We start from the raw sequence: 55985 nt of genomic DNA on the forward strand, positions 1-55985 counted from the left end.
AACAGGCCCGTGGTCCATTCCACCTGACCGTCGGCGATGCGGTACCGGGAAGTGAGCACGTGCGAGACACCGACGAGCACGGTCAGCGCGGTGACGCCTAGCCCGAACCACTCCCAGCCGTTGCCCCGGCCGAGGATCACCGTCCCGATCAGCACCGGCAGCGATTTGACGACGTCGAGCACCGGCCGGATCAGCAGCATCCGGCGATCGAGCCGGCGCCACTGGCCGACGGCGGCGTCCGATGGTGCCTCGGTGCTCATGTCGCGTCACCGGGAGTGGCCTGCGTGGTCTTCGTGAGTTCCGCGGCCAGCTTCAGCGCCTCGGCGTGGTCGAGACCGGCGATCTTGACCGGGCCCGCGGCCGACGCCGTCGTCACGGTGATCTTCGCCAGCCGGAACAACTGCTCGACCGGGTCGCGTTCGATGTCGACGGTCTGGATCCGCGAGATCGGCGCGATCCGCCAGTCCTGGCTGAGCCAGCCTTCCTGGGTGTACACGGCCTCGCCGGTGACCTCCCAGCGGTGGATCCGGTAGCGCCACTGCGGCATGACCAGCAGATGCAGCGGTGCGATCACGCAGGAGATCGTCAAGGTCACCGTGAGCCACGTCGGCGCGTCGTCGCTCGTGAGGACGAACACCGCTTGCGCGGCGATGAGGATCACCCAGCCGACCGAGGCCCACACCGTCCAGTAACCGATGGCGCGCCTGCTCACCCGATTGGCGGGCGGGCGCAGGCCGAGCATCTCTTCTGTCACCCCTCCACCCTGCACCACCCCGGAGTGGACCGCCCGCGCCAACTGTCACGGACCGATAGGATCCGAGCCACCGTCGGCGGAATGGATACCCCCTATCGGGGCGTTGGCATCCTGTGGACGGTCGTACCCACGAAACCTGGAGGATCTGGTGGCGCTGGACCCGGAAGACCTGTACGAGGTGGACTCGGACGTCCCTGACCTCGGCGGGGCCGTGCTCCTGCACTACTTCGACGGCTTCATGGACGCGGGTTCGGCGGGCAGGCTCGTCGTCGAGCAGCTCCTGAACTCCTCCGAACACCGGGTGATCGCGCGGTTCGACGTGGACCGCCTCATCGATTACCGGTCGCGGCGTCCGGCGATGACCTACTCGATCGACCACTGGGACGCCTACGACGCCCCCGAACTGGTCGTCCGCCTGCTGCACGACGCCGACGGCGTGCCGTTCCTGCTGCTCACCGGGCCGGAACCGGACCACGACTGGGAGCGGTTCTGCGCGGCGGTGCGCGGGCTGGTCGAACGCTGGGACGTCCGGCTCACCACCGGTTTCCACGGCATCCCGATGGGCGCGCCGCATACGCGCCCGCTCGGCGTGACCGCGCACGCGACGCGGAACGAACTCGTCGGTGACCACCGCCCGCTGCCCAACCGGATGCAGGTGCCGGGCAGTATCGCCGGGCTGCTGGAGTTCCGGTTCGGCGAGTGGGGGCACGACGCGTCGGGGTTCGCGGCGCACGTGCCGCATTACCTGGAGGACTCGACGTACCCGAGCGCCGCGCTGAACCTGCTCGGCGCCGTCGCCGCGGCGACCGGGCTGAACCTGCCGGACGGGGAACTGCGGAAGGCGTCGCACGAGGCGGAAGCGGAAATCGCCCGCCAGGTCGCCGGATCGGAGAAGGTCGCCGAAGTCGTGCGCGCGCTGGAGCAGCAGTACGACACGTTCATGGAGGCGTCCGGCAAGGAAAGCCTGCTCGCGGAGTCGGTCGAGCACATGCCGACCGCCGAGGAACTGGGCAACCAGTTCGAGCGGTTCCTGGCCGAGCAGAACGGCGGGGACGCCCCAGAGCGCTGAGTCCCACGTTGGCCCGCAAGTACATGAAGGCCCCCTTCACCGCGTCTAGCGCAATGAAGGGGGCCTTCATGTACCGCGGTGAGACTCAGTGGTCGATCGCGACCATGACCCGTGAATGCTTCGGCCGCTCGATCTCGTCGACCAGCGCGACCGCGAGATCCGCGTAGGAGAACGGCCCCGCGTCCGCCGCGCGCGGCAGCACCCGGTGGTCCCCGCTGCGGTATTCGCCGGTGCGTTCGGCGCGCTCGTCGAGCATCACCGGCGGCGGCGCGACGACCACCCAGTCGAGCCCGTCGCCGGACGCACGGAAGACCTCCAGTTCCGCCGTGTGCCCGAGCGAGAACTCGCGGTGTTCGGGCGGCCAGCCCGGCTGGTCGTGGAAGGCGACGCCCGGTGCGATCTCCAGTGCCGACCCGACGCCGACGACGACCAGTCTCGCGACACCGGCCCGGCCGAGGCCGTCGATCAGCGCGTGCGCGGCGGCCGGGTAGTACTCGCGTGACGGGAGATCCGCGCGGTAGAGGGAACTGATCGCGGCATCGTGCCCGGCGGCGGCCTCCGCGACGTCGTCCGCGACGGTGGCGTCGGCGGCGATCAAGGTGACATCGTCCCCGGCGAGATCCGGGTGCCTGCCGGGATCCCGCACGGCGGCGGTGACCTGGTGCCCGCGGCTCACTGCTTCGGCGACGGCACGGCGCCCGCCGCGTCCGCCCGCCCCGAAGATGACGATCCTGCTCATCGTGCTCCCCTTTTTTCCGTGCCGGCACCCGAGTGTCGGCGGTGATCGCGATGCTAGGAGCGGACCCCTCGGTTACCGCAACGAAACCGGCTCCGCGCCTTCTGGCACCGTTCACCCGAAAGGTGCTGGTGTATCGTCCCGGGATGCGTCACCTGGTACCCCATTCAGCCCTGAAAACCCTGAGCCGGTCGGCTCGTGGCACGCTCGGCCGGGGCCTGCACCGGCTCGCCCGCCGTTTCCATGATCCTTGTACGGAGGAACTGGACCGGGTCGCCGCGGAACTGCGCGCGGAGATCGTCCGGCAAGGGGATCGCTGTTTCGATCGGATCATCGAGTTCGAAATCCGGAGCCGCCGCGACATCATCTACGCCGGTGACCAGGATGCGGCCAGGGACAGCAATCGTTTCGCCCGTGAGCATCTGACCGGGACCAAACATTTCGCGCGTCCACAAGAGACTCTCGCGTACGCGCTCTCCCTTGCCCCGTCCGGTGGAATGGCCCTCGAATTCGGCGTCGCGAGCGGGAACACGCTGCGGGTGATCGCCAAGGCCCGGGGCGGTGTCGAGACCTACGGATTCGACTGGTTCCAAGGCCTGCCGGAGAACTGGCTCAACGGGATGCCCGCCGGTTCGTTCGCGCGCGACGACCTGCCCGATGTCCCCGGCGCCGAACTCGTCGTCGGTCTTTTCGCGGACACGCTTCCCGGTTTTCTCGACCGGCACGAAGGCGTCGTCGATTTCCTTCACGTGGACGGCGATCTGTACAGCTCCGCGAAAACCGTGCTCGATCTGGTGGGGCCGCGTCTGCGGTCCGGCAGCATCGTGCATTTCGACGAGTTCTTCAATTATCCCGGCTGGCAGCGGCACGAGCACCAGGCGTGGCTGGAGTACGTCGAACGCACCGGCGTCGAATTCGAATACGTGGCCTACACCTACGCCGACAATCAGGTCACCGTCCGGATCACCTAAAGCAGTTCGCGGACCTCGATCGTGCCGATCGCGGCCCACGGGTGGGTCTTCGCCGCCTCGACGGCTTGTTCGCGGCTGTCGCATTCGAGGATGTTGATGCCGCCGATCTGTTCCTTCGTCTCGGCGAACGGACCGTCCGTGAGCAGTGCCTCGCCGCCGCGGACGCGGACGGTCGTCGCCGACGACGGCGGGTGCAGGCCCATTCCGTCGACGCGCAGGCCGCGCCGCGTCATCTCTTCGCCCCAGACGCGGCAGGGTTCGGTGATGTCGGTGTTCACCGCCGGATCACCGTCGGTCCCGCAGAGCATGAGCAGGTAGCGCACCGCTCCTCCTAGTCGGTCAGTCCGTCTTCGTACGCGCGCAGGGTATCGATGAACATGCGCCGTTCTGCCGGGGTCAACGGCGTGAGTGCCTTCTGCCAGGCGCGGGCGCCCTGCGCGAGCCAGCCGTCGATCGCGGGCCGCATCCCTTCGGCGATGGCGACGATGCGCCGCCGGCGATCCGTCTCGTCCTCGCGCCGGTCGAGCACGTCCTTCTTGGTCAGTTCCCCGACCATCAGGCTCACCGTGGTCGGGGCGACCTCCAGCCGTTCGGCCAGTTCGTTCACCGTCATGGGCCCGTCGAAGAGCAGGTACGACAACAGCGACAGGTGACGTGGGGCCAACGACAACGACTGGAGTTCGCCGGGGATTTTGATCCGCTTCGCCCTGCCGACCATCCGCGGCATGAGCAGCAGCAAAGCCCGCACGGCGTCGTCGACTTCCATGTCCTCGGTTGACACCGGCCACCCTCCTGGATACCTTTGCAGACAAAGAGGCTTTGCTTGCAAAGCAAAATAGCTTTCCCGATGATGCTACCTGGGGAGTACCGGTGCTGATGACCACCGCGGACGCCGAAACGGGGCGCCCCCGCACCACTCGTGTCGACTGCCGCCCGGCCGGAAGCCGGTACCTGGCGTTCGCGCCCGACCGTGATTCACCTTGGTATCGCGACCTTCTGGTCAGTCCACAGGCGACTCTCGAGATCGACGGCGTACCGCATGCCGCGCGTGCCGTGCCGTTCGAAGGCGGGGAGCGGGGCTTCACGCTGCATCTCTTGGAGGTCGACGCCGCCCGCGGCCGGGCGATCGCCGATCAGCTGCTCGTCCACCACGGGGAGCTCCGTAAGACACTGGCGGCCGCGCGGGCCGAACTCGACGGCGCGCCGGTCGCGAACCGGCCGCGTCTGCGGGGCGAACTGCTCGGTCATTGCGTGACGTTCTGCAATGACCTGCGCATGCATCATCTCCGGGAGGACGGCGCGTTCACCGCGATCGAGAAGGCCCACCCCGGGCTCGCGCCGGCGCTGAAGCGGCTGCGCCGGGAGCATGAGACCGTGTCCCGCGCGCTGCACGATCTCGATCGGCTGCTGCAGGGCGAAGGGACGATCGAACGCGCGGCGCTGCGCGAGGAATTCGAGCGGGTGGTGAACGGACTCGAAGAGCATTTCGCTTACGAGGAGGCGAATCTGCTTCCCGCGCTCCGCGGTGACAGCGCGAGCTAGCCGGCGCTGGTCACAGCTCGGGAGCGAGCGGGTGATCGAACTGCTTGCGCACGGAGACATGCCGCCTGGTTGCTCCGAGCGGGTGAAAGCGACGGTCCGGCCGGCGGAAAGTACCGGTAACGAATACCCGTCGTCCGGCGACTGATCGTTGTCCGCACCGATCGGCGCGACGCCCCCGACCGGAATTGTGAGAACCGATGAAGCTCCGAAGAGCCACACTTCTGTCGCTTGTGGTCGCGACCGCCACGATCACGCTCGTGTCCCCTTCCCCCGCCTCCGCCGAGGCTCCCACCAGTTCGGTGGTGGTCGGGCCGACCACCGTCCAGCGTGGACAGACGTTCACCGTCGAGCACTCGCTGTACAACGCGCTCACGGACGCGGCCATCGAGGGTGGGGCGGCGACGCTCTACACCGCCGAGACGCCGCTCACGGGCATCGCCGACGTCGTCTCGTGCCCGGGAGCGCTCAGCTGCAGCTCGCACGTCGTGAGCATCCGCGGCGGGGTCGGGGACGTGGCTCCCGGCGACAGCCGCAAGGTGACGTTCACCCTGCGGGTCAAGGACGACGCTCCGCTCGGCCCGGTGACCCTGCGGCACCAGTTCCTCGGTGAGAACTACAGTTTCGAGACGTTCGACGGTCCCGTCCTGACCATCACCGGCGGCACGACCGCCGCCGACCTCGGGGTCACGCTGACCGCGTCCCCGCGCGGGCTCCTGACGTCGTCGATCGACTACACGCTCAAGGTGACGAACGCGGGCCCGGCCGCGGCGTCCGGGATCCGGGTGGCGTCGACCCTCGGTAACGGGTTGCGCTTCACCGGCTCCTCGGCCTGCTCGAATCCGAGCGGCACGAAGGTCGTCAACTGTGCCTTCCCGTCGCTCGCGTCCGGAGCCAGTGCCACGGCCAAGTTCTCGGTGGCGACCGGGCTGCTGACCGTCGGACCGGTCAAGACGACCGCGAAGATCACGCAGAGTTCCGTCGCCGATCCGAACCCGGCCAACGACACCGCTTCGTCGACCTGCACGGCGATCACCGGGCTCCTCGTCAGCTGCTGACCCACGCGATTCGTCACCTGCTTGCGCTGAACGACGCCGCGAGTAGGTGACGAATCGCGTCAGCGCAGACGTTCGGCACGGGCGTTGAGATAGCGCTGGTGCGGCAGGCTCGTGGCGCGCCGCGCGGCGTCCACATAGGACTCGACCGCCGCGGCGGTGTCGCCGGTCATCTCCAGCAGATGCGCGCGGGCGGCGTGGAACCGGTGGTCACCAGTGATCCGGTCGCCCAGCTTTTCCAACGCCACCAAGCCTTCCCGCGGTCCTTCGGCCATTCCGACGGCGACGGCGTGGTTCAGCGCCACCACCGGATTGTCGGAGAGCCGCAGCAGAAGTGCGTACAGCGCCTCGATCTGCGGCCAGTCGGTCTCCTCGGCGCTCGGCGCCTCGTCGTGGAGCGCGGCGATGGCCGCCTGGATCTGGTACTGCCCGGTCGGCCCATGGGGCAGTGCTTCGGACAGCAGCGCGACACCCTCGGCGACGTACTCGGTGTTCCACCGGCTCCGGTCCTGTTCGGACATCGGGATCGGCGCGCCGTCCTGCCCCGTCCTCGCCGGACGGCGCGCGTCGGTGAGCAGCATCAGCGCGAGCAGCCCGCTGACCTCGCTGTCGTCCGGCCGCAGCCGGTGGACGATCCTGGTCAACCGGATGGCTTCGGCGGACAGGTCGCTCCGCACCAGATCGGGGCCGGACGTGCTCGCGTACCCCTCGGTGAAGATCAGGTACAGCACGTGCAGCACCGCGTCGAGCCGTCCCGCTTCCGGCGGCATGCCGAACGGGACACCGCCGGCCTTGATCCCGGCCTTCGCGCGGCTGATCCGCCGGGTCATGGTCGCTTCGGGAACCAGGAACGCGCGGGCGATCTCCGCCGTGGTGAGGCCGCCGACCGCCCGCAGGGTCAGCGCGATCTGCGACGACGGCGACAGGGACGGGTGGCAGCACAGGAAGAGCAGGACGAGTGTGTCGTCGAAGTCGGCGGCACGCCGGTCCGCGGCGGGGGCGAGATGTTCTTCCGGCAGGGTCCGCTGGACGACGTTGTCCTCGCGACGGCGCCGCGCCTGCTCGGCGCGGAGCAGGTCGGTCAGCCGCCGCGAGGCGACGGTGATGAGCCACGCGCGCGGATTTTCGGGCCGCCCTTCGGCAGGCCATTGCGTCGCGGCCGCGAGCAGCGCCTCCTGCGTCGCGTCCTCCGCCAGGTCGAAGTGACCGTAGCGGCGGACGACGGCGCCGAGGACCTGCGGCGACAGCTCGCGCAGGAGGTCCTCGACGCCGCTGTCCGGCACCTAAAGCTCCAGCTCTTCGAAGCTGTCGGCGCACGGCCGGATGTCGACGTACCAGTCGCGGCCGAGGTCGCTGTCTTCCGGATGCGGGGTGTTCGCCAGCTGGGCCGCGATCTCGGTCGCGCGGTCGTAGCTCGCGCAGTCGACGGTCGTGTACCCGACCAGGACCTCCTGCGTCTCGGCGTACGGTCCGTCCGTCACCACAAGGGAGCCGTCGCGCAGGGAGATGCGGCGGGCGTGCGCCGGCTGGGAGAGGCCCTGCGCGTCGACGAACTCGCCCGACTCGACCAGATCGTTGTTCCACTTGCCCATGAACTCGTGCAGGGCCTTGACCTCGTCGCTGCTCCAGGCACCGGCGATGTCGGCGAGGTCCTTCTGCGACCCGAACATCATGATCATGTACTTCACGGTTCTCTCCTCTCGGCGGGCACCGCTCCGGTGCCTTCCGCCGGGGACGTCGGAGCCGCCGGACCGGACCGGACATGGTCCGCCGGGAATTCTCCCTCAACCGCGGTCCGCCGCGGTGTTCATCGCGTCGGCCGGTTCCAGGGTCCGCCCGCCGGTGATCTTGGCGTAGAGGTGCTCGCCGCCCAGGACCGGCGGATACTTCGGCGGGTTGACGGCGGAATGGCAGGTCGGAAGGCATTCGAACCGCGCGTCGTGATCGCCGTCGAAGAAGAACGCCACGCTTCGCCGACATGACGGTCCTGGCCCGGACGGCGGCACGACCCGGTGCAGGGTGGAGCGCCAGCGGTCGTTGGTCCACTGCGCGGTGAGGTCGCCGAGGTTCACCACCAGCGCGTCCTCAGCGGGGACGACGTCGTGCCAGGCGCCGTCGGGACCGTGGATCTGCAGGCCGGGGACCGGGTCGGCGTAGAGGACGGTGACGATGCCGTAGTCGGTGTGGGCGCCGAGCCGCATCTGGCCCGGCAGGGGTTCGAGGGCTCCTGCACGGCGCTCGAAGTGATTCACCCGCAAGGTGCGTGTCGGATGCCGGGTGTACGCGCCGAGGTAGCCGTCGGACAGCCCGAGCGCCTTCTCGAAGATCTCCAGCAGCACTCGGGCGACCCGGTGGGCTTCGTCGGCGTACGCGGTGAGCGCTGGACGCAGGTTCTCCGGCAGGTCGGGCCAGATGTTGGGGGCGAAGAAGCCGTAGGGGTCCTCACCGTCGATGTGCTCCGCGCCGATGACGAACGATTCCGACAGGTCGGGCGGCGTCGTCTCGCCGAGGCTGTACGCCAGCCCTTCGGTGCCTTCTGCCGCGTACCCGCGGTCCGAAGCGCGGTCGACCGGTGCGGATCGGAGCTTCTCCTCGACAGGGAGCGCGAAGAAGGCAGCGGTCGCTTCGCACATGTCGTCGATCGTCCCCCGCGGGATGCCGTGCCCGACCACCTGCAGGAACCCGACGCGGCTCAAGGCCTCGTCGACGGCGTGCGCGAGCTGTGTGCGGTCGCCGTCGTGCCAGGTGCTCAGGTCGACCGTCGGTACGAGAGTCATACAGCGACGGTAGCCAGGTCCGCGTCGGTGCTCACCGGGCCGCGGGCATCCGATCGGGCGATTCGCGCCGCCCGATCGGCCCCCGCAGGTTCACCGAGCACACCAGGCCGAGGATCAGCGCGCCGACGGGAAGCAAAAAGGCGGCCTTGACCGCGTCCGTGAGCCCGGCGCCGGTGATCTGCGCGGCCAGTTCCCGTGCCTGGGCCGCGATCTCGGACGGCAGATCCGCGGGGATCTCCGGAGTGCCGCCGAACTCGGAGGCGGCGGCCTCCGCCCCGGCCTCCCCGGTGAAACCGTCGATGAACCGCTGCCGGAATTCGGCGGGCAACGCCGCCGCCGCTTCGTTCGCCAGCGCCGTCATCGAGGCCCCGGCCCGCGCCTGCACCAGGACCGCGACGGCCGCGCCGCCGAGCACCCCGCCGACCTGGCGCGCGGTGTTGAAGATGCCCGACGCGCTGCCGACCAGCGAACGCTCGACGGAGTTGAGGGTCACGTTGTTCATCGGGGAGAAGGTGAACCCGACCCCGAGGCCGCAGAGCAGCAGTCCGGGGAGCAGGGCCTGCGGCGAGCTCGCCGGGATGATCACCAGCGAGACGAGGCACAGGCCACCGCTCAAGCAGAGCATCCCGAACGCCAGCAGGTACTTGGGATTCACCCGGTCCGAAAGCCTGCCCGCGAACGGCGCGACGCCGCCGGACACCAGGGCGAGCGGCGCGATGAGCAGCCCGGCGTCGGCCGGGGACAGCCCGAGCACCGACTGGACGTAGATGACGAACAGGAGGAGCATGCTGGTCATCGTGAAACCGACCGTCACCGCGGACGCGGCACCCAGTGAGAAGTCGCGGTGGCGGAAGATCCGTAACGGCAGCAGTGGTTCGCGGCGGTTGGCCCGTTGCCACAGGACGAAACCACCCAGCAGCAGCACCCCCGCCCCGATGATCTCGAAGGCCGTGCCCCAGCCGTAGGTCTGTCCATTTTGGATACCGAAGACGACGCAGACGAGACCCGCGCCGAAGAGCAGGATGCCGGGAACGTCGAAGCGGTGCGAATTCCCCGGCCGCCAGTCCGGGACGAGGACGACGGTGAGCGCCAGCGCGATCAGCCCGACCGGGACGTTCGCGAAGAAGATCCATTCCCAGCCGAGCCGGTCGACGAGCACCCCGCCCAGCACCGGGCCGGCGATCATGGCGAGGCCCGCGACACTGCCCCAGGCGCCCATCGCCGGGCCGCGTTCGTCCGGCGGGAACAGATGCGTGATGAAGGCCGTGGTCTGCGGGGTCATCAACGCGGCACCGAAACCCTGCACCGCGCGGGCGGCGATCAGCGTCTCCACGTCACCGGCGAGCCCGCACCAGAGTGACGCCGCGGTGAACACCACCAGCCCGGCGACGAAGACGCGCTTCGGTCCGAATCGGTCGCCCAGCCTGCTGGCCGGCAGGATCGGGACGGCGTAGGCGAGCAGGTACACGCTGGTCACCCAGATCACCGCGGTCAGCTCGGTGCCGAGTTCGCGCACCATCGACGGCACCGCGATGTTCACGATGCTGATGTCGAGCATGACCATGAAGAAACCCAGGCACAGTGCGAAAAGCGCGGGCCAGGGCCGGGTCCGCTTCGGCATCCGTCCTCCTCATCCGGCGCCGTGAGGTGGACGACGAGCGGGGCCGCCCGCCGTCCGCCCCCGGGGTCATCCTGCTTGCGTGACCATTTCGGCGACGTTCGCCACGGGCGCCCAGACGCTGTCCGGACGACCGATGCCCTGGTAGGAGAGCCCGGTCCGCGCCACGGTGTGCGGATCGAGCAGGTTACGGGTGTCGATGACGGACCGGCCGTGGAGCCGGTCGGCGATCCGTCCCCAGTCGAGGGCGCGGAACTCCGGCCACTCGGTCAGCAGCACGACCGCCGCCGCCCCGTTCGCCGCGTGATAAGCGGTCCCGGCGATCCGGACGTCGTCCGTCACGCCCGGCACCGGTGCGTGGACGCTGGGGTCGTACCCGGTCAATTCCGCGCCCTCGGCCGCCAGCAGCGCCGCGATCGCCAGCGACGGGGAATCCCGCAGATCGTCCGTCCCGGCCTTGAACGTCAAGCCGAGCAGGCCGATCCGGACGCCGGCGAGGTCGCCGCCGACGGCCTTGCGCACCTTGTCGACCACGAGCTCCTGCTGCTTCACGTTGGTCTCGATCGCCGCTCGCAGCAGGGCGAAATCGCTGCCTGCCGATTCCGCGGTGCGCAGCAGCGCGAAAGTGTCCTTCGGCAGGCAGGAACCGCCCCAGCCCGGGCCCGGTCGCAGGAACGACTTGCCGATCCGCTCGTCGTAACCCATTCCGGTCGTCACGTCGTCGATACTCGCGTCGAGGTACTCGCACAGTTCGGCGACGGTGTTCACAAAGGACAGACGCGTCGCGAGGTAGCAGTTGGAGGCGTACTTGATCATCTCCGCGCTCGCGGAATCGGTCACCAGCACGGAGGTGTCGAGCTTCTCGTACAGCTCGGCGACCCGGCGGGCGGGGGCCGGGTCACGGTCGGCCGAACCGACCACGATCCGGTCGGGGTTCAGGAAGTCGTAGACCGCGAACCCTTCACGCAGGAACTCGGGATTGGACACGACCGCCACGTCGGGGCGATCGATCAGGTCCGCGACGCGGGCCGCCGTGCCGACGGGGACCGTCGACTTGTTCACCACGACGCAGCCGGGCGGCAGCAGATCCCGCACCTCGGCCACGACGGATTCCAAAGTGGTCAGATCCGCCGCGCCGCTCGCGCCCATCGGGGTCGGCACGCAGAGGATCACGATATCCGCCCCAGCCGCCGCCGCGCTCGCGCCGAGGACGAACCGCAGATGCCCGGACGCCAGCCCGTCCACCACGAGTTCGCAGATCCCCGGTTCCCTGATGGTCGCCTCGCCGCGCCGCAGCGCGTCGACCTTCTCCTGGTCGACGTCCGCGCAGACGACGCGGTGTCCCAAGGACGAGAGGCACGCGGCCGTGGTCAGCCCGACGTAGCCCGCGCCGATGACGGCGACTTCTGCCCCCATTGTTGCACCCATTCCCTTACCCTCCAGTTTTCGATGGTGCCGGGCAGTACGGAGCCGCACGGCCCGGCGCCATCGCGAGATACGGATTTTCAGCAGGACGAGCCGTGAGTCACTTGGCGTGGGGGATGGCCCTGATCCCCTCGTACGGGGTCTCCTTGCCGAGGTAGTCCACCGTTTCGAACAGGCCGATGGCGTCCATCGGATAGCGGGCGCCCGCCTCCGCCGCGAAGACGCACGGAAGGATCTGCTTCCGCTCCGAGGCGGCGGCCTGGCCGCCCTTGCGGATGTGCTTGTGGGTGTGGATCAGGATCGGCATGTAGCCGCCGCCGAGGAACGAACCCGCCTGCAGCACCGCCCCGCCGACGCAGTCGATCACGCAGCCCTTGCCGAGGATCGCGTCGCGGCCCTGGTAGTAGTACGAAGGCGTGGCGAGCGTGCCGTGCTCCACATGGAACACCCCCGCCGACAGGCCGATGATCGACCGGCCGCAGGTGCGCAGCACCGAGCGGTAGAAGTCGACCAGGATCGGCCGCACGGTGGTGTCCGGAAGCGAGAATTCGCCGCACATCAAGGTGATGCGCACCAGTTCCGCGAGCGTGAGGCCGGAACCGTGCTCCCCGGGGAACTCCTGGTCCCACGGCACGAGGTAGTCCGACGGCGCGACCATGGTCGTCCCGACGTCTTCGAGGATCAGCCGCTCCGGCTCGCCGACCGGTTCCGATGGCAGGACACCGTTCGCGAGGACCCGAACGGCGAGCATGTGCCTGCTCTCCAGCGTTTTCGCCCGGCTGGCCGCGATCAGGAGGTTGAGCCTGCCGGTCACCGTCTCGGGGATGTCGAAGAGGTGATCGATGCCGTCGGTGGGGACGGCGATCTTCGCCTGCAGACCCCGGGCGGGCAGCGGTTCGTAGGAGTCGACGACCTCCTGGAGAGCACCGGCGTACTCGCCCGTTCCGGCCTGGACGAGCCTTTCCGCGGCCAGAGCCCGGTAGTCGTAAGGGATCGAGGTCGACGTCGACAGCACGACGTCGGCGAGCAGGGCGCGATACCGGTCGTCGTCCAGCGACGACGCGGCCAGTTCCAGTGACAGGTAAGGGGATTCGTCACCGGGGCCGTGGATCCAGCTCGCGGTGAACGGTGCCTCGAACCGGCACGCCTTCGAGAACAGCGCCCGGGCGGCGTCGTCGTTCTTGATCTGGCCGGTGACCTCGGCCAGCGCCACGTCGCGGTCCGAGACCTCGGGCAGCATGTCCTTGGCCGGCCTCAACAGTGTCGAAAGATCCTCGATGCTTCGCGTCATGCTTCGCTCCCAATCCGTGCGAACTTCTCGTTTTCCGTTGTGTGCGGGAAGATTCCGGTGAACATCGCCGAACCCAAGGCGGCGAGGAACCGGTGCTCGGCGGGGCGGACCACCGTGGTGCCCTCGTCGAGGTGCTGCAAAAGGTCCAGCTGGGTCAGAAGTGCCTCCTTGAAATGGTTGACGGCGATGCGGAAATGGCGCGCCGGAGCGGCGGTGTCCCGGATGTGGACGGCGTGGACGTTCTTGTGGTCGGGATCCGCGCCGAAGAACGGTTCGAAGACCAGGGTGACGTGCTTCCCGGAGAAGAGTTCGACGTCCGCGAAGCGGTACCGGAACTCGGACCCGTACGGGATCGCCGATGGGGCGATGAAGTCCTCCGAAACCTTTTCCGGGAAAGCGAATCCGGCCAGTTCGGGGAAGGCGATGGCACCGGTCGACGACGTGTAGAGCTCGACCTCCGGGATGCCGGGCGCCATGGTCCGCACCCGCATCTCCGCCGTCACCGAAGACGGAACCGTACGCAGGTACGCCCGGTACGCCGCGGAAGGCAGGATCGCGCGCAGGATGCTCAGCATGTGGAAGCCCTCGTAGCCGGCCTCGCCGTACTGGGTGTCGACGAACCTGCCGTTCGCGACGTCGAATTCCCGGTTCTTGGTGAATTCGACGGTGATCTTCCTGATCGGGTCGAAGCCGGCGAGGTCCCGCACCGACGCCGCGAAGCGCTGCACGGCTTCGCTGTGCGAATACACGTCGTTGACGATGATCCGGGCACGAGGGTGGCGCCGGACCGTGTGGCCGAGACCGGCGAGATCCTCCGGGTAGCAGGCGGGTTTCTCGAGCAGGACCCGGGCATCGGGCTGCCGCCGCAGGATCTCTTCGACGACCGCGAGATGGGTCACCGTCGGGGTGGCGACCACCCAGGCGTCGACCGCCGAGGGGTCCGGCACCTGCGCCACCCGCTCCCAGTCGGCGCCGTCGCCGATGTCCACCGTGCGGATCCGGTGCCCCGCCTGGCCGTAACACGCGGCGTACAGCGAACCGATCTTGCCGAGCCCGACGATCACGATCGTCTTCTCAGCCAGCGCTGGTGCCGACACGGGCTTCCCCTCCCCGTGACCGGATGGCGTGACGGGCGGCGGACGTTCCCGCCGCCCGCCCCAGCACGGCGCCCGCCATCAGACCGGTGCCGCCCGGGTAGCCCTGGTCGTAAAGGCCGCCGACGATCACGCCCGCCGCGTACAGGCCGCTGATCGGCTCGCCGCCGCCGCGTACCTCGGCGTCCGGGGTCACGGACAGCCCGCCGTAGGTGAAGGTCAGTCCGCAGACCACCGGGACGAACAGGAACGGGGGCGTGTCTAGACGTTTCTCCGCCTGGCCCGCGTGCAGCCGCTGGACTTCGGCGGTCAGGTTCGCCGCGTCGATACCGAGCCGCCGGGCGCCTTCCTCGAGCGAGGAGACGGACACGGACGCAGGGTCGCCGACGTAACCCTTCGGGAGCGAGCCCGCCGAGAAGACCTTGTCGTCGAAGATCTGGAAGGCGATCTTTCCGGGCTGTTCCTGGATCTTCTGGCCGAGCGTGACGTAGGTGAGGTTGCTGTAGCCGCCGGATTCGTCGAAGAACCGGCGCCCTTCGCGGTTGACCACGACGCCCAGCGGAAAGGCGTAGCGGGCGAGGCCGTGGGATTTGTGCATCTGCCCCGGCAGCATGTGGTCGGGCAGGTTGATGCCCTGCGGCGTGGTGTGGCACTTCTCCCAGTTGCCCGCGGTGTCGGCGCCGATGTCGATGGCCGCCGTCAGCGGGGCGCCTTCGTTGAAGGGAACGCCGCGCAGCTTCACGTCCCGCCACTCCTCGCCGAGGTGGCGTTCACGGAGCCGGGTGTTCGCCTCGAAGCCCGCCGATGCCAGCACCAGCGCGTCGGCGACCATCGGGAACGCGGGGCCGGAGCCGTCGAGCAGATAGCGGTCGCCGGCGGTCTTTTCGAAGCCGGTGACCGCGCTGCCGTAGAAGACCGTTCCACCGAGCTGCTCGAACCGGGCGAAGTTCCGGTCCTGCAGGCTCTGGCCGCCCCCGTCGAGGACGATCGGCACGTCACCGGGCAGCGGGGTCGGTCTCGGCGCCCAGCGCTGGCCGAAGTCGCGCATCCAGGTGATCGTGTCCGTCGAACGGCGGATGATCGATTCGATGAGGGCGACGTCCACCTGATCGCCGGACACCGCCAGCCAATCGCGGAGGTACTGCTCGTCGGTGTACCCGGACCGGCCCGCCAAGATCTCGTCGACGCGCTCATTGTCCGCCTCCCGTAACAGGGAAGCGATGAATGGGCTTCCCTGCCAGGAGAACCGCATCGTCCTGGTCAAGGAACTGTTCCCGCCGCGTAATTGTTTCGGTGCGGCTTCGAGGACGCTGACCGCCTTCGCGCCTGCCTGTAGCGCGGCTATCCCCGCGCAGAGACCCGCATTACCGGCGCCGACGACGACGACCTGCCTCTCGGCGACGGTATTTCGACCGTTATCCATCAACAACGCTCCACAAATCCGATGTTCGCCAATTCAGGGACGACCGAGTTCGAACGAGACCGCGACGTACCGCCGAAGGGCGTGACGAAGGGTTATGCCCGCGAACGGGTGTCGAACCGTCGGTTCGCTGCGGGAATCGCAGCGTTCACTCCTCGCGTGTGCTCAGATGTGCGGCGCACGAGGGTATTTCTTCGGAATCAGCGCATCGCCAGCCCCATACGGGCGATGCCGGCGTCATCCGGCGTTCAACAGCACAGAGATTTCAGTGGACGCCTTCCGAGCTGAACCAGGAGTTTCCGCCGGGTTCACCGGCGCCCTTGACGATGGTCGTGCGGATGCCTCTGGTTCGCTCATTTTTCTTCGGCCCGGCTTTCCCGGGCCTCCCCAGGTTCGGTCGGTGTTCAGGCCGACTGGAGCCAGCCTGACTTCCTGACCAGCGCAGGGGCAACCTTCGGCCAGTTCGGCCTTGTTCGAAATCGTTCGAGTGGTCCGAACAGCGGTTTCCGGCGCCGCTGAATGGCGGTATCGCGGCTGAGATCGCCTCAGTCAATCTAGAGCGATGATCGTTGATGAGGGGGGCGACGACGGGGAGTCGCCGGCGACGGTTCACCCGCCGGACTCGACGGCTTCACCGGCTGAGTTCACAGCAGCACTGCGTGTATTGAGAACGTGGTCCGGATTGACTTATCGGCAGTTGGCCGGAAGGGCGAAAGAACTCGGGGGAACCCTTCCGGCGAGTACGGTCGCGACCACTCTCGGCCGCACCACACTGCCCCGCGAATCGTTCGTCGAGACGTTCACGCGCGCGTGCGGACTGAACGACGAAGAGGTACGGCGGTGGCTCGACGCCCGGACACGGATCGCGATGGGGGCACCGCCGCGGCCCCCCGACGAGACGAAGGGGGAAGCCGTCCCACCGCCGGAGCCCGAGCCGGAACCGCGACCCCGTCGGCGCTGGCACGCGCCGATGATCGTCGCCGCGATCGTGAGCCTCGTCCTCGTCGGGACGTTGGGATATCTGACGAGGTCGTTCGGCGCGTCCTCGAAGGCCAAGGAAACCGCGGCCGTGGTGCCGGGGCTGGACGTGCGGGAAGTGGGCAGCTGGGCGCAGATCCGGCCGGCCCGGTCGCCCGAGTTCTGTCTCGCCGAGGGGCGGGATCGGACGCGGCTCTATTCCGGTGCCATCGTCGCCCAGCAGATCTGTGGTGGTGACGCGGCGCCGCGCCTGTTCATCGACCCCGTCGGGGAAGAGAACGCCGTGCAGTTCCAGTGGCACCATCCGGAGACCGGGGTCGGCTGCCTCACGGTCGTGAACGAAGGGCTGGGGCACGACCTGATCGAGTCCCGCGACGACTGTGACGACGATGGTACGGACCAGTTGTTCACCATCGCCTCGGCGGATCCGGCGGAGCCGGGACGGTTCCTCATCCGGCCTGTCGGCACCAGCCAGTGTCTCGGCCTGCGCGACCTGGACACCGTCGCGGGTACGGAGGTGGTCCGGGAACGGTGTTCCGGAGCGCCTGACCAGACTTTCCTCATCGATCTGATCCCGCCGCCGTGAGTGGCCTGGGGGTTCCGGAGGTGGTGTCGCGAAAGCCACTTTCGGGACACCCGGCCCAAGCTCGTCACCTACTCGTCAGGTCCCGGCAGTACAGGAGGCGATACCGAGTGGGTCGGGCCTCGTGACCGTTCGGACGACACGCGTGATCAGGCGGACGACACACCACCCGTGCGGCCGCGGCGGGCATTCGAGACCAACCGAATCGGCGACTACGGACCTCGTCCTGTGATCACTCCACGAGAAAGGTGGCATAGCCGGGAACCGAAGACGACCTTTCGACGACTTGTGGGGCTGAATCATGCGGCCCGGCGAGCGGAGAGAGATGCACTGGTACGAGGACGACGACCTGTGGGTCGGCTTCGCGGACGTGATGTTCCCGCCCAGCCGGGCCGATGAGGCCGAACGCCTGACGGCCACGTCACCGCTGCTCGAAGTCGCCGACGGCGCGAAGGTGCTCGACCTGGCCTGCGGTCCGGCGATCCACGTCGTGCCGCTGGCGAAGAAGGGCGCCGACGTGACCGGCGTCGACCTCAGCCCGGCGATGCTCGAACGTGCGCGCGAAGCGTGTGAGAACGCGGGAGTCGCCGCGAAGCTGATCCAGGCCGACATGCTCGAATACACCGAACCGGCCGCGTACGACCTGATCATCAACATGTACACGTCGTTCGGCTACTTCACCGAGCCCGGTGACAACCTCACAGTGCTCCGAAACGCCTACGCCAGTCTCGCGCCCGGAGGCAGGCTGCTGATCGACGTACTCGGCAAGGAGGTGCTGGCCGGCTGGGTCGGTCGCCCGAAGGCGGTCGACGTCGACGGCGGGACGGTGTTCATGCGCGACACCATTCTCGACGACTGGACGCGGCTCAGGACCGAGTGGACCCTGGTCCGCGACGGCGAGGTGAAGCAGGCGTCGATCCTGTCCTTCTTGTACAGCGCCGCGGAACTGAAGGCGCTGTTCGAGACGGCGGGCTTCACCGGCGTCGAGTGTTTCGGTGACTTCGACGGCTCGCCGTACGACAACCACGCGCGCCGCCTGATCGTGCGTGGTGAACGTGCCGGCTGAACCGCTCCGCCTCTTCGCGGAACCGGAGGACGACACCGCGCGCCCGCTCCGGCTCACCGGCCCGGTGCTCCTGCTTTCGGCCGCACTCCTGATCTCGCTGATCGCGGGCATCGCGCTCGGCCCGTCGAACGTCGCGCTCACGGATGTCCTGCGCTATCTGGGAAAGGCGATCACCGGCGGCACCATCACCGGCGACGAGGTCACCGGGTACTCGATCGTCTGGCAGGTCCGCACCCCGCGGGTGCTGCTGGCGGCGGTGGTCGGAGCGGGGCTCGCGGTGGTCGGCGTCGCGGTACAGGCCCTGGTCCGCAACGCCCTCGCCGATCCGTTCGTGCTCGGGATCTCGTCGGGCGCCTCGGTCGGCGCCGCCGCCGTCGTGGTGTTCGGCCTCTTCGCCGGGCTCGGCGTGCTGGCGTTGTCGACGGCCGCCTTCATCGGCGCGCTCGGCGCGACGGCGATCGTCTATCTCGCCGCCCGCAGCAAATTCGGCCTGACGCCGTTGCGTCTCGTGCTCACCGGGGTCGCGCTCACGTATGCCTTCCAGGCCTTGATGAGCGTGCTCGTCTACCTGTCGCCGAACGGCCAGGCCGCGCAGACCGTGCTGTTCTGGCTGCTCGGCAGCCTCGGCGCGGCGACGTGGGCGTCCTTGCCGCTGGCCGCGCTCGGGGTGGCCGTCGCGGTCGTGGTCCTGCTCCGTCACGGCACCGCGCTCGACGTCCTGTCCATGGGCGACGAGACCGCGATGAGCCTCGGTACCGACGCGGCCGCGTTGCGCCGCTGGCTCTTCCTGCTCACCGCGGTCGTCACCGGTTTGCTGGTGGCGGTCAGCGGCTCGATCGGGTTCGTCGGGCTGGTCCTGCCGCATGTGGTGCGGATGATGGCCGGTTCGGGGCACCGCCGGGTGCTGGCGCTCGCGCCGTTGGTGGGCGCGGTCTTCCTGGTGTGGGTCGATCTGCTCGCCCGCACACTCGTCGCACCCGAGGAACTGCCGCTCGGCGTGATCACCGCGCTGATCGGCGTACCGGTGTTCCTCGTCGTGATGCGGCGACGCGGCTACGCGTTCGGAGGCCGCTGATGCTGTCACTGCGTGAACTTTCCGTCGAGGTGGCCGGGACGACGCTGATCCGTGAGCTGTGCTTGGACGTCGGCGCGGGCGAGGTCGTCGGCCTTCTCGGCCCCAACGGCAGCGGCAAGTCGACAGCGTTGCGCTGTGTCTACCGGGCGCTGGCGCCATCCGGCGGCGCGGTCCTGCTCGACGGCACCGACCTCCTCGAGCAGGGCCTGCGCGATACCGCCCGCCGGATCGCCGCGCTCACCCAGGACAGCCGGGCCGATCTGGACTTCACCGTCGAGGAGGTCGTCGCGCTCGGGCGGTCGCCGCATCAGCGCGGCAATCTCCGGCTGTCGGCCCGTGAACGCGCGCTGTGCCGGGAAGCTTTGTGGCGGATGGACATCACCCATCTCGCTCAGCGCAGTGTGCTGACGCTCTCGGGCGGCGAACGGCAACGGGTCCTGGTGGCGAGGGCGCTCGTGCAGGAACCGGAGGTGCTGGTCCTCGACGAGCCGACCAACCATCTCGACGTCCGCCACCAGGTCGAACTGCTGAAATTCCTGCGTGACTGCGGCCTCACCGTGCTCGTCGCGCTGCACGACCTCAACCTCGCCGCTGCCGTCTGTCACCGGATCGCCTTGCTGCGCGGCGGATCGCTCGCCGCCTGCGGAACCCCGGCCGAAGTGCTGACCCCCGGAACGGTCCGCGCCGTCTTCGGCGTCGAGGTCACCCAGGTGACCCACCCCGTGACCGGGGCCCTCCAACTGCTCTACGACCTTCCCGCCGATGAAACCGAGGGGATCACACGATGAAGCCGTCCAGGGTGACCGCGCTCTTCGCCGCGGCACTGCTCCTGAGCGCCTGCGGTGCCCAGGTCGAGGCCGGGCCGACCGCGCCGGCACAGGCCACGGTGGCCAATTGCGGCGCGCAGGTCGCCTTCCCGGCACCGCAACGTCCCGTCGCCTACGACGTTTCGGGTGCCGAGAAGATGTTCGCGCTCGGGCTCGCCGGCCGGATGCGCGGTTACGTGATGAATTCGCTCGGCGACCCGTCGATCGCCGGTTCGCCGTGGAAGGACGACTACGCCAAGGTCGAGCGGCTCGGCACCTCGCGGATCACCCGCGAAATCCTGGTCAACGCCAAGGCGGACTGGGTGATCGCGGGCTGGAACTCCGGGTTCAGCGAGGAACGCGGGATCACCCCGAAACTGCTGGAGCAGGTCGGCATCCGGAGTTATCTGCACACCGAGACCTGCTGGGAGTATCCGACGGCGAAGTCGGAGGTGACGCCACTGGAGGCGCTCTACACCGACCTGCGCAATCTCGGCGACATCTTCGGCGTCCGCCAGCGGGCCGACGAGCTGGTCACGGAACTCAAGGGGCGCTTCGACAAGGTCCGCGCCGGAGCGCCGAAGACACCGCCCGCCAAGGTGTTCGTCTACGACTCCGGCACCGACCAGCCGTTCACGTCAGGAAAACACGCCGCTCCCAACGACATCATCGACGCCGCGGGCGGGACGAACGTCTTCCGCGATCTTCCGGACGGCTGGGGGAGTGTGGGCTGGGAAGCCGTGGTCAAGACCGAACCCGAGGTGATCGTCGTGGTGGACTACGCCGATCAGCCGGCGCAGGAGAAGATCGCGTTCATCAAATCGGCGCCGCAACTGAAGAACACACCCGCCGTGCGGGACAACCGGTTCCACGTCATCTCTTACGGAGATCTCGTGAGCGGCCCGCGCAACGCGGCGGGCGCCGAATCGCTGGCCGCGTATCTGCGCTCGATCGGCCGGTGACCGCGATGTCCGCGCTGGTCCACGACCACGTCACCGACGCGATCAAGACGCCGGCGTTGATCCGGCTCGAACCGAACGTCGTGCTGATCCGCTTCGAGACCCTGAAGGTCTACGCGGCGCTCGGCGCGGTGCGGTCACTGCTCGCCGACGGAACCGTCCGAAAAGGACAAACGCTGATCGACAGCTCCAGCGGGATCTACGCGCTCGCGCTGGCCATGGCCTGTCATCGTTACGGCCTGCGCTGCCATATCGTCGCGTCCACCACCGTCGACCTCACCATGCGCTCGCAGCTGGAGATCCTGGGCGCGACGGTGGACCAGATGCCGCCGTCGGACGATCTCCGCCTCGACCAGCGGCGCCGCGTCGCGCGCGTGCACGAACTGCTGGACCGTCATCCGGACATGCACTGGATGCGCCAGTACCATGATCCCGTGCACTACCTGGGTTACGCCGAGGTCGCCGATCTCGTGGCCCGCGCGCTGCCGTCCGGGCCGCTCACCGTCGTCGGCAGTGTGGGCACGGGCGCGTCGACCGGCGGGATCGCACGGTCGCTGCGTGAACGCGATCCGGACGTCCGCCTCACCGGGGTCCAGCCGTTCGGCAGTGTCACCTTCGGCAGCGAACGGTTCACCGATCCGGACGCGATCATCGCGGGGATCGGTTCCGCCATCCCGTTCGGCAACGTGGATCACGAACTCTACGACCGGATCCACTGGCTGGACTTCGTGCACGCGATGGCCGCCACCATCGGCCTGATGCGTGAGCACGCCGTGTTCGCCGGGCTTTCCACCGGTGCGGCGTATCTCGTCGCGGGCTGGGAGGCGGCGCGGAATCCGGATCGGACCCACGTCGTGATCGGCGCGGATACCGGACACCGATACACGGCAAGGGTTTTCGCCCGGCATCGGGAAGCCGTCGACCCGGCGGGACTCGCGCCGCGCGAGATCGCTTCACTGGACGAACTCGCCCTGCCGTGGGCGGCGATGGACTGGAGCCGCCGCCGATTCGGGATCCCCGCCCAGCCGCTGTACCGGAAGGAGCGGGTGTCATGACCGTCGTTCTGTTGGAAGCGCTCACCTTCGGCCTGGGCAGGCTCGCCGACGCGGCTGCGGAGGCCGGGCGGAAGCTGGTGCTGTTCACCGGGAATCGCGACATCTACCGCTACGAACTCGGCACGCTCGGGCCGGACCGCGTCGAGGTCGTCGACATCGACACCACCGACATCGCGGCCTGTGAAACCGCGTTGCGCGCCATCCCGGACCTCGCCGGGATCATCAACTCGACCGACACGTGGGCGTTGCCCGGCGCGGAACTCACCGCCCGGCTCGGCCTGCCCGGGCCGGACGCGGCCGCCGTGCGGGTGCTGCGGGACAAGGGCGCGGTGCGCGACCGGTTGTACGAACACGGGCTCACGCGCGGCAGGCCGGTGCCGGTCATGGTCGCCGAAGAACTCGGCTTTCCTTTGGTGGTCAAGGACTCTTCGGGAACGTCGTCGCGGGGCGTCTGGCTCGTCCGCGATCACGCCGAACTCGAACGAGCCAGGCTGGAGGCGAAGACCACGCCGCTCAAGGGTCATCTGATCGCCGAACCGTATTTCGCAGGCCCGCTCTACAGCGCGGAAACCGTCACCTGGCAAGGAAGGACCCGGCTGCTCGGGATCCTCTCCCGCCAGCTGTCGCCCGAGCCGGTGCGGCGTGAGGAAGCCGCCGCGTTCCCGGTGGCCTTCCCGGAGGCCGAGTACGCCGGGCTGGCCGACTGGATCGGCCGGGTGCTCAAGGCCGCCGGACACGAGCAGGGCTTCGCGCACACCGAATTCGTGCTCACCGCCGACGGCCCGGAGGTCGTCGAGATCAACATCCGGATCGGCGGGGCGATGCTCGGCGAGGCGTTGTGCCGGTCGTTGGGCACCAACGTCTATTCCGCGATGATCGCCATGGCGCTGGGCGAGGAACCCGCCTTGCTCACCCAGGAAGTCGGCGGGGGGCCGGGGATCGGGTTCGTCCTGGCGTACCCGGCCGCGGAAGGCGTGCTGAAGGGCTGGTCCGGGCTCGACAGGCTGCCCGGCCTGCCCGGTTCGCCGGAGTGGTATCCGACGGCGAGCCCCGGCGACGAGATCCGGCACCTCGCGGATCAGCGGTCGTGCACCGGGATCGTCCTCGCCGAAGGGCCGACCGCGGAGCTGGCGCTGCATCGCGCGCTGGCCGCGGCGGGCGGGATCACGCCGGAGATCGGTTCTTGAGAGTCCTCTCAGATGGATAACTCTACTTTCTGTTTTGGGAAGTGAGGCTATCCATCTGGAGGGAACTGTGGACGGAACGGTGGGCAGGCGCGCGGTGCTCGGGGGCGCGATGGCGGCCGGTGTCACGATGCTGGCGGCGAACACGGCCACGGCGGGGGAAGACCGGCGGCGGTTCGCGGGCAAGGTCGTGATCGTCACGGGTGCGACGTCGGGGATCGGCCGAGCGACGGCCATCGCCTTCGCCGCGGCCGGTGCGAAGGTCGGTTTCTGTGGCAGGCGGGAAGAACTCGGGCGTGCGGTCGAGCGGGAGATCCGCCGTGCGGGCGGGGAAGCGACCTATCTCCGGGCGGACGTCCGGGTTCCCGAGCAGGTGCAGTCCTTTGTGGACGCGGTCGCCCGGCGGTACGGCAGGCTCGACATCGCGTTCAACAACGCCGGGATCCACCTCGGCAAGCCGCTGCACGAGATCTCCCTCGATGAGTGGGAGGACGTGCAGCGCACCAACGCGCGCGGCGTGTTCCTCTCGATCAAGTACGAGGTGCCGCATCTGCTGAAGTCGGGCGGCGGGGTGATCGTCTGCACCGCGTCGGCGCAGGCCGGCCAGACCAGGCCGGGGCACGCCGCTTACACCTCGAGCAAACGCGCCGTGCAGGGGCTCGTGCGCGCGGCCGCGCTGGACTACGGCGCGAAGGGGATCCGGGTGTTCTCGATCGACCCGGGAACGACCGACACCCGGCTGGTGCGACCGCCGGGGATCCCGGACGAGCTGTGGGCGCGATTCAAGGAGGCGTGGGGGCCGTTGAACGTCCATGGCCTGCCGAGGATGGGGGAAGCCGCGGAGATCGCATCGGCCGTCCTCGCGCTGGCGTCCCCGGATTTCGCCTATCTGACCGGGACTTCGGTTCTCGTCGACGGTGGCTTGAACGCCGGGCGCCCGATGGTCATGCCGCCCGGGTTCACGCCGCCGGCCTGAGCGCCGGTCCCCGTTTCCCGGCCCCGGGCGTCGTGACACGCCACTTCGCCTCACCGCGCACGAGTCAAGCGGGTACGCACTTCTTGGCCGCCGCGGCGGCGGCCATCAGCTCCGGCGTCTCGATTTTGAGCGTGGGCAGGAGATCGGGAGTCCCCGTGATCGGCTTCTGCGTGGCGTCCATCGCCTTGATGGCCGCGTCCATGGCGGCTGCGTTCCCGGACTTCTCCAGCCGCTGCTTGCCCGCGGTCGCCGCGTCCCTCGCGGCGGTGTACTGGTCCACAAGGGACTTCCGCACCGTGTCGCCGCCGGGAATCGGCGACGGCGGCAGCGCGGCCAGGTCCTCGACGGCCTTGCCCGCGAATCCCGCGCGGATCCCCAGTTCCTCCTTCAGCGCGCCGCGGGTCACCTCGGTTCCCGATCGCTGCTTGGTCGCGTGATCGCTGGAAGCCTTCATGAAGCCGTACACCGCGCCGCACAGCCCGTCGAGCCAGGCGACGGTCTTGGCGTCCGGTCCGGCGGGTGGTTTCGGCATCGAGGACGACGGGGTGACGGTGACCGTCGCGGGGGCCGCTGGTGGCTCCCCGGAACAGGCCGTCGTCACGAACAGTGTCAGAGCGATGAGCAGAAGTTTCGTCTTCATGGGATCCCCTCCGGGGTGGACACGCGCCGGAGGGGCCGAGGGTTGCCCTCAGCCGCAACCGCCCATGACACGGGCCAACTCCTCGGGCAGCAACGCCGGCTCCGGCAGTGGATTCGCCGCGGGGGCCCGCATCCCGTCGAACAGCAGTGCGAGATGGCGGCGCCAGGCCTCCGGCCGGACGGCCGCGGTCGCCTCCACGGTGCGCGCGATCCCCCAGGTCACAAAGGCCATGTCCTCGAGGGTGAAGTCCGCGCGCAGGGCGCCGCTCTCCTTGGCCCGGTCGACGATCCGGGTCATGAGCTCGTAGCCGCGTTCGAGGTCTTCGATCTGTGGTGGACGCGTCGCGGCGAGTTCGTTGTAGCCGCGATCGGCGGCCTGCAGTTCGCAGACCCGTTCGACGAAGGAAGTCAATCCGATCCAGGCGTCGTCGAGCGAAAGCGCGTGTTCGGCCAGTTTCGCGACGGTCTCGGTCCGGTCGGCGAACACGGCGTTCACCAGATCCGCGCGCTGGGGGAAGTGGTTGTACAGCGTGCCGATGCTGACGCCCGCGGTCTTGGCGATCTCTTCGAGCGCGACGTCGAGGCCGCGCTCCGCGTAGAGCCCCCTGGCGGCCTCGACCAGCAGGTCGCGGTTGCGCTGGGCGTCCTTCCGCAGGGGTTTGGTCATGACGTCATCGTAGTCAAGTTGAAGACAGCCTCAAGTTATGGGTATAAGTTGAGGGCAACCTCAACTTACCCCTTCGGGAGGACAGATGACCAAGACGCTCGCGATCTTCGGCGCCGGACCGGTGCTGGGACTTTCGCTCGCGCGCCGCTTCGGCCGCGAGGGTTTCCGTATCGCCCTCGTCGCGCGCTCCACCGGGAACCTCGACGCGCTCGTCGCCGAACTCGCCCGCGACGGCATCGAAGCGAACGGCTTCGTCGCCGACGTCTACGAGCCGGCACAGATCGAGTCCGCCGTCACCGCCATCGGCCGGATCGACGCGGTGGCGTTCAACCCCGGCGGCGGGACCATGGGCGAGGGCATCGTGCCGGTGCTCGACGTGGATCCGGAGAACCTGCGGCTCATCCTGGACCGCTTCCTGGTGTCCGCGGTGGCGCTGGTGCGGGCCGTCCTGCCGGACATGAACGAGCGCGGTGACGGCGCGATCCTGTTCACCGCCGGGCAATCCGGCCGGTACCCGGCGCCCTTCCTCGGCAACGTCGGCATGGCGCAGGCCGCGCTGCGGAACTACTTCCACAACCTGAACGCCGTGCTCGCGGAGAAGGGGATCTATGCCGGGGCCGTCAACGTCGGCGCGCTGATCGAGGGCAGCGTGCCGCATCAGGCGCTCACCGCGAGCCCCATGGACTTCGAGCCCGAGGTGATCCACCCGGACGTCTTCGCCGACGCCTTCTGGAAGCTCTATGCGACCCGCGAAGCACCGGAGGCGCTGGTCGGGTCCTTCGGGAGGTGACCGTAACCAGGCGGGAGGAAGACGATCGTCGACATCTGGACGGTTACGTGGCGGGGACGCGCCGTTCGGCACCGCGGGGCAGCGGCTCGCCGCGTGGAGCATGGAGGATCCGGGCGCCGCCGACGAGGCGGCGGCCCGGGTGATGCGCTGTCCGCTAAGTCTGTTCGCGGTCTTCGACCACGGCGGTCAAGCTACTTCTCGACGGCGTAGGCCTCGATCTCGACCTTCATCTTCGGGTCGAGCAACGCCGAGACCTCGACCATCGTGGCCGCGGGCAGCACGTCGGCGAAGGCTTCGCGGTGCGCCCGCGCCACCAGATCGGCGTCCTTGATGTCGGTCACGTAGGTGACCGTGCGCACCACCGCGGACAGGCTGGACCCGGCCTCGCGCAACGCGGTCTCGATGAGCGAGAGCACGGCCGAAGCCTGCTCGTAGGCGTCGCCCGAACGGGCGGGTTCGCGCGCCGTGGTCCCGGAAACGTGGATGTGCTCGCCGACGCGCACCGCCCGGCTGTAGCCGAACACCGGCTCGTAGTCGCCGCCGGAGGAGATGTTCACCCGTTCAGTCATGACCCGAACGAAAGCACAGGCGGCCCTGTCCCGGAACACCGGTACAGGGCCGCCTGTCCTCACTGCTCTTCCTTGTCCTCCGGCGGTTTCTCGTTCGCGGCGGGCGGGATGGCCTTCGTCAGCTCGACGATGGTCTTCCCGGCCATGCCCGACGCGCCGTAGGTCGGGTCGCTGAGGATCTTGAGCCCCGTTTCGAGCTTGTCGAGCGCGCCCGCCGCCTTGGGGAACCTCGTTTTCAGGTCGCCGATCGGGAAGCTGTTCCAGTAGTCGTACCGTTCCAAGATCTTCTTGGCGTCGGGATGCCCCTCCAGCTCCTTCGCCAGCTTCTCGCGCACCACCCTCGGGGGTATGTCGCTGAGTTTCTCCGGCTTGGGCTTCGGAGCGTCGGGCGTCGCGTCCGGAGTGCTGTCGCCCGGCTTCGGGGGCGGGCCTTCGATCGGCTTCTTGCCGCCGGGCATCGGTGTACCGCCGGCGGGTTTCGGCTTGGGCAGCTTGACCTTGCCGCCACCGAGCGTCAGCTTGACGACGTCGTCGGCCGCGCCGCGGGTCTTCGCCAGGATCTTGAGCATCTCGGCGAGCTTCTTGGCGACGTCGGCGATCTGCTTGGCGATCTTGGCGATCGCCACGGCCACCGTGGTCATGATGGAGGTGATCGCCGCGATGATCGAACCGCCGAAGGTGACCGGCGCCAGTGCCACCGCCACGATCGCCGCCTTGAGGATGCCGGCCAGCGTCATGGCGATGATGTCGCGGACGATGCCTCGGACCGCGCCGATGACGGCACCGGCGATCCCCATCTGCTTGCCCGCGAATTCGATGTATCCGGCGAGCGCCTCGATCTGGGCGGCGACGCCCTCCATGTCGGCCCGGAAGGTGTCGGCGGACTCGCCCGTCCACTTCTCCATGAACTTCTTGGTGGCGTCCCCGTGGTCCTTCGACCACTCCCGCACTTCGGCGGCCTCTTTGTAGATCGCCGTCTTGGCCGCCTCGATGCCCTTCGGGTCGCCCAGCAGGAAGTCCAACGGCCAGCGGAAGATGACGATGTGCTCGATCAGCCAGCCGATCCCGGCGGTGAGCAGCGATCCGATCGGATCGGCGACCATGCCGAGGATCTCGATCGCCATCCCCGCCGAGGCCAGTCCGATGCTGAGGCTGTCCCCTTCGTCGACGGCTTTCTTCAGCGAGAACGCGGAATCGAAGAAGCCCGCGCCCGTGGTGTCGCCGCTGCCCGCGAGGAAGTCGTTCTTCTCGTCCTTGAAGTCGCCGGCCTTCGTGCCGGTGTTGTTCCCGAAATCGTTGCGGTGGTACTCGTCGCTCACTTGACCTTCACCTCGTCGATCCCCTTGCCGGCTTCGGTGATCAGCCTCTCGGTCTCCTGCTCGTTGGCGTTGTACTGCTTCGCCGCCTCGCGCACCCTGTCCGAGAACTCCTGCACGTTCTCCGAGTACTTGTTGAGGTGGTCCCGCGCCTTCCCGCAGTGCATGCTCGCGCCGGCGCCGTAGATCTGGCCGCCGAAAATGCCGAAGATGCCGGGGTCCGCCACGCAACTGCCCACCATGTCGGCGCTCTTCCGCAGCGCGTCCTCGAGTCTGCCGAGGTGACCGGCGAACTCGTTCATGGTTTCCGTGTCGACACCGAATCCGGTCACCAGGGGCTCATTTCATCGTCGTCGGGGGAGGCCGGTCGCCGGGGTCGCGGCGCCGGGGGGTTCGGCGGCCGCACGGGACGGCCCGGCTGCGGCGGCATCGGAGGACCGGCGTGCGGGGGTGGCGGAGGCCGGTATCCCGCCTGCGGACGCGGAGGCTCGTTGTGCGCCTCCGGCGCCCACTTGTCCTGTTCCGGGTCCCCCGGCGCGGTCTCCTCGTCCTCCACCTTCGGCAGGAAGGTGCGGACCAGCTGGGCGGCCTCGTCTTCGCCGTTGATCTCGGTGTAGGACTCGGTGACCTTCTCGACGGTCCTGCGCTGGGCCGTGCGCACCGTCTGCATGACCAGAGAGGAGAGCCGTGCCGGTCCCAGCGAGGTGGCCCGGTTGCCGAACTCGATGGCGCTCAGCGATCCGTTGGCCTCGACCGTCACCGTCACCGAGCCGTCGGGAGAGGTCACCGTGGAGGCCGAGGCGGTGAACGCGGCCGTCAGGGCTTGGGCTTTTTCCTCGAGTTTCTTGGCCTCTCGCTCCAAAAGGAGTGCGAAGTCCTCACCTGCGTCGAAATTGGGTTGCATGCGTCGCCTTGGCCTGGTCGGGATGGAACACGATCGGAGAGAGTGCGAGAGGTCGACGAGGCGTACACCCCCGGCTTCCCAGCACGGAGGGTAGACCGGCCGTTCCGGCCCCGCAGTGGACCGGTGGGTCACCGGCTGATTCGCCCGTATCGTTACCAGCGGGCAGGTACCGGGACAACCCCGGTGATCGAGGACTGCCCGAAAGGTCTCCGGGAGTGGTGGATCGGGGAAGGGCGATGATCGTGCGGGCCGCCGATCGAGACGACGTCATGGCCATCTGCCGCTTCGGCGAGGGGCAGGTCCGAGCTCATTACGCGTCGTTGATCGGCGAAGAAACCGCTGCCCGGCAGGTGCGGATGCGGTGGAACGAAACGGACATCGCGGGCGCCGTGGCCCGGGGCTGGGTCGTGGTCGCCGACGAAGGCGGGTGTCTCGCCGGGGTCGGGCAGTGCGACGGCGACGGCGACGAGTACGTGATCCGCAAGCTGTGCGTGCATCCCCGGCATCGCGGTGGCGGGCTGGGGGCACGGCTGCTCGATGTCCTCATCGGACAGTTGCCCGCGGACGCCGAACGCGTGCACGCCGAGCACTTCGTGGCGGACGAACGCGCGGGAGCCTTCTGCGAGCGCGAGGGTTTCACGGTGGAGCGGATCGAACTCGGCGTGGTGTGGCGCGTGCGTGATCTTCGCTAGCGGAGGTTCCGGGCGAGGGGCCCGTCGAGCCAGCGATCGACCTGACGCTGACCACGCAGGCGGACGACGACGAGGTCCGGATACCGGTTCTCGGCGATGACCTTGCGCACGCGGGCCCGGATGATCGGGTGGTAGCGCCAGGCGAGTTTGACGATGTGGTCGCGATCGGTGAAGAACGTGTGCAGCGGGCCTTCGACGTTGCCTCCGGCGATCTTCGAACCGCGCCCCACCCGGCGTTTCAGTGTCCGGACGACCGTGCGCGCCACGGTCATGGCCCGCGGATGATCGAGCCAGACCAGGACGTCCAGCCGCTCGGTCATCCGCTCCCGGACCTCCTCGCCCTGCCATTCGATGGCCCACTCGTCGCCGCTGATGAAGTCCAGGACGTCGGCCTGCCAGGTCTCCCGCACCGTCCAGCCCGGGGCGTGGAAGAAGGACTCGAACTCCACGTACGGCAGTCCCATGCGCTCGCACAGGGTTCGCGCGAGCGTCGACTTGCCGGATCCGGCGGGGCCCGCGACCGCGGCCCGGCGGATCCGGCGCGACGGAAGAGCGTCGTCCGGTCCGATGATCTTCATGCGAGGAGCTTATTCGCTACCGGGTTTCGGCGGCCTTCTTCAGGTCCTTCAACCAGATTTCGAGGCCCTGCCCGAGCATCGCGGTGGAGCCGGGCACGTCCTTGTCGACCTGCGGACCGGTGTGGCTCTCCTCGGTGCGGACGATGACGCCGCCGGGCACCTTGACGAAATTCCACACGTGGACGCCGTCGATGTGCATACCGCCGGGACCGTCGAGGGGGCCGGTCCAGCGAAGGCACTTGCCGGGCTGGAGCTGCCGAACGGTGGAAACGATGGTCACGTCGCCGGGCGGATAGGGCAGGCCCGGCGGGACGGGAATGGTCCACTGGAAGCGGGAATGCTTGCGCAGCGGACCGGGGTCCAGGCGTTTCATGGTGACGGGGATGGCGGGGTTCTGCCAGGACGGCCAGGCCTCCACGTCGGTCTGCAGGTTCCAGATGGTGCGCAGCGGCGCCTTGACGAAGATCTCCGTCCGGTAGTGCACCTTGGCGGACCGATCGATGCCTTTGCCTTGGCAGGTGAGCGAAGCCGGCTTGTGGTGGGCCGGAGTCGCCTGGGCGGGCGTCGTGGCGCCGAGGACGCCGGCGAGCGCCAGCGGGACCGTGAGCAGGGCGGCGCGTGTGCTGATCCGGCGGCGTGCGGTGCGGAACATGTCTCTTTCTCCTTCGCTCCGTTAGCGTCTCTCTCTATAGTTAGAACCTATAGCGAACGCGCCGTGAGCGTCAAGAGGGAGTTCCTGTCGAGGCGAAGGCCGCCACTGTCTACAAAGGACCGAGGGGGACGTTGTGAAAGCCACTTTCGCAACCTTCAACGTTGCGGAAGTGGCTTTCACAACCCCTCCGGTACCTGGGGCACGCGGGCGGGACTCAGGCCGAGCGGCCGAGGAAGGCCAGGAACCGCGCCTGCGCGTCGGCGTCCGCGGGCGGTTTCACCCGCGGCCCGAAGGTGCCCGGCGTGCGGCTGATGATCAGCCGGGCGAGGGAGAACGACGGGGCGACGAGGTCCGGATCCATGCGCACGTCCATCCCGAGCGCGGAACCGATGTCCCAGGTGTGCACCAGGGTGTCGAACGTCAGCAGCGCCAGGTAGTCCGTGACCGTCGCGTCCGGGCGGTTGGCGACGTACCACGCGGGAGCGGGGCGGCCGAGCAGGTCGCCGGTGACGACGGCATCGGCCGCTTCCCGGGCCGCGCGCCATACGGCCGGTGGGTCTTCGCCGGCCAGCTCGCCGGGTTTCTCCGATCCCGCGGGCCCGTTCTCCACCGTGAATTCCCGGCCCGACGCGTGGTGGCGAAGTACCTCCAGTCCCCAGATGACGTGCCCGGTCACGTCGCGCACCGTCCAGTGTGCGCACGCCGACGGCGCGTCCCATCGATCGGGCGGCACGGCGGCGAGCACGGCGTCGAAGGCGTCTTGTGTCCGCCGGTGGCGATCCAAGGTTTCCATGGGTTCCTCCTAACGCAGCGCCGCGTTGACGGCGGCCGTCAGTTCCGCCGCCCCGGGCACCAGGGCCTTGTCGAGCGCGAGGGCGTACGGGATGACGGTGCCGTCCGGACGGCAGACCCGCCTCGGCGGCGCCACCAGATCGAATTCCTCGGCCGCCGTCGCCACGATCTCCGCGCCCAGCCCGCACATGCGGTTCGAGTCGTCGATCACGATCAGCCGCCCGGTCTTGTCGACCGATTTGCGCAGGCACTCCCAATCGAAGGGGTAGACCGTGCGCGGGTCGACGATCTCGATGTCGACCCGGTCCGCGAGCTTCTCGGCGACCTCGATCGCCGTGCCGACATGCTGGCCCACCGCCACGACCGTCAGGTCGCCGCCTTCCCGGACGACGTTGGCCTGCCCCAGCGGCACGATGTCCTCTTCGCCCGCGTACGAGACGTCCGTCGCGCCCAGCAGCGGAGAAGGAGCGAACACGGCCACCGGATCCGGGTCCTGGATCGCGGCCCGCAGCAGCCCGTACGCGTCGGCGGCCAGACCCGGGACGACGGTCTTGATCCCCGCGTGCGCGAGCAGGCTGTACGGGTTGTCCGAATGCTGGCCCGCCCAGCCGAACCGCGAACCCGATCCGGACACGAGATACGTGACCGGGATCCGGACCTGCCCGCCGGTCATCAGGGAGAACTTGTGGGCCTGGTTCACGATCTGCTCGAAGACCAGGTAGATCAGCGAGGAGATCTGGAATTCGATCACCGGTTTCTTGCCCGCCATCGCCGCGCCGGTCCCGAAACTGGTGAAAGCCTGTTCGGACAACGGGGTGTCCAGCACGCGCTCCGGGCCGAACCGGGGCAGCAGTCCCGAAGTGACTCCGCTCGCCCCGACCCCGACGTCCTCCCCGAGCAGGAAGACGTCCTCGTCGGCGGCCATCTCGTCGTGCAGGGCGCGGTTCATCGCGTGCATGTAGCCGAAGTTCTCCGGCGAAGGCAACCCGCTCACAGGATCACCCCCGGCCGGACGGCGGTGGCTCCCGCGTACAGATACATGAGTGCGTCCTTCGGATCGGGCGATGGGGCGTTCTTCGCGAACTCGACCGCCTCGTCGATGGTTTCCTTGACAGCCGCGTCGATCCCGGCGACGACGTCTTCGCCGAGCTGATCGCCCAGCAGCGGGATCGGATCCTTCGTGCGCCAAAGCGCGACCTCGTCGGGGTCGCGGAACTCGACACCGAGGAGTTCGAGCACGGAATGGTGCCCGAAGAACCGGTACGTCCGGCATTCCAGGAACGCCGGGCCACGCCCCGCGCGAACCCCTTCGAGCAGTTCCGCCGCGGCACTCTCCACCGCTTCGACGTCCATGCCGTCGACACTGCGCGAAACCAGCCCGAAGCCTTCGGCGCGCCGGGTCGCGCCTCCCGCCAGCCCCGCTTCGAGTTTGAGGCTCGTCGCGTACTGGTTGTTCTCGCAGACGAACAACACCGGCAGCGACCAGATCGCGGCCAGGTTGAAGGCTTCCAGCAGGACACCCTGGCTCATCGCGCCGTCGCCGAAGAAGCTGACGACGACCTCGGAATCGCCACGGGCTTTGGCCGCCCACGCGGCACCGGAGGCGATCGCGCCGCCCGCGCCGACGATTCCGTTGGCGCCCAGGATGCCCAGCTTCATGTCCGCCGCGTGCATCGATCCGCCGCGGCCCTTGTTGAACCCTTCGAGGGTGCCGAGGAGTTCGGCGAGCAGGCGGCGCGGTTCCGCGCCCTTCGCCAGTACGTGACCGTGTCCCCGGTGGGTGCTGGTGATGCCGTCGCGCTCGGTCAGGTTCGCGCAGATGCCCACGGCGACGGCCTCCTGCCCGATGTACGGGTGGATCCCGCCGTCGATCTCCCCGGCGATGGCCATCGCCAGGCAGCGTTCTTCGAATTCCCGGATCAGTTTCATGGACCGGTACAGGGCCATCCGGTTCTCACGGGTCATTGGCGTGACAGCCCTTCTGTGGAGGTTCGGACGAGCATTCGGTCGACGTAACGGAGCAGCGCGCCGTCGTCGGGGCTCGGCACCACGACGGGCTCGAATTCGCTGATGGGGCGGCCGCTCGACGACGTGGAACCGAAGAGCGGCTTCAGGATGGCGTGTTCCTCGGGGGAACGGGCTTCGAGAGCCGAGAGCCAGTCGGCCACGGGCAGGGTGCCGATCTCGGTACCGGCGCGGCGCAGGAGTTCGACCAGGTACGTCAGCCGCATCGGCCGTTCGCCCGCCAGCACGAACCGGCCACCGTCCGGCCGCCGGTCCAGGCCGAGCCGGGCGAGCGCGCCCGCCGTCTCGTCCACCGCGATCCATGGTTCCTCGATCTCGGTGCCGGGCGCGGCGCCGAGATCGAGGATGTTCCGCAGCACCCGCAGCATGATGTCCCGCGTGTTCCCTTGCCCGGTCCTCGAATCCCCGACGATCCGGGGCAGACGGCAGATCTCGGCCGGTATCCCGTGCTCGGCCGCGGTGATGATCAGCTGCTCCGCGTGCGCCTTGGTCTCCGCGTATCCGCTGCGGGAACCGTTCTCCTCGCCCGCGGAAATGGTCGACACGAACTGCAACCGCTTGAGCCGGGTGGTGGCGGCCAGCCGGATCAGCTCGCGGGTCCCGCCCACGTTGGCGCCTTCGAGTTGTTCGTAGCTGGAGAGCGCGTCGACCCAGGCGCCGTTGTGGCAGATCAGGTCGATTTCTCCCGCGAGCCGCGCGAACACCGCGTCGGCGAGCCCGAGCCCGGGTGCCGAGAGATCGCCGGGAACGACGCTGACCCGCTTCTCGTCGACGTCGTCCCATAAGCCGTAGCGGTCCAGATTTTCGCGCAGCCGCAGCCATCCCGCCCGCTCGTCGGCGGCACGGACGAGGCAGTGCACCCGCAGGTTCTCGCGCGCCAGCAATTCGCGGACCAGGTACGCCCCGACGAATCCGGTGGCGCCGGTGAGCAGGATCTCCGAGACGGCATCGGATCCCCGCGGCGGCAACGGTTCCGGGAGGACACCACGCAACGAGGCCCGCGGATCGAACGAGCGCACGGAGGTCCGCCGGTCGCCGTTGATCTCTTCGGCCAGCTTCGCGATCGTGGGCCGCTCGAACAGCGTCCGCAGAGGCAGGTCGATCCGCAGGGTTTCGCCGATCCGGACGGCGAGCTGCGCGGCCTTCAGGGAGTGCCCGCCGACGTCGAAGAAGCTTTCGTCCCTGCCGACGGTCTCACGGCCGAGGACCTGTGCCCAGATCGCCGCCAGTTTCTCCTCGGTCGGGTTGCGCGGCGGGGCGACCTCGTCCTTCCGGGTGTCGTCCTCGGGTTCCGGGAGCGCCCGGACGTCCAGCTTTCCGTTGATGGTCAACGGGAATTCGGGGAGCGACACGAAAGCCGCGGGCACCAGGTACTCCGGCAGTTCGCGACGCAACCCGGCGCGCAGAGCGGTGTCGTCGACAGCGCCTTTGAGATAGGCGACGAGTCGCTTCTGACCCGAGCCGTCTTCACGGGCGACGACGGCGGCCTGGGTGATCTCCGGCCGGGCCAGCAGCGCGGCTTCGATCTCCCGGGGTTCGACGCGGAAGCCGCGGATCTTGACCTGGTCGTCGACACGACCGAGATACTCCAGATCACCGTCGGCGTTGTACCGCACGATGTCCCCGGTCCGGTAGAGCCGCTCACCGGTCGCCTCGTGGTGGGGAACGAACTGTTCCCCGGTGAGTTCCGGCTGTCCCCGGTAGCCCCGTGCGACACCCGGCCCGGCCACGTGGAGTTCACCCGGTACCCCGGTCGGCGTGAGCCCGCCGCGTTCGTCGAGGACGTACACCCGCGTGTTCCCGATCGGACGGCCGATGGGGATTCCCTTGACGCCTTCGGGAACAGGGGCGGGGATCGGGTGACACGTGGCGAACGTCGTGCACTCGGTGGGGCCGTACCCGTTGAAGAACTTCGTGCCGGGCAGCGCGGCGACGGCGCGGCGGACATGGGTGACGGACAGGGCTTCGCCGCCGACGAGCAGAGTGCGGAGGCCGGCCAGCGCCGCGGTGTCCTCGTCGACGATGTGGTTGAACAACGACGAGGTCAGCCACGCCGTGCTGATCCGGTGCCGGGTGATCACGTCCGCGAGCGGCCGGGCGGTGAGCACCCGCTCGGTGGAGATGACGCAGGTCGCTCCGGTGAGCAGAGCACCCCAGATCTCGAAGGTGGCCGCGTCGAAGGAGATCGCCGACGCGTGCAGCACCACCTCGTCCGGGCCGAGGACGCCGTCCGGCAGTCCGGTGACCAGCCGGATGATCGACCGGTGCTCGATCTCGACGCCTTTGGGGCGGCCGGTCGAGCCGGAGGTGTAGATGACATAGGCCAGGTCGTGCGGCCCCACCTCGGTTTCGAGCGCGGTCGATCGTTCCTGTTCCAGGGTGGGGTCGGCGATCAGATCGGTCGTGATCACCAACCGTGCCTGGCCGTCGGCGAGCAGGAGCCGTTGGCGCTCCTCGGGATATCCGGGGTCGATGGGCAGATACGCGGCGCCGGTCTTGAGGATCGCGAGCAGCGCGGTGATCAGGCCGAGGGAGCGCGGCAGGCAGACCCCGACGACCGTCCCCGGCCCGGCACCCAGCGCCCGCAACCGGTGCGCGAGCCGGTTGGACCGGACGTCGAGCTCCGCATAGGTCACGGAGTCGTCGCCGCCGACCAGCGCTGTCGCTTGTGGACGGTCGCGCACCTGCGCGGCGAACACGGCGGGCACGGTCGCCGGGGCAGGCAGCTCCGTGGCCGTGTCGTTCCAGTCCTCCGTCAGCCGCCGGAGCTCGGAATCGCCCATCATCGGCCAGGCGGAAAGCGGCCGCTCCGGCTCGGCGGACGCGAGCAGCCGCCGGAAGTGCCGGACGAAGCGTTCGATCGTGACCGGGTCGAACACTTCGGCGTTGTAGTCGATCCGCGCTTCCAGCAGCCCGTCCCGATCCGACACGAGGCATTCGAGATCGAACGGTTCCGAGCGGGTGCCGACCGGTGCGACGGCCGCCAGCGGCTCGTCCACCACCCGGAGTACGGCCTGTGCGAGCGGGGTGCGGCTGAAGTCCCGCCGCGGCGCCACTTCCTCGACGAGACGCTCGAACGGGACGTCCTGGTTCGCGTACGCGCCGAGCGTGGTCTCCCGCACGCGGCCGAGCAGCTCCGCGAAGGTGGGATCGCCGGAAAGATCGGTGCGCAGCACCAGCATCTTCGCCTCGCGCACCGGAACACCGACCGTGACGTCGGTGGTGCGCGCGTAGCGGGACAGCACGACGTCGAAGGCCGCCAGCAGCGTCATGAAAAGGGTGGCGTCGTGACGGCTCCCCGCTTCACGGACTCGGGGGTCCACGTCGAAGGAGAGCGAGCCGGCGCGATAGGACGCCACCGGCGGGCGAGCGCGATCCGTCGGCAGCTCCAGCGCCGCGGGCAGGCCGTCGAGGTGTTTGTGCCAGTAGTCGAGCTGCCCGCGCAGTGCCTCGAAAAGCGGCTCGTCGGGGTGTTCCAGCATGTGTTCGACCAGCCGGACGAGCCTGCCGACGAGCCGGGTGGCCGTCGAGCGGTCGAAAAGGCCGGTGCGGAACACCAGGGAGCCGTGCAATCTGCCGTCCTGCACATGGGTGACCAGTTCCAGGTCGAACCGGGTCGCCACCCCGGCCCAGGGCACGCTGGTGATCTCGCCTTCGCCGTCGGCGGGGATCTCGCCGTTGTGCACGACCACGACGTCGAAGATCGCGTTGCGCCCGGCGTCCCGTTCCGGCCGGACCTCCGCGACCACCTGGTCGAACGGCGCCTGCTGATGGGCGTAGGCGTCGACCATCTTGGTGCGCGTCACCTTCAGCAGCTCGCGGAACGACATCGACGGCGTGATGCGGGCGCGCAGCACCACGGTGTTCACGAAGAAACCGAGGACGTCGGCGTACCGGCGGTCGTCACGACCGGCCAGTACCGTGCCGATCGTGATGTCCTCCTGTCCCGAATGGAGGGACAGCAGTGCTTGGAACACCGCGGCCACGGCGCTGGACAGCGCGCATCGGTTTCGCAGGGCGAAGGAACTGAAGGCCTTCGTGAGTTCGGCGGAGAGTTCGAAATCGACGTGGTCACCCGCGAAGCCGGGGTTGCCCGATCGCGGCCGGTCCGTCGGCAGCCGCAGCGGCTCGAAGCCGTCGAGCTCACGCCGCCAGTAGTCGATGTGCTCCGCCACCGAACCGGCGGCCGCGCGCTGCGCCGCGACGTACTCCTCGTAAGTCACCTCCAGCGGCGCGAGAGTCTCCGAGCGGTACAGCTTGACGACGTCCTCGGTCACGATCTGGATGGACCGCCCGTCGGTGATGATGTGATGGTTCACCACGCACAGCACCGCCGACCCGTCGGCGCATTCGACGACCATCGCGCGGATGGGCGGCGCCGCCGCGAGGTCGAACGGCTCGCTGACCAGATCGGCCGTGTGCTTCCGCCAGTCGTCGTCGGCCGCGGTGCGCCGGGCGACCGGGATGCGGAAACCCGGCGTCGGCACGGCGGCGGGAGTCCCGGACTCGTCCACGACGAACCGCCAGCGCAGCACCGGATGCCGTTCGACGAGCGCGCCGAGCGCCCGGTCGAGCACGTCGAAGTCGACACCGCCGTGGAACCGGAAGACGATCGGGATGTTGTACGCGGCGCTGGTCCGGTCGAGTTGCTGCACCAGCCACAGCCGCTCCTGCCCGAGCGACAACCTCATCGATTTCTCCTTCATCGGGCGTTCGCGATCAGGGCCTGTTCGTCGACTTTCCCGTTGCGGGTCAGCGGGATCTCGTCGACCACCACCCAGAGGGCGGGTAACGCGTAGCTCGGCAGCTGCCGCGACAGATACGCGCGCAAGGTGCGGGGTTCGGTGTCCTCGCCGGGGTTCACGACGATGGCCGCCACGAGCTGAGGGCTGTGGTCCTCCTGCCGGGAAACGACGATCACGGCATCGCGGATACCGGGGTGACCGGCGAGGATGGTGCCGATCTCCTCGGTTTCGATGCGATGCCCGTCGAGTTTGACCTGCTTGTCCGCGCGGCCGAGGAAGACCACGTTCCCGTCCGGGGCGAGCCGGACCAGATCTCCCGTGCGGTACAGGCGTTCGCCCACGTCGGGGGAGAAGTGGCCGAAGCGCCGCTTCGTTTCGGTCTCGTCGTCCAGGTACCCGTCGGCGAGCCCCGATCCGGCCGCGTACAGCTCGCCGACGCCGCCGGGCGGGACGAGCCGGGCGTTCCGGTCGAGCACGAAGACCTTCGTGCCGGCGATCGGCCTCCCGATGGGCAGGGGGCCGTCGATCTCCGCGCTGTCACGCACGGTGTGCGTGGTCGTGAACGTGGTGTTCTCCGTGGGCCCGTAGCCGTTCGTGAGCACCAGCCCGGGGTAGGCCTCGAGCACCCGCGCCGCCGCGTCGTGCGGCACGACCTCGCCTCCGCTCAGCAGCCGGCGGAGTCCGGCGAGCGCCTGCGGCCGGGAGTTCGCGACCAGCCGGAAGAGGCTGGCGGTCAGCCAGGCGACGGAGACCTTTCGCTCGGTGAAGAACTTCTCGAGCGCCCTGACCGTCGGAAGCCGTCCGGGAAAGGCCTCCAGCGTCGCGCCGTTGAGCAAGGTCACCCAGATCTCGTACGTCGAAGCGTCGAAGGCCAGCGGCGCCATCCGCAGGACCCGGTCACCCGGGCGCGGCTGGAGCTCCGTCGTCCGCGCGAGCCGCGTGACCGCGCGATGCGGGACGACGACGCCCTTCGGTTCACCGGTGGATCCCGAGGTGAACGCGACGTACGCCGTCCTTTGTGGATCGTCGTGGGCGGGAACGGGCTCGGGATCCGCGTCGGCTTCCTCGCCGGGGACCCAGGAATCGACCCGGGTGAGCCCACGGAGGACGGGATGGCCGGCCGTGGCGGCGTCGACCACCGCGGCCGCGGGCGCCAGCTTGCCGATGATCCGCGCCAACCTGGCTTCGGGCGCGTCGTCGTCGAAGCCCGCGTACGCGGCTCCGGCACGGACGATCGCGAGCAGCGCCACGATCTCGCCCGCCGACCTCTTGGTCGCGACGAGCACCGTGTCACCGGGCCGGACCCCGTTGCGCCGCAGGACGCCGGCGTACCGATCCGCTGCTCGAGCGAGCCGCCCGTAGGTCAGCTCGGCCTTCGCGTCACGGACCGCGACCTGCTCCGGGTGAAGCCGCACCTGCTCCAGGAAAAGGGTTTCGATACCTGCCGGAGGAAGGTCGGCGCCGGCCAGTGCGCCGACGATCCGGCGGCGTTCCGGCGCGATGCAGCGCACGTCCTCGAGCGAACCGTCGAGGAAGGCCAGTTCACCCACCGCGGTGGCGACGTCGGCGAGGAAACCGTGCTCGGCGTCGGGGACCTCGGTGACGAAGCGGGCCTCCCCGGACCGCAGATCCGGGTGCAGGGAGGCGAGCACGAGATCGACCGGCCCGTCCTCGGCGACGCCGACCGGGTGGACCGAGCCCAGGAAGTCCTCGACACGGGCCTTGTCGTCGACCTGGATCCGGATCACCCGCCCGGCGATCGAGATCGCGGCCTCGGTCGCCGCCGTCCACCGGCACAGGGTCACGGCGAACGCGGCGAGCACCACCCTCGCGCGCTGGTACTCGGAGGGTTCGGCCGCGAGCCCGGTCGTCAGATCGTAGGGAACGGTGAGCGCGTCAGGCATCGCGGTTGCGCTCCAGCCGGACATGGAGGTGGTCGGGCCGCCGGAAGATGTGGCCGCGTTCCCGCAACCGCCAGAATCCCGGCCGGACGCCGTCGAGCGAGCCACTGAGCCGGACACCGCCGAACCGGTGCGACAACCGCTCGAACAGCGTGTCGAACTCCGCCAGCGCCAGCTGGATGCCCAGGCAGGTGTGCGGGCCGGAGGAGAAGGCCAGCAGTCGCTGGTCGGTCCGCTCGGGACGCCAGGAGTCCGGGTCCTCGAAGGCGTTCTCGTCACGGCTGGCGCTGCCCAGCGACAGCAGGAGCGCGGACCGGCGCGGGACGTCCACCCCGTGCAGGTTCAGGTCCCTGGTCGCGTACCGGAGGATGGTGTGGCTCGGCGGTTCCCACCGCAGCGTCTCGCGCACCACCTGGGTGCGGTACTCCTGGTCCGCCAGCGTCGACAGGTCGACATCGTGCGCCAGCACGGCGTACATGATCTTGCCGATGGTCGCGACGCTCGTCTCGGTGCCCGCGAGCAGGAACAGCGTGGCCGTGCCCAGCATGGATTCGTCGAGCGGCTCACCCGGCGGGAAGACGAGATCGAGGAACGGCATCCGGCCGCCCTCGCGGCGCTCGGCGAGTTTGCCCTTCAGGTAGTCGATCAGCTCCGCCTTGGCCGCGAGCGCCGAATCCAGCGAGGTCGCCGGGAACTCGATCGCACCGGCCAGCGGCAGCACCCGGGGACGCAGCCAGGCCGCGTCCTCCGGCGGCAACCCGAACAACCGGGTGACCATGGCGTAGGGCACCCCGACCGCGACCCGCTCCATGAACTCGATGTCGACCTCGTTCCCCGTGCCCATTTCGGCCTCGATCGAGTCGAGGACCTGGTCCACCGCGGGGATGAGGATCTCGGTGCGCAGCCGCTTCACCGACGCGCCGGCGAACAGCGGCATGAACAGCTTCCGCAGATCGCGATGGCGGGGCCCGTCGGTGTCCAGCAACGTCCGGCCGAACAGGCGACGGCTGCTGCGCATCGGGAATCCGCTGCCGACCTCGCGGTCGGCCAGCAGGGCCTGGACGTCTTCGAACCTGGTGACCAGGAAGGCGTTGAACGCCGCCGACCAGTGCACCGGATCCGAACGCCGGAGCTCTTTGTAGATGGGCCAGGGGTCGGCGAGGAATTCGTCGGAACTGAAGTCCAGTTTCACCGGTGCCGAGCTCATTTGTCACCTCCGTTGCCGACCAGCTCGGTCCGGGATTTCAGCTGGCGCCCGGCCTCTTCCGAAGTGAGCCGGAGCGATTCGGTGATGCCGTCGTAGCCGCCGACGAGGGCGGGCACGACCTCGTGCGCGAGCGCGGTCAGCTGGTCGAGGGTCGCGCGGTGCGAAATCCACCTGGGCACGAAGAAGTTCAGCGAAACCGGGTCGCCGATCCGGTCCACCAGCTCCTTGATCCTGGCGGCGCAGGTCGCGGCGTCGCCGACGATGAACCCGCCCGTGTCGACGAGGTTCTGCAGCGTCTTGCGGTGCGCGACCGGCGAATCCGGGATGGGCATGCCCAGCGTGCCCCGGTACAGACCGCGGCGCAGCGCGGAAAAGCCTTCCAGCAGTTCCTCGACGCCCGCGGCGGGGGAGTCCGCGACGTGGACGAAGACGTTGCAGCGGATCCGGGTTCCCCCCGCGGATTTGTTCCGGTAGGCGTCGATGCGCTCGATCAGCGCGCCGACCGGGTCGGGGTCCATTCCGGGCCTGATGGCGCCCCACGGCGGTGCCACGTGGACGGTCGGGGTCGTCGACGTGTCGGTCAGGAGCTCGATTCCGGCCGGGCTCAGCGAGGACGCGACGACGGTCTCGATGGTGCCGGGCCCCCTCAGCGGCTGGAGCTGGAGCACTGCTTTCTTCACGGTGAACCACGGTGTCGTGGTGTTGACCGTCTCGCCGTTGAGAAGCGCCTGCACCGTCCCCAGCGCCGCGCGGAAATGGTCGCGGACCGAGGCCGGGTCCACCCCGATCATTTCCATGTCGTGGACGTAGGTTCCCGTGCCGACGCCCAGGATCGCCCGGCCCGCGGTGAGGTGATCGAGCAACGTGATCCGTTCCGCGACATGCAAAGGGTGGTGGTAGGGCAGCGGGATCACTCCCGTGGCGAACCGGATCCGGCGCGTCTCACGGGCCAGCGCCGCCATCAGCATTTCGGGCGAACTGAGCGTGCTCCAGCCGCTGGAATGGTGCTCGCCGAGCCAGATCTCGTCGAAACCCAGGTCGTCGACGAGGCCGCACAGCTCGATGTCGCGCTTCAGCGACGCGTGCGGGCTGACCGAAGGGTCGTGAAAGGGAGGCAGGAAGCAGCCGAATGCCTTTGTGTTCATCTCGTTCCTTTGTCCGGAGGTGGGCGATCGTGCTGCGTCAGGCCGACGGCACCTGTTCGAGCAGGTAGTCGCAGAACTTGTCCACAGTGGTCAGATCCTCGTTCTCTTCGAGGTCGATGAACACGTCGAGCTTCGTCTCGATCTTCTCGATGAGCGCCAGGTACTCGATGGAGCTCATACCCGTCTCGGGGAACTCCGTGTCCGCTTCGATGGTCTGGTTCTCCAGAACACCGCCCGCGACCTCGGTCAGCAGGGAGAAAATCTGCTGACGCAATTCCGCCCGCGCGTCTTCCGCGTTCATGTGTCCCCTTTGCTGAATCCGCGCACAAGCGCACGGATGGATGAGTGCTGAATGGCGATTTCACCGCATGCGAAAGCGGTGATCAATTCGATGATCACGACGGCGGAAATCACCCCAGTGTGCTCGCCGCCGTGCCTCCCAGTGCGCCCGGATATCCGTCCGGGCGGGCGATTCGACACCATTGTCGCCCGAATCTTCCGCGATCCGCAACAGTCCGGGACACAGGTCTTCGTCGATTACTTCGCGGTTACGTGAGGAAAGATCATTGTGGAACGACGCGAAGGGGGCTTTCCGCGCATCGCGTGCGCGGAAAGCCCCCTTCGTCGTCAGGTCAGCGCTTGCGCTTCTGCAGCAGTTCCGCGAACTGCCGCCAGTCCTCCGCCCGGGCCTTGGCGAGTTCGGAGATCAATTCCAGCCGGTGTTCGGGGATGTTCCTGGCGACCTGATCCCATTCGTCCCGGTCGTTCAGGTGACCGTCCAGCAACCGCACCAGGGTGCGGCCGGACTCGGTGTACCGGATGGTGGGGTCCGAGCGGAGCCGTTCCACGGCCGCCTGGGTGTCCGTTCCCACCTGATCGCCGCCCTCGGCCGGGCGGGTGCGCGGCCTGGCGGCGGGGCTTGCCGGGCTCTTCTCGCCCTGGAGGTGCCGGTGGCGTACGTCGTGCGCGGTCGCGAGGGAAACACCCGCGCCACGGGCGATTTCGCGGATCGAAGCGGAGGGATTGCTCGCGAGCAGCTCGTGGGCGCGACGGCGGCCCTGCGCCGGATCGAGCGCGCGGACGCGGCCGTCGCGGCCGACGTGGGCGTTCGACTGGGGAACTTCCCCACTCGAACGCCGGCGCAACTTGCCGACCGTCTTGTGCGAAAGGCCGGTGACCGCCGCGATCGCCCGGTCGGACCAGTGGGGCCGGGTGCCGAGGATCCGGCAGGCGGCGGCCTTGCGGTCGGCGAGGGAAAGCGGCAGGCCGTGCGCGATGTTCGTCTTCACCGCGAGGATGAAGGCCGCCTGCTCGTCCCCGTCGAAGAACTGGACGTTGATCGCGGTGGCGTTCTTCAGCTTCGCCGCCTGAAGCCGATGCGTTCCGTCGATCACCCGCATCGTGGAGCGGTGGACGAGAATCGGCGGAAGCGGGGCATCCGTCTCCGCGAGTACCCGTGCGTACGCGGGATCCACGCCCGCCGCCCGCGGGGAGTCTCGCACCGACAACGCGTCGAGCGGGACCTCGGCGACCTCGCCGAGCGGCGGGTCGGAGCCGACCGCGACCCACTCGTCTTCCCTTCTGGCCGCGGGGATCTGCGTGCCATCGGCAGCTTTCACCTTATGCCAGTTTAACATCTTCCAGCCCCCAGAACACTTGGTGAATATCAAACCTTTTCAATATTCGAGCCGGTTCGAGTGGTTGTCAAGGTCCGCGAGTCGCGATCGTGACGTCGCCTGGGTGTTCGACCGGCGTGCCCGGGCCATGGTGACTTTTGTGTGGTGCCGTCGAGTTTCTCGGCTACCCTCCGTCGCCGCGCCACCGGATGGAACCGAGTCGCTTGACGGGAGCCCGAGATGCACGCAACCTGGTCTGGGGCCCGTCGGACGGAAGGGAAGCTCATAAACCGGTCGGTGAAATACTTCCAGGGAATTCCTGGCGGCGGCTCGTGGAATGTACCGCGATTCTTTCACGAAACCCGATTTCGAAGAATGGAATGATCTTTGCTTCGTCGGCAGAGGTCGCATTTCGCGTGTTGACGCACCGAACGCGCGCGACGTCCGGGTGCTCGCCGCCTTGTCCGGCGGTGAGCGCGGATCACTCGCTCGGAGCTCGGTTGCGGTCGTCGCGGTGGAGCCCACTCTGGCGAGCGTTTCGCTGCTCTTCGCGAGTTGTTCCGCTCGGTACTGAGTCCGGAAGTCGTGAACACGAAGCGTGGCCGGTTCGGGCTCGCCGCTGTCACTGGTCCACAAAGGACAGTCGTCACGCTGTGCGAAGGAGCGATCGAGCGTCTTCGGGCATGTGCGGCCCGATCAACCGGGTGGGGTGTTTCCTGTGGTGCCGTAACCCGCCGACATGGGTTCCAGTTACCTGCCACACGCGTCGAAAGGGTGGATCGACGAACTACGAAGACCACGTCCGCCGAGACGCCGGCGACCGGCGAATCCGGCGTGAAAACCATCGGTGACCGTGAGGGAGACACTGAGAGGTCTCCCGGCCTTGTGTGCCCTCGGCAGGATTCGAACCTGCGACACCTGCCTCCGGAGGGCAGTGCTCTATCCCCTGAGCTACGAGGGCGTTGCCGCCTGAGCGACGTTGAAAGCTTAGCGCATGTCTCCACGGGCGCTCCCGAGTGGTGGTCGTTAGCCGTCGTGGTGCCCGGGATGGGTGTCTTATGCGGCCCTGACCAGGCCTTTCAAGTCTCGTGTCTGCCGTCGGCCAGGCCTGCCGAAAAGGCGTAGCGTCGGTGTCGCCGACGAACCGGGGGAGGCCCGATGATCGAACCGTTCGAGGTGCGGATCCCCGACTCCGCCATCGCCGACCTGCGCGCCCGGCTGCGCGCCACGCGCTGGCCCGAGCCTGCCACCGTGGACGGCTGGGAGCAGGGAGTTCCGCTGGAGTTCGCGCGGGAGCTGTGCCGGTGTTGGTCGGAGGACTACGACTTCGGTTTGGCTGACCGCGTCAACGCTTTCCCCGGTTTCAAGACCACTGTGGACGGTCTCGGGATCCACTTCCTGCACGTTCGTTCGCCGGAGCCGGACGCGACGCCGCTCGTGCTCACGCACGGCTGGCCGGGCTCGGTCGTCGAGTTCCTCGACGTGCTCGGCCCGCTGACCGATCCCGCCGCGCACGGGGGCGATCCGGCGGACGCGTTCCATGTCGTGGCGCCGTCGCTGCCGGGGTTCGGCTGGAGTGACAAGCCGTCGTCGACGGGGTGGAACGTCGAGCGCATCGCGCGGGCCTGGGACGAGCTGATGGGGCGGCTCGGCTACGAGCGTTACGTCGCGCAGGGTGGCGACTGGGGTGCCGGGGTGACGAACATGCTCGCCAAGCTCGTGCCGGAGCGGCTGATCGGTGTCCACGTCACCATGGCGGGGGTTCCGTACGACGAGACCGTGCTGGGTGAACCGACGGCGGAGGAGAGGGCGGCGATCGGTGATCTCGCGCGATTCCGCGAGGTCGGATCCGCATACTCCCGGCAACAGGCCACGCGGCCGCAGACGCTCGGTTACGGGCTCGCCGATTCGCCCGCGGCGCAGGCGGCGTGGATCGCGGAGAAGTTCCGGGAGTGGACCGACAACGACGGCTCACCGGAGACCGCGCTGTCCTGGCGCCGGATGCTCGACGCGATCTCCGTCTACTGGTTCACCGAGACGGCGGCCTCGTCGGCGCGGATCTACTGGGAGAACACGAAGCAGGACGTCTCGGCGGTTGAAGTTCCTTCGGGTATTTCGATCTTCCCCCGCGAGATCATCCGGCCGTCACGGCGCTGGGCGGAGCTGCGCTACACCGATCTTCGCTGGTACGAGGTGCTGCCCGCGGGCGGACACTTCGCCGCCTTCGAGCAGCCCGAGGCCTTCGTCGGCCAGTTGCGGGGGTTCTTCCGGTCGCTTCGGTAGCGGTGCGTGGCGAGTCCAGGTTTCGGGAAGGCCCTCATGGGGGATGGCTTCCGTGTGCGGCTTAAGACATGGTGAACTTAGGCTCACCTGTATTGCACATATGCGCATGTGACAATATATTCGGCCTGTCGACTTCACGAGAGGCGGAGCAATGGGTCACGGGCACGGGCATGGAACAGCCTCGCCGTCGAGCGCGTCAGGCCGCTACCTCAAGAGCTTGACGATCGCACTGGTCATCGGCGCCGGCTTCATGGTCATGGAGTTCGTCGTCGGGTTCGCCACCGGCTCGCTCGCGCTGATCTCCGACGCCGCGCACATGTTCACCGACGTCCTCGGTGTCGGCATGGCGCTGGCGGCCATCCTGCTCGCCCGGCGCAGCGGCCCGACGCTGACCAGGACGTTCGGGTTCTACCGCGCCGAAGTGCTCGCGGCCCTGGCCAACGCCATCCTGCTGTTCGGCGTCGCGGGCTACGTCCTGGTCGAGGCCATCGGCCGGATCAGCGACCCGCCCGCGGTGCCCGGCCTGCCCGTCCTGCTGGCCGCGGCCGCCGGTCTCGTCGCGAACATCGTCTCGTTCCTGATCCTGCGCAAGGGCGCGGAGGAGAGCATCAACGTCCGCGGCGCGTACCTCGAAGTCCTCGCCGACCTGATCGGCTCCGTCGGCGTGCTGCTGAGCGGCGCGATCACGCTGCTGACCGGCTGGCGCTACGCCGACCCGATCATCGGTGTCGCCATCGGCCTGTTCGTCCTGCCCCGCACCTACGCCCTCGCCCGCCGCGCGCTGCGGATCCTGTTCCAGCACGCGCCGAAGGGCGTCGACGTCGCCGGGATCCAGGCCGAACTCGGCGAGCTGAAGGGTGTCGAGGACGTCCACGACCTGCACGTCTGGACGCTGACGTCGGGTATGGAGGTCGCTTCGGCGCACCTCACCATCGCGCCGACCGTCGAGCAGGCCGAGGTGCTGACCGAGGCGCAGAACCTCCTGGCGAACCGCTACTCGATCGAGCACGCGACCCTCCAGATAGAAGTGCCTCAATGCGCTCAACGCTGCCGGGAGCTCTCCTGGTGACCCCCTGACGCATTTCGTCCTCTGAACGCGGTAGTTGGCAAAGCGAACTACCGCATTCAGAGGACGAATTGCGTGTCAGGCGGGCAGGGGGGCGGCGCCGCGTTCCTGGAGGAGGCCCTTCATCAGGGTGATCTCGGCGCCCTGTGAGACCAGCATGCTCTGCGTCAGCGACTTCACGTCCGCGATCGACGTGTGATCGTGGCCGTACTGGGCCATCTCCGTCCCGCCTTCGTGGTGCCGCAGCATCAGCTGGAGGAAGAAGACGTCCATCTCCTTGCCGGTCAGCGACCGCAGCTTGGCCAGTTCGGCCGAAGTCGCCATCCCGGGCATCGGCGCGCCGTTCGACGGCTTCATGTCGCCACCACCGTGTCCGCCGTGGCCGGACATCGGCTCGGTCATCCACGTCATGTAGGCGCCGGTCGTCTGCTCGGGCTGGCCCCACAGGCCCAGCCAGCCCTTCATCCGGCCGACCTGCCCGGTCTGCGTGCGCTCGATGTCGAACGCGAGGGTCTTGATCGCCTGATCGGCCGTGTGGTCCCGCGCCCAGCCCGCCATGGTGACGGCCTGGAGGTGGTGCACCGACATGTCCTGCGCGAAGCCGACCTCGACCGAGCCCGCGCCGGGAGTCTTCTGCTCCGGTTCGGAGTCGATCAGCCTGGTCGTCAGCGCGCCGAGGCCGAAGCCGAGGATCAGCATGACGACCAGGGCGGCCCCGATCACCAGCCATCGGCTCTTGGCCGACCGCGAGGTGTCGTCGACGGTCTGGAGATCGGGGTCCACTCGGTTCACTACTTGCTCGCGGGCGCCGAGGGCTGGGTGGCGGGCGCGGACGGCTGACCGGCGCCGGGCTGGTCCTGCTGCGTGCCCGCGGTGCCCTTGTAGTCCATCGGCTTCGCGTCCGGCCCAGGCGGGGTCGGGTCGAAGTCGCCCGGCTCGATCTGCGCGTCGCAGGTGGCGTCACGCTCGGGGTACGCGCCGAACGGGTTGGTGCGCAGCGCGGCGATGAACTGGTCGATCCGCTCGTCGGAGGCGGAGTCCAGCTTCAGCTGGTGGCCCCAGGACTGCACGGAGATCGGCTTGTCCAGGTTCGGGTACGGCGACATCACCGTGTACGGCTTGCCTTCGACGCGCACCTTCAGCAGGTCGAGCGCCTCGCCGGAGATCTGGGCCGGGTTGTAGGCGATCCAGACCGCGCCGTGCTCGAGACCGTGCACCATGTTCTCGTTGCGGACGGCCTTTTCATAGACGACGCCGTTGCACGCGGCCCAGGCCTGGTCGTGCGGGCCACCGAAGGGCGGCGTCTTGTCGTAGGCGACGCGCTCGGCGGCGGTGACGTGCACGGAGCCTTCGTAGGTCGCCGTGGTCACGCCGGGGATCCGCTTCGAGGGATCCGGGTCCTGCTGTGAGGGCGCGAAGGCGGCCGCGGCCTCTTCGCGGGTCTTCTGCTCGCGCTTGGGCGCCGAAGCGACCATGTAGTAGGTGACCACCGAGGCAGCCAGGACGACGATCGCGACGACGGCGATGATCGTGCCCCAGGGCGTGCCCTTCTTGGACACGACGGAACTACGGGCGGCCTTCATGGCGTTCTTCGACGACGCGCCCTTTTTTCTGGTTGTCCCGTTAGCCATGGCTCCTGCGTTCTCCAAAGGGGGTGGTCCCTGCGCGGGCCAGTGTAGAGACCGCGCGTCTGATCACCGTGAACAGCCGTAAGATCACCGGCTTGGCTCACACCTTCCGGCGGTCGCTGCGAAGCCCGGACCAGGTCACACCTAGAATTCCGCGAGTGACTCCCGCAGCTCTCGCCGACCTGGTCCGTAACTCCGCCGTGCAGGTTCTCACCGCGCGCGGCCTCGACGATTCCGTGCTGCCGGAGAAGGTGACGATCGAGCGTCCCCGCAACCCCGAGCACGGCGATTACGCGACCAACCTGGCGCTGCAGGTGGCCAAGAAGGCGGGGATGAAGCCCCGCGACTTCGCCGACGCGCTGGCCGAGGCGCTCTCGGCCACCGACGGCATCGACTCGGCCGAGGTCGCCGGGCCGGGCTTCCTCAACCTGCGGCTCGCCGCCGACGCGCAGGGCCAGATCGTCCAGCAGGTGCTCGACGCCGGGGAGAAGTACGGCCTCGGCGACGCGCTGGCGGGCGTCAAGATCAACCTGGAGTTCGTCTCGGCGAACCCGACCGGCCCGATCCACCTCGGCGGCACCCGCTGGGCCGCGGTCGGCGACGCGCTGGGCCGCGTGCTGTCCGCGCAGGGCGGCCAGGTCACCCGGGAGTACTACTTCAACGACCACGGCGCGCAGATCGACCGCTTCGTCCGGTCCCTGATCGCCGCCGCCAAGGGCGAGCCCGCCCCCGAGGACGGCTACGCGGGCGGCTACATCAACGACATCGCCGCCGAGGTCATCCGCCAGGAGCCGAGCGCGCTCTCACTGCCGGACGACGAGCGGGCCGAGACCTTCCGCCGGGTCGGCATCGAGCTGATGTTCACCGAGATCAAGCAGAGCCTGCACGATTTCGGCACTGATTTCGACGTCTACTTCCACGAGAACTCGCTGCACGAGTCCGGCGCCGTGGCGTCCTCGGTCCAGCAGCTGAAGGACTCCGGGAACCTGTACTTCGAGGACGGCGCCTGGTGGCTCAAGTCCAAGGAGCACGGCGACGACAAGGACCGCGTCGTCATCAAGAAGGACGGCAACCCGGCCTACATCGCCGGCGACCTCGCCTACTTCCAGGACAAGCGCAAACGCGGTTTCGACCTCTGCATCTACATGCTCGGCGCGGACCACCACGGCTACATCGCCCGGCTCAAGGCCGCCGCGGCCGCCTTCGGTGACGATCCGGCCGTGGTCGAGGTGCTGATCGGCCAGATGGTCAACCTGGTCTCCGAGGGCAAGCCCGTCCGGATGAGCAAGCGCGCGGGCACCGTGATCACCATGGAGGACCTGGTCGGCACGGTCGGCGTCGACGCGGCCCGCTACGAGCTGATCCGCTACTCGGTCGATTCCACTTTGGACATCGACCTCGACCTGCTTCGCAAGCACTCCAACGACAACCCGGTCTACTACGTCCAGTACGCCCACGCGCGGCTGGCCTCGTTACAGCGAAACGCCGCCGACCTCGGCCTGAAATCCGATGGCGAAGTGGACTTCGGCCTGCTTACGCTGCCCGCCGAGGGCGATCTGATCCGCACGATCGGCGAATTCCCGACCGTCCTCCGCCGGGCCGCACAGCTGCGTGAACCGCACCGCGTCGCCCGGTACCTCGAAGAACTCGCCGGCGCGTACCACAAGTTCTACACCGTGGGCCGTGTTCTTCCCCAGGGCGACGAGGAGGCCACCCCCCTCACGTTCGCCCGGCTCGCGCTGTGCCAGGCCGCCCGCCAGGTGCTGGCGAACGGCCTCAACGTGCTCGGTGTCTCTGCTCCGGAACGGATGTAACCCAGAATGGCTCACCCCGCGGGCCCCCGCCACGCCGACGTCTACCCGCACGCCGACGCTTCCGGTTTCCCGCCGTCGAGTCCCGAAGAACTCGACAGGCTGTATCCGAAAGTCTGGCCCCGCAACACTTTCCGCGGCGGTGACGGCGTCGTCCGCATCGCCGGTGTCGACGTCCGCGAACTCGCCGAGACCTACGGCACGCCGCTGTTCGTCGTCGACGAGGCCGACTTCAAGTCCCGCTGCGCCGACTACGCCGAGGCGTTCGACGACCCGGCGCTCGTGCACTACGCGTCCAAGGCGTTCCTGTCCATCGAGATCGCCCGCTGGGTGGCCGAGCAGGGGCTGAGCCTGGACGTCTGCAGTGGCGGCGAGCTCGCCGTCGCGCAGCGCGCGAACTTCCCGGCGGAGCGGATCACCTTCCACGGCAACAACAAATCGCTGCCCGAACTGGAAGCCGCCGTCGAAGCGGGCGTCGGCACGGTCGTGGTCGACTCCTACTACGAGATCGCGCGGCTGGCCGACGTCGCCGCCCGGCACGACGTCGTGCAGAACGTCCTCATCCGGGTGACCGTCGGCGTCGAGGCGCACACCCACGAGTTCATCGCGACCGCGCACGAGGACCAGAAGTTCGGTTTCTCGCTGGCTTCCGGTGACGCGGCCGAGGCCGTGCGGCGCGTGCTCAACGCGCCGTCCCTCAAGCTGATCGGCCTGCACAGCCACATCGGTTCGCAGATCTTCGACGCCGACGGTTTCGAGGTCGCCGCCCGTCGCGTGGTCGGCCTGCTGGCCGAACTCGCCAAGGAGCACGGCACCGATCTGCTCGACCAGCTGTCGATCGTCGACCTCGGCGGCGGTTTCGGTATCGCCTACACCGACAAGGACAACCCGCCCCCGCCCGCGCAGATGATCACGCAGATCCGCGAGATCGTCCGTAAGGAGTGCGAGTACGCGGGCCTTCCGGTGCCGAAGATCGCCGGCGAGCCGGGCCGCGCCATCGCCGGTCCCGGCACGATCACGCTGTACGAGGTCGGCACCATCAAGGACGTCTCGCTCGGTGACAAGGCCGCCCGCCGTTACGTCAGCGTCGACGGCGGCATGAGCGACAACATCCGCACCGCGCTTTACGACGCCGTGTACGACTGCCGTCTCGTATCCCGGTCCGCCGACGACGACGGGGACGGCCAGGCCGCCGCCGCGCTGTCCCGGGTCGTGGGAAAACACTGTGAGTCCGGCGACATCGTCGTCCGTGACTGCTGGCTCCCGGACACCCTTGCTCCCGGCGACCTGCTCGCCGTGGCGGCCACCGGGGCGTACTGCTACTCGATGGCCAGCGGGTACAACCGGCAGCCGCGGCCCGCGGTGGTGGCCGTGCGCAACGGCAGCGCCCGCGTGCTGCTGCGGCGGGAGACGACGGACGACATGCTGCGCCTGGAGGTCTAGCAAGTGTCTATTGTGGACGAACGCGTGATCAGGGTCGCCCTGCTGGGCTGCGGGACGGTCGGCGGCGAGGTCGTCCGGCTGCTCACCGAGCAGGCCGGGGAACTCGCGGCCAGGGCGGGCGCCAGGGTGGAGCTGGCGGGCATCGCGGTGCGGCGCCCCGACAAACACCCTGAGCTGCCGCCGGAACTGGTCACCTCCGACGTGACGAAGCTCGTCACCTCCCCGGACGTCGACGTCGTCGTCGAGCTGGTCGGGGGCATCGAGCCGGTGCGGCAGTGGCTGCTCGACGCGCTCAAGGCCGGGAAATCCGTTGTCACGGCGAACAAAGCGCTGCTCGCCGAGCATTCGGCGGAGCTTTTCGAGGCCGCCGACGCGGCAGGCGTGGACCTGTACTTCGAGGCGGCCGTGGCCGGGGCGATCCCGTTGCTGCGCCCGCTGCGCGAATCGCTGGCCGGTGACCGCATCACCCGCGTGATGGGGATTGTCAACGGCACCACCAACTACATCCTGTCCGCGATGGACTCCACCGGCGCCGGTTACGCGGAAACGCTGGAAGAGGCCAGCAGGCTCGGTTACGCGGAGGCCGACCCGACGGCCGACGTCGACGGTTACGACGCGGCGTCCAAGGCCGCGATCCTCGCCTCGCTCGCGTTCCACACCCGGGTGACCGCGTCCGACGTGCACCGCGAGGGCATCGCCGACGTCACCGCGTCGGACCTCGCCGCGGCGAACGTGCTGGGCCGCACGGTGAAACTGCTCGCCATCTGCGAACGCGTCACCGCCGACGACGGCACCGAATCCGTTTCGGCGCGGGTGCATCCGGTGATGATCCCGCGCAACCACCAGCTCGCCGGGGTCGGCGGCGCGTACAACGCCGTCTACGTCGAGGCGGACGCCGCCGGTGAGCTCATGTTCTACGGTCAGGGCGCCGGTGGCGCGCCGACCGCGAGTGCCGTGCTCGGCGACCTCGTCGCGGTGGCTCGAAACCGGGTCGTCGGCGGCCGTGGCCCGCGCGAATCCGCGCACGCCGCGCTCCCGGTCAGGCCGATGGGCCAGACGCCGACGCGGTACCACGTCAGTCTCGACGTGGCCGATCGAGCGGGCGTCCTCGCCCAGGTGGCCCAGGCGTTCGCCGGGCACGGTGTCAGCATCGCCGCCGTGCGGCAGCGCGACGCGAACGACACGGCCAGCCTGGTCGTGGTCACCCACCTGGCGCCGGACGCGGCATTGCGGTCCACTGTGGACGACATTGCCGAACTCGATGTGGTGAACCAGGTCGTCAGTGTGATGCGTGTGGAAGGCGAAGACCAGTGATTCCCCAACCGTGGCCCGGGATCATCCAGGCTTATCCCGACCGGATCCCGGTCCCGTCCGGCGCGAGGGTGATCACCCTCGGGGAGGGCAACACCCCGCTGCTGCCCGCCCCGCACCTCTCGGAACTGACCGGCTGCGAGGTCTACCTCAAGGTCGAAGGCGTGAACCCGACCGGGTCGTTCAAGGACCGCGGGATGACCGTCGCCATCACGCACGCGCTCGCCAGCGGGCTCAAGGCGGTCATCTGCGCGTCCACCGGCAACACGTCGGCGTCGGCCGCCGCCTACGCGGCCCGTGCCGGGCTCACCTGCGCGGTGCTGGTGCCCCAGGGCAAGATCGCGATGGGCAAACTCGCCCAGGCGGTGCAGCACGGCGCGCGGATCCTCCAGGTGGACGGCAACTTCGACGACTGCCTCGAACTCGCGCAGAAGACCGCGATCGACTATCCGGTGACCTTGGTCAACTCGGTCAACCCGGTGCGCATCGCCGGCCAGAAGTCGGCCGCGTTCGAGATCTGCGACGTCCTCGGCCAGGCCCCGGACATCCACTGCCTGCCCGTCGGCAACGCGGGCAACATCACCGCCTACTGGGCCGGGTATTCCGAGTACGCGGGCGATGGTGTGGTGAAGAACACCCCGCGGATGTTCGGCTTCCAAGCGGCCGGCGCCGCGCCTCTCGTGCACGGCGAGCCGGTGGCCGATCCCGACACCATCGCGACCGCGATCCGCATCGGCAGCCCCGCCTCCTGGGACGGCGCGATGAAGGCGAAGAACGCGTCCGCGGGCCTGTTCGAAGCGATCACCGACGAGAAGATCCTCGAGGCGTACCGGCTGCTCGCCCGCAAGGAAGGCGTGTTCGTCGAGCCCGCTTCGGCGACCAGCGTCGCGGGCCTGCTCGCCACGGCCGCCGACGGGCGCCTGCCGAAGGGTTCGACCGTCGTGTGCACCGTCACCGGACACGGCCTGAAGGACCCGGCCACGGCGCTGGAGGGCAACGTCGAGGTCGAGCCGCTCGCCGTCGACCCGACCGCCGTCGCCGCCGCGCTGGACCTGCGATGACGCTGATCGAGGTCAAGGTCCCGGCGTCGTCGGCGAACCTCGGCCCGGGCTTCGACACCCTCGGCCTCGCGCTGGCGTTGTACGACCGGGTCGAACTCCGGATCACCGACGCCGGGCTCAAGATCGAGGTGATCGACGTCGGCGCGGGCGGGGTGGAGGACGTCCCGACCGACGAGTCGCACCTGGTCGTCCGTGCTTTCCGGCGCGGTTGCGAGCACCTCGGCCTCCGCCCGCCGGGCCTGCACCTGCGTTGCTTCAACGCCATCCCGCACGCTCGCGGCCTCGGCTCGTCCGCGGCCGCCGTCGTGACCGGTGTCGCGGCGGCGTACGCGCTGGCTGAGAAGGCCCTGGACGACGAAGCGCTGCAGCTGGCCGCCGGGTTCGAGGGACACGCCGACAACGCCGCGGCGAGCCTGCTGGGCGGCTTCGTGGTGGCCTGGACCGAGGGCGAGCGGTTCCGCGCCGAACGGCTCCAGCCCCACCACGACATCCGGCCCGTGGTCGCCGTCCCGGCGCTGCGGTCCTCGACCGACGCCACGCGCGGACTGCTCCCCGCCCAGGTCCCGCACGCCGACGCGGCGTTCACGGCCGGCCGCGCGGCGCTCGCGGTCCACGCGCTCACCTCGCGCCCGGACCTGTTGCTCTCCGCGACCGAAGATCGGCTCCATCAGCACTACCGGGCGCCCGCGTACCCGGCGAGCAGCGAACTGGTG

At 68.9% G+C, this 55985-nt stretch carries 54 protein-coding genes and 1 tRNA gene (2 of these 55 only partly in view); 22 read left to right on the top strand and 33 right to left on the bottom strand.

The features are described from left to right. Positions 1-260 carry the 5' portion of a PH domain-containing protein gene (locus BLW75_RS31840; RefSeq protein ID WP_034309074.1) on the bottom strand. Its footprint begins 1255 nt before the window's first position, so 260 of the gene's 1515 nt are visible here — the first part of the coding sequence; the start codon lies at positions 258-260; its stop codon lies off the left edge, out of view. Next, positions 257-742, bottom strand: coding sequence for a PH domain-containing protein (locus BLW75_RS31845; protein WP_091598704.1), 486 nt, complete (start codon positions 740-742; stop codon positions 257-259). Before BLW75_RS31845 ends, BLW75_RS31840 begins: the two co-directional genes overlap by 4 nt. 160 nt (positions 743-902) lie before the next feature. On the opposite strand from BLW75_RS31845, the gene BLW75_RS31850 reads away from it, so the two are divergent. After that, entirely contained in the window at positions 903-1823 is a 921-nt protein-coding gene (locus tag BLW75_RS31850; protein WP_034309068.1) for a proteasome assembly chaperone family protein, read from the top strand. Positions 1824-1908: 85 nt separating this feature from the next. On the opposite strand, the gene BLW75_RS31855 is transcribed toward BLW75_RS31850, so the two are convergent. Further along, positions 1909-2562, bottom strand: a complete 654-nt coding sequence (locus BLW75_RS31855; RefSeq protein ID WP_091598707.1) for an NAD(P)-dependent oxidoreductase — start codon at positions 2560-2562, stop codon at positions 1909-1911. A 143-nt stretch (positions 2563-2705) separates the two neighbouring features. Here BLW75_RS31855 and BLW75_RS31860 point away from each other — a divergent pair, with 143 nt between their 5' ends. After that, positions 2706-3530: a class I SAM-dependent methyltransferase gene (locus BLW75_RS31860; protein WP_034309066.1), complete on the top strand. Its 825-nt coding sequence runs from the start codon at positions 2706-2708 to the stop codon at positions 3528-3530. Here BLW75_RS31860 and BLW75_RS31865 read toward each other — a convergent pair. Both BLW75_RS31865 and BLW75_RS31870 read right to left on the bottom strand, forming a co-directional pair. Further along, positions 3527-3853: a YciI family protein gene (locus BLW75_RS31865; RefSeq protein WP_034309064.1), complete on the bottom strand. Its 327-nt coding sequence runs from the start codon at positions 3851-3853 to the stop codon at positions 3527-3529. The two genes, BLW75_RS31860 and BLW75_RS31865, sit on opposite strands and share 4 nt — an antisense overlap. A gap of 8 nt (positions 3854-3861) precedes the next feature. Continuing rightward, positions 3862-4296, bottom strand: coding sequence for a MarR family transcriptional regulator (locus BLW75_RS31870; RefSeq protein ID WP_034309061.1), 435 nt, complete (start codon positions 4294-4296; stop codon positions 3862-3864). A gap of 110 nt (positions 4297-4406) precedes the next feature. Between BLW75_RS31870 and BLW75_RS31875 the strand changes: the two genes are divergently transcribed. Next, the gene (locus BLW75_RS31875) at positions 4407-5072 is read left to right on the top strand and encodes a hemerythrin domain-containing protein (RefSeq protein WP_034309312.1); all 666 of its coding nucleotides are present in this window, start codon (positions 4407-4409) and stop codon (positions 5070-5072) included. 257 nt (positions 5073-5329) lie between these two features. After that, a complete protein-coding gene (locus BLW75_RS31880; protein ID WP_338399989.1) occupies positions 5330-6127 on the top strand; it encodes a DUF11 domain-containing protein in 798 nt (265 codons plus the stop codon). 59 nt (positions 6128-6186) lie between these two features. Here BLW75_RS31880 and BLW75_RS31885 read toward each other — a convergent pair whose 3' ends face one another. The 8 genes from BLW75_RS31885 to BLW75_RS31920 all read right to left on the bottom strand — a co-directional run bounded on the left by BLW75_RS31885 (position 6187) and on the right by BLW75_RS31920 (position 15752). Further along, positions 6187-7407 (bottom strand): RNA polymerase sigma factor, encoded by a 1221-nt coding sequence (locus tag BLW75_RS31885; protein WP_034309059.1) that lies wholly within the window; start codon positions 7405-7407, stop codon positions 6187-6189. Continuing rightward, positions 7408-7803 carry a YciI family protein gene (locus BLW75_RS31890; RefSeq protein ID WP_241783458.1) on the bottom strand — a complete coding sequence of 132 codons (396 nt, stop codon included), beginning with the start codon at positions 7801-7803 and terminating at the stop codon, positions 7408-7410. 105 nt (positions 7804-7908) lie between these two features. Further along, a complete protein-coding gene (locus BLW75_RS31895) occupies positions 7909-8901 on the bottom strand; it encodes an isopenicillin N synthase family dioxygenase (protein WP_034309053.1) in 993 nt (330 codons plus the stop codon). A 31-nt stretch (positions 8902-8932) separates the two neighbouring features. Further along, the gene (locus tag BLW75_RS31900; protein ID WP_091598713.1) at positions 8933-10522 is read right to left on the bottom strand and encodes a DHA2 family efflux MFS transporter permease subunit; all 1590 of its coding nucleotides are present in this window, start codon (positions 10520-10522) and stop codon (positions 8933-8935) included. A gap of 66 nt (positions 10523-10588) precedes the next feature. Continuing rightward, a complete protein-coding gene (locus tag BLW75_RS31905) occupies positions 10589-11935 on the bottom strand; it encodes a UDP-glucose dehydrogenase family protein (RefSeq protein WP_241783447.1) in 1347 nt (448 codons plus the stop codon). A gap of 109 nt (positions 11936-12044) precedes the next feature. Then, on the bottom strand, positions 12045-13235 hold the full coding sequence (locus BLW75_RS31910; RefSeq protein WP_034309048.1) for a hypothetical protein: 1191 nt from the start codon (positions 13233-13235) through the stop codon (positions 12045-12047). Continuing rightward, complete coding sequence (locus BLW75_RS31915) at positions 13232-14332, bottom strand: Gfo/Idh/MocA family oxidoreductase (RefSeq protein ID WP_091598716.1); 1101 nt, start codon at positions 14330-14332, stop codon at positions 13232-13234. The genes BLW75_RS31910 and BLW75_RS31915 overlap by 4 nt, the downstream gene beginning before the upstream one ends. Continuing rightward, entirely contained in the window at positions 14310-15752 is a 1443-nt protein-coding gene (locus BLW75_RS31920; RefSeq protein ID WP_091598719.1) for an FAD-dependent oxidoreductase, read from the bottom strand. The genes BLW75_RS31915 and BLW75_RS31920 overlap by 23 nt, the downstream gene beginning before the upstream one ends. Positions 15753-16311: 559 nt before the next feature. Between BLW75_RS31920 and BLW75_RS31925 the strand changes: the two genes are divergently transcribed. From BLW75_RS31925 to BLW75_RS31960, 8 genes are all read left to right on the top strand, one after another. Then, complete coding sequence (locus tag BLW75_RS31925) at positions 16312-17313, top strand: XRE family transcriptional regulator (RefSeq protein WP_034309046.1); 1002 nt, start codon at positions 16312-16314, stop codon at positions 17311-17313. A gap of 322 nt (positions 17314-17635) precedes the next feature. Continuing rightward, positions 17636-18376: a class I SAM-dependent methyltransferase gene (locus tag BLW75_RS31930; RefSeq protein WP_034309042.1), complete on the top strand. Its 741-nt coding sequence runs from the start codon at positions 17636-17638 to the stop codon at positions 18374-18376. Continuing rightward, positions 18357-19451 (top strand): FecCD family ABC transporter permease, encoded by a 1095-nt coding sequence (locus BLW75_RS31935; RefSeq protein WP_034309039.1) that lies wholly within the window; start codon positions 18357-18359, stop codon positions 19449-19451. Before BLW75_RS31930 ends, BLW75_RS31935 begins: the two co-directional genes overlap by 20 nt. Then, positions 19451-20239 carry an ABC transporter ATP-binding protein gene (locus tag BLW75_RS31940; protein WP_091598724.1) on the top strand — a complete coding sequence of 263 codons (789 nt, stop codon included), beginning with the start codon at positions 19451-19453 and terminating at the stop codon, positions 20237-20239. The genes BLW75_RS31935 and BLW75_RS31940 overlap by 1 nt, the downstream gene beginning before the upstream one ends. Then, positions 20236-21219 carry an ABC transporter substrate-binding protein gene (locus BLW75_RS31945; RefSeq protein WP_034309037.1) on the top strand — a complete coding sequence of 328 codons (984 nt, stop codon included), beginning with the start codon at positions 20236-20238 and terminating at the stop codon, positions 21217-21219. The genes BLW75_RS31940 and BLW75_RS31945 overlap by 4 nt, the downstream gene beginning before the upstream one ends. Next, on the top strand, positions 21216-22271 hold the full coding sequence (locus BLW75_RS31950; protein WP_034309035.1) for a cysteine synthase family protein: 1056 nt from the start codon (positions 21216-21218) through the stop codon (positions 22269-22271). Before BLW75_RS31945 ends, BLW75_RS31950 begins: the two co-directional genes overlap by 4 nt. After that, on the top strand, positions 22268-23458 hold the full coding sequence (locus tag BLW75_RS31955) for an ATP-grasp domain-containing protein (protein WP_034309033.1): 1191 nt from the start codon (positions 22268-22270) through the stop codon (positions 23456-23458). The genes BLW75_RS31950 and BLW75_RS31955 overlap by 4 nt, the downstream gene beginning before the upstream one ends. A gap of 67 nt (positions 23459-23525) precedes the next feature. Continuing rightward, positions 23526-24431 (top strand): SDR family NAD(P)-dependent oxidoreductase, encoded by a 906-nt coding sequence (locus BLW75_RS31960; protein WP_091598727.1) that lies wholly within the window; start codon positions 23526-23528, stop codon positions 24429-24431. A 64-nt stretch (positions 24432-24495) separates the two neighbouring features. Here BLW75_RS31960 and BLW75_RS31965 read toward each other — a convergent pair whose 3' ends face one another. Together BLW75_RS31965 and BLW75_RS31970 are read right to left on the bottom strand one after the other, a co-directional pair. Further along, positions 24496-25071 carry a hypothetical protein gene (locus tag BLW75_RS31965; protein ID WP_034309031.1) on the bottom strand — a complete coding sequence of 192 codons (576 nt, stop codon included), beginning with the start codon at positions 25069-25071 and terminating at the stop codon, positions 24496-24498. 48 nt (positions 25072-25119) lie between these two features. Next, positions 25120-25737: a TetR/AcrR family transcriptional regulator gene (locus BLW75_RS31970; RefSeq protein ID WP_034309028.1), complete on the bottom strand. Its 618-nt coding sequence runs from the start codon at positions 25735-25737 to the stop codon at positions 25120-25122. 85 nt (positions 25738-25822) lie between these two features. Between BLW75_RS31970 and BLW75_RS31975 the strand changes: the two genes are divergently transcribed. Then, positions 25823-26527 (top strand): SDR family NAD(P)-dependent oxidoreductase, encoded by a 705-nt coding sequence (locus tag BLW75_RS31975; protein WP_034309026.1) that lies wholly within the window; start codon positions 25823-25825, stop codon positions 26525-26527. 191 nt (positions 26528-26718) lie between these two features. Here BLW75_RS31975 and BLW75_RS31980 read toward each other — a convergent pair whose 3' ends face one another. The 4 genes from BLW75_RS31980 to BLW75_RS31995 are packed head-to-tail and all read right to left on the bottom strand — an operon-like array spanning position 26719 to position 29316. Continuing rightward, positions 26719-27096 carry a RidA family protein gene (locus tag BLW75_RS31980; RefSeq protein WP_034309296.1) on the bottom strand — a complete coding sequence of 126 codons (378 nt, stop codon included), beginning with the start codon at positions 27094-27096 and terminating at the stop codon, positions 26719-26721. Positions 27097-27155: 59 nt separating this feature from the next. Next, a complete protein-coding gene (locus BLW75_RS31985; RefSeq protein ID WP_034309024.1) occupies positions 27156-28415 on the bottom strand; it encodes a hypothetical protein in 1260 nt (419 codons plus the stop codon). Next, a complete protein-coding gene (locus BLW75_RS31990) occupies positions 28412-28744 on the bottom strand; it encodes a type VII secretion target (protein ID WP_338399988.1) in 333 nt (110 codons plus the stop codon). The genes BLW75_RS31985 and BLW75_RS31990 overlap by 4 nt, the downstream gene beginning before the upstream one ends. Further along, a complete protein-coding gene (locus tag BLW75_RS31995) occupies positions 28741-29316 on the bottom strand; it encodes a YbaB/EbfC family nucleoid-associated protein (protein ID WP_034309020.1) in 576 nt (191 codons plus the stop codon). The genes BLW75_RS31990 and BLW75_RS31995 overlap by 4 nt, the downstream gene beginning before the upstream one ends. 236 nt (positions 29317-29552) lie before the next feature. On the opposite strand from BLW75_RS31995, the gene BLW75_RS32000 reads away from it, so the two are divergent. Then, positions 29553-30008 (top strand): GNAT family N-acetyltransferase, encoded by a 456-nt coding sequence (locus BLW75_RS32000; protein WP_034309017.1) that lies wholly within the window; start codon positions 29553-29555, stop codon positions 30006-30008. Here BLW75_RS32000 and BLW75_RS32005 read toward each other — a convergent pair. The 10 genes from BLW75_RS32005 to BLW75_RS32050 form a co-directional block, all read right to left on the bottom strand. Beyond that, positions 30005-30586, bottom strand: a complete 582-nt coding sequence (locus tag BLW75_RS32005; RefSeq protein ID WP_034309015.1) for a P-loop NTPase family protein — start codon at positions 30584-30586, stop codon at positions 30005-30007. The genes BLW75_RS32000 and BLW75_RS32005 overlap by 4 nt on opposite strands. A gap of 16 nt (positions 30587-30602) precedes the next feature. Continuing rightward, positions 30603-31238, bottom strand: a complete 636-nt coding sequence (locus tag BLW75_RS32010; RefSeq protein WP_034309013.1) for an SRPBCC family protein — start codon at positions 31236-31238, stop codon at positions 30603-30605. A gap of 214 nt (positions 31239-31452) precedes the next feature. Next, on the bottom strand, positions 31453-32031 hold the full coding sequence (locus BLW75_RS32015; RefSeq protein ID WP_034309011.1) for a TIGR03086 family metal-binding protein: 579 nt from the start codon (positions 32029-32031) through the stop codon (positions 31453-31455). A 9-nt stretch (positions 32032-32040) separates the two neighbouring features. Further along, positions 32041-33024, bottom strand: a complete 984-nt coding sequence (locus BLW75_RS32020; RefSeq protein WP_198935698.1) for an alpha-ketoacid dehydrogenase subunit beta — start codon at positions 33022-33024, stop codon at positions 32041-32043. Continuing rightward, complete coding sequence (locus tag BLW75_RS32025; protein ID WP_034309009.1) at positions 33021-33995, bottom strand: thiamine pyrophosphate-dependent dehydrogenase E1 component subunit alpha; 975 nt, start codon at positions 33993-33995, stop codon at positions 33021-33023. Before BLW75_RS32025 ends, BLW75_RS32020 begins: the two co-directional genes overlap by 4 nt. Continuing rightward, positions 33992-38746, bottom strand: coding sequence for a non-ribosomal peptide synthetase (locus BLW75_RS32030; RefSeq protein WP_158005371.1), 4755 nt, complete (start codon positions 38744-38746; stop codon positions 33992-33994). The genes BLW75_RS32025 and BLW75_RS32030 overlap by 4 nt, the downstream gene beginning before the upstream one ends. Before the next feature lie 11 nt (positions 38747-38757). Beyond that, a complete protein-coding gene (locus tag BLW75_RS32035; protein WP_143055372.1) occupies positions 38758-40704 on the bottom strand; it encodes an amino acid adenylation domain-containing protein in 1947 nt (648 codons plus the stop codon). Continuing rightward, complete coding sequence (locus BLW75_RS32040; RefSeq protein WP_034309007.1) at positions 40697-41908, bottom strand: cytochrome P450; 1212 nt, start codon at positions 41906-41908, stop codon at positions 40697-40699. Before BLW75_RS32040 ends, BLW75_RS32035 begins: the two co-directional genes overlap by 8 nt. Continuing rightward, the gene (locus tag BLW75_RS32045) at positions 41905-43053 is read right to left on the bottom strand and encodes an LLM class flavin-dependent oxidoreductase (RefSeq protein WP_091598734.1); all 1149 of its coding nucleotides are present in this window, start codon (positions 43051-43053) and stop codon (positions 41905-41907) included. Before BLW75_RS32045 ends, BLW75_RS32040 begins: the two co-directional genes overlap by 4 nt. Before the next feature lie 37 nt (positions 43054-43090). After that, the gene (locus BLW75_RS32050) at positions 43091-43354 is read right to left on the bottom strand and encodes an acyl carrier protein (protein ID WP_034309004.1); all 264 of its coding nucleotides are present in this window, start codon (positions 43352-43354) and stop codon (positions 43091-43093) included. Between the two features lie 51 nt (positions 43355-43405). Between BLW75_RS32050 and BLW75_RS42440 the strand changes: the two genes are divergently transcribed. Next, positions 43406-43609, top strand: a complete 204-nt coding sequence (locus BLW75_RS42440) for a hypothetical protein (protein WP_143055373.1) — start codon at positions 43406-43408, stop codon at positions 43607-43609. Between the two features lie 76 nt (positions 43610-43685). On the opposite strand, the gene BLW75_RS32055 is transcribed toward BLW75_RS42440, so the two are convergent. Next, positions 43686-44672 carry a ParB/RepB/Spo0J family partition protein gene (locus BLW75_RS32055; protein ID WP_241783445.1) on the bottom strand — a complete coding sequence of 329 codons (987 nt, stop codon included), beginning with the start codon at positions 44670-44672 and terminating at the stop codon, positions 43686-43688. An 885-nt stretch (positions 44673-45557) separates the two neighbouring features. Continuing rightward, positions 45558-45630 (bottom strand) — tRNA-Arg (locus BLW75_RS32065). 197 nt (positions 45631-45827) lie between these two features. Between BLW75_RS32065 and BLW75_RS32070 the strand changes: the two genes are divergently transcribed. Next, the gene (locus BLW75_RS32070) at positions 45828-46952 is read left to right on the top strand and encodes an epoxide hydrolase family protein (protein ID WP_034308998.1); all 1125 of its coding nucleotides are present in this window, start codon (positions 45828-45830) and stop codon (positions 46950-46952) included. Between the two features lie 151 nt (positions 46953-47103). Then, positions 47104-48021, top strand: coding sequence for a cation diffusion facilitator family transporter (locus BLW75_RS32075; RefSeq protein ID WP_034308996.1), 918 nt, complete (start codon positions 47104-47106; stop codon positions 48019-48021). A 75-nt stretch (positions 48022-48096) separates the two neighbouring features. Here BLW75_RS32075 and BLW75_RS32080 read toward each other — a convergent pair whose 3' ends face one another. Together BLW75_RS32080 and BLW75_RS32085 are read right to left on the bottom strand one after the other, a co-directional pair. After that, complete coding sequence (locus BLW75_RS32080; protein ID WP_034309281.1) at positions 48097-48801, bottom strand: DUF305 domain-containing protein; 705 nt, start codon at positions 48799-48801, stop codon at positions 48097-48099. A gap of 8 nt (positions 48802-48809) precedes the next feature. Further along, entirely contained in the window at positions 48810-49601 is a 792-nt protein-coding gene (locus tag BLW75_RS32085; RefSeq protein WP_034308994.1) for a DUF3105 domain-containing protein, read from the bottom strand. Between the two features lie 203 nt (positions 49602-49804). On the opposite strand from BLW75_RS32085, the gene argS reads away from it, so the two are divergent. The 5 genes in view from argS to thrB are tightly spaced (at most 12 nt apart) and all read left to right on the top strand, a layout consistent with a single transcriptional unit that may run on beyond the window. Beyond that, positions 49805-51460, top strand: a complete 1656-nt coding sequence (gene argS, locus BLW75_RS32090) for an arginine--tRNA ligase (protein ID WP_034308991.1) — start codon at positions 49805-49807, stop codon at positions 51458-51460. A 6-nt stretch (positions 51461-51466) separates the two neighbouring features. Then, positions 51467-52900 carry a diaminopimelate decarboxylase gene (gene lysA, locus BLW75_RS32095; RefSeq protein ID WP_034308987.1) on the top strand — a complete coding sequence of 478 codons (1434 nt, stop codon included), beginning with the start codon at positions 51467-51469 and terminating at the stop codon, positions 52898-52900. Between the two features lie 12 nt (positions 52901-52912). Beyond that, positions 52913-54214, top strand: coding sequence for a homoserine dehydrogenase (locus tag BLW75_RS32100; protein WP_091598739.1), 1302 nt, complete (start codon positions 52913-52915; stop codon positions 54212-54214). Next, a complete protein-coding gene (thrC, locus tag BLW75_RS32105; protein WP_034308983.1) occupies positions 54211-55272 on the top strand; it encodes a threonine synthase in 1062 nt (353 codons plus the stop codon). The genes BLW75_RS32100 and thrC overlap by 4 nt, the downstream gene beginning before the upstream one ends. Continuing rightward, positions 55269-55985 carry the 5' portion of a homoserine kinase gene (gene thrB, locus BLW75_RS32110; RefSeq protein ID WP_034308981.1) on the top strand. 165 nt of this gene lie beyond the right edge of the window, so only the first 717 of its 882 coding nucleotides appear in the window; the start codon lies at positions 55269-55271; its stop codon lies beyond the right edge, outside the window. The genes thrC and thrB overlap by 4 nt, the downstream gene beginning before the upstream one ends.

This window comes from Amycolatopsis lurida (assembly GCF_900105055.1).
GTDB lineage: Bacteria > Actinomycetota > Actinomycetes > Mycobacteriales > Pseudonocardiaceae > Amycolatopsis > Amycolatopsis lurida.

What these genes read in the sequence shown, in the direction of transcription:
- BLW75_RS32075 (WP_034308996.1), top strand. Translation starts at nt 47,104, where the DNA reads ATGGGTCACGGGCACGGGCATGGAACAGCCTCGCCGTCGAGCGCGTCA.
- BLW75_RS31895 (WP_034309053.1), bottom strand. Translation starts at nt 8,901, where the DNA reads ATGACTCTCGTACCGACGGTCGACCTGAGCACCTGGCACGACGGCGAC.
- BLW75_RS32070 (WP_034308998.1), top strand. Translation starts at nt 45,828, where the DNA reads ATGATCGAACCGTTCGAGGTGCGGATCCCCGACTCCGCCATCGCCGAC.
- BLW75_RS32085 (WP_034308994.1), bottom strand. Translation starts at nt 49,601, where the DNA reads ATGAAGGCCGCCCGTAGTTCCGTCGTGTCCAAGAAGGGCACGCCCTGG.
- BLW75_RS31920 (WP_091598719.1), bottom strand. Translation starts at nt 15,752, where the DNA reads ATGGATAACGGTCGAAATACCGTCGCCGAGAGGCAGGTCGTCGTCGTC.
- BLW75_RS31980 (WP_034309296.1), bottom strand. Translation starts at nt 27,096, where the DNA reads ATGACTGAACGGGTGAACATCTCCTCCGGCGGCGACTACGAGCCGGTG.
- lysA (WP_034308987.1), top strand. Translation starts at nt 51,467, where the DNA reads ATGGCTCACCCCGCGGGCCCCCGCCACGCCGACGTCTACCCGCACGCC.
- BLW75_RS32030 (WP_158005371.1), bottom strand. Translation starts at nt 38,746, where the DNA reads ATGAGGTTGTCGCTCGGGCAGGAGCGGCTGTGGCTGGTGCAGCAACTC.
- BLW75_RS32015 (WP_034309011.1), bottom strand. Translation starts at nt 32,031, where the DNA reads ATGGAAACCTTGGATCGCCACCGGCGGACACAAGACGCCTTCGACGCC.
- BLW75_RS31875 (WP_034309312.1), top strand. Translation starts at nt 4,407, where the DNA reads ATGACCACCGCGGACGCCGAAACGGGGCGCCCCCGCACCACTCGTGTC.
- BLW75_RS32040 (WP_034309007.1), bottom strand. Translation starts at nt 41,908, where the DNA reads ATGAGCTCGGCACCGGTGAAACTGGACTTCAGTTCCGACGAATTCCTC.
- BLW75_RS31965 (WP_034309031.1), bottom strand. Translation starts at nt 25,071, where the DNA reads ATGAAGACGAAACTTCTGCTCATCGCTCTGACACTGTTCGTGACGACG.
- BLW75_RS31870 (WP_034309061.1), bottom strand. Translation starts at nt 4,296, where the DNA reads ATGGAAGTCGACGACGCCGTGCGGGCTTTGCTGCTGCTCATGCCGCGG.
- BLW75_RS31905 (WP_241783447.1), bottom strand. Translation starts at nt 11,935, where the DNA reads ATGGGGGCAGAAGTCGCCGTCATCGGCGCGGGCTACGTCGGGCTGACC.
- BLW75_RS32045 (WP_091598734.1), bottom strand. Translation starts at nt 43,053, where the DNA reads ATGAACACAAAGGCATTCGGCTGCTTCCTGCCTCCCTTTCACGACCCT.
- BLW75_RS31900 (WP_091598713.1), bottom strand. Translation starts at nt 10,522, where the DNA reads ATGCCGAAGCGGACCCGGCCCTGGCCCGCGCTTTTCGCACTGTGCCTG.
- BLW75_RS31855 (WP_091598707.1), bottom strand. Translation starts at nt 2,562, where the DNA reads ATGAGCAGGATCGTCATCTTCGGGGCGGGCGGACGCGGCGGGCGCCGT.
- BLW75_RS32025 (WP_034309009.1), bottom strand. Translation starts at nt 33,995, where the DNA reads ATGACCCGTGAGAACCGGATGGCCCTGTACCGGTCCATGAAACTGATC.
- BLW75_RS31975 (WP_034309026.1), top strand. Translation starts at nt 25,823, where the DNA reads ATGACCAAGACGCTCGCGATCTTCGGCGCCGGACCGGTGCTGGGACTT.
- BLW75_RS31860 (WP_034309066.1), top strand. Translation starts at nt 2,706, where the DNA reads ATGCGTCACCTGGTACCCCATTCAGCCCTGAAAACCCTGAGCCGGTCG.
- BLW75_RS32010 (WP_034309013.1), bottom strand. Translation starts at nt 31,238, where the DNA reads ATGTTCCGCACCGCACGCCGCCGGATCAGCACACGCGCCGCCCTGCTC.
- BLW75_RS32035 (WP_143055372.1), bottom strand. Translation starts at nt 40,704, where the DNA reads ATGCCTGACGCGCTCACCGTTCCCTACGATCTGACGACCGGGCTCGCG.
- BLW75_RS31930 (WP_034309042.1), top strand. Translation starts at nt 17,636, where the DNA reads ATGCACTGGTACGAGGACGACGACCTGTGGGTCGGCTTCGCGGACGTG.
- BLW75_RS31970 (WP_034309028.1), bottom strand. Translation starts at nt 25,737, where the DNA reads ATGACCAAACCCCTGCGGAAGGACGCCCAGCGCAACCGCGACCTGCTG.
- BLW75_RS31995 (WP_034309020.1), bottom strand. Translation starts at nt 29,316, where the DNA reads ATGCAACCCAATTTCGACGCAGGTGAGGACTTCGCACTCCTTTTGGAG.
- BLW75_RS31845 (WP_091598704.1), bottom strand. Translation starts at nt 742, where the DNA reads ATGCTCGGCCTGCGCCCGCCCGCCAATCGGGTGAGCAGGCGCGCCATC.
- BLW75_RS31955 (WP_034309033.1), top strand. Translation starts at nt 22,268, where the DNA reads ATGACCGTCGTTCTGTTGGAAGCGCTCACCTTCGGCCTGGGCAGGCTC.
- BLW75_RS32050 (WP_034309004.1), bottom strand. Translation starts at nt 43,354, where the DNA reads ATGAACGCGGAAGACGCGCGGGCGGAATTGCGTCAGCAGATTTTCTCC.
- BLW75_RS32000 (WP_034309017.1), top strand. Translation starts at nt 29,553, where the DNA reads ATGATCGTGCGGGCCGCCGATCGAGACGACGTCATGGCCATCTGCCGC.
- BLW75_RS31940 (WP_091598724.1), top strand. Translation starts at nt 19,451, where the DNA reads ATGCTGTCACTGCGTGAACTTTCCGTCGAGGTGGCCGGGACGACGCTG.
- BLW75_RS31925 (WP_034309046.1), top strand. Translation starts at nt 16,312, where the DNA reads ATGATCGTTGATGAGGGGGGCGACGACGGGGAGTCGCCGGCGACGGTT.
- BLW75_RS31910 (WP_034309048.1), bottom strand. Translation starts at nt 13,235, where the DNA reads ATGACGCGAAGCATCGAGGATCTTTCGACACTGTTGAGGCCGGCCAAG.
- BLW75_RS42440 (WP_143055373.1), top strand. Translation starts at nt 43,406, where the DNA reads ATGGCGATTTCACCGCATGCGAAAGCGGTGATCAATTCGATGATCACG.
- BLW75_RS31890 (WP_241783458.1), bottom strand. Translation starts at nt 7,803, where the DNA reads ATGATCATGATGTTCGGGTCGCAGAAGGACCTCGCCGACATCGCCGGT.
- BLW75_RS31945 (WP_034309037.1), top strand. Translation starts at nt 20,236, where the DNA reads ATGAAGCCGTCCAGGGTGACCGCGCTCTTCGCCGCGGCACTGCTCCTG.
- BLW75_RS32005 (WP_034309015.1), bottom strand. Translation starts at nt 30,586, where the DNA reads ATGAAGATCATCGGACCGGACGACGCTCTTCCGTCGCGCCGGATCCGC.